Raw genomic sequence first — 57671 nt, forward strand, 5'->3', positions numbered from 1 at the left:
TGGATCTGGTAGCCAACCATACCTCGGATGAACATCCGTGGTTCATCGAAAGCCGCAAGTCCAAGGACAATCCTTACCGTGACTACTATATCTGGAAAGATGGGAAGGATGGCGGGGCCCCGAATCACTGGACGTCTTGTTTCAGCGGCCCGGCCTGGCAGTATGATGAGCAAACCGGCCAGTATTACCTGCATTGTTTCAGCCGCAAGCAGCCGGATCTCAACTGGGATAATCCCAAAGTGCGCGATGAGGTGTTTGACCTGATGGACTGGTGGTGCCAGAAGGGGATTGACGGGTTCCGCATGGACGTCATTTCGATGATCAGCAAGCATCCGGATTTTCCCGATGGGCCTGTCCATGAAGACGGCTATAGCGATATGTTTGCCTATGTCTGCAACGGGCCTCATGTGCATGAGTATCTGCAGGAAATGAATCGCCGGGTGCTCTCGCGGTATGATTTGCTGACGGTCGGTGAGGCAGCTGGCGTTACGGTCGAGGAGGCCAAGAAATACGCCAATAGCGAAGGGACGGAGCTTGGTATGGTCTTTCATTTCGAGCATACGGATGGGGCGGCCAACTCGGAGGCGGTTATCGGCAAGTGGACAAAGACGCCGCCGAAGATGCCGTATGTGCGCAAGATCCTCAACAAGTGGCAGATGGAGCTTGAGGGCAAGGCCTGGGGCAGTCTCTATTGGGATAATCACGATCAGCCGCGGGCGGTCTCGCGCTTTGGCAACGATGCGCCAAAGTGGCGCGAAAAGTCAGCCAAGATGCTTGCGACCGTGCTGCATATGCAGAAAGGGACGCCGTATATCTATCAGGGCGAGGAAATCGGCATGACGAATACGCATTTCCATTCGGTAGCGGACTGTGCGGATATCGAGGAGAAAAATGCCTGGCAGGAGCTCGTGGTGCAAAAAAAGCTCGTGGATGGAAAGACGCTGCTCGCCTGCTTTGATACGGTGGCCCGCGACAATGCGCGCACGCCGATGCAGTGGGACGATACGGAACATGCCGGCTTCACGGCGGGCACGCCGTGGCTCGCGGTCAATCCGAATTACAAGGCCATCAATGTCAAGGCGGCGCTTGCGGATAAGGAGTCGGTATTCTATTATTATCAGCAGCTTATCAAGCTGCGTCATACGTATCCCATCATCGTTTATGGACGTTTCCGGCCATTGCTCGAGGGTAGTGAAGAAATCTATGCGTATGCGCGCGAACTTGACGGTCAGGTGCTGACGATGGTGGCAAACTGGACTGAGCGGGAGGTTCCCTGTGCTTTGCTGGGGCAGCTGACGGGGAAAGAGCTTATTTCGAATTATGCGGCGCATAAAAATGGCTGCTTGCAGCCATATGAAGCGCGTGTATTCTTGACGGACGAAAATTAATAAATATGCATATATGTGCGATGCATACATATATCGATCGATAATGTATACATAGAGTGGATTGCTTGCATACAGATTGTTCTTGTGCTATAATCTATGCTTAATAAAGCAGGAATTATTTTTGTGACAGTGTATCATCGGTATGCTGCTTAGGGAACGCAGAAAAAGCAAAGAAAAATCCGGGCTGCGAAATGGCAGCTCGGATTCTTTTGTAAATGGGAGATAGTTTACTTTTATCAAGCAACTAATTGCTGGGATCGTTTCTATAGGTAAAGACAGTCTTCAAGCTGTTTTATAGATCAACTACCATAGGCAAAAGGAGAAGTGAGAATGGGAGTAAAGCAGAAGTTTCTAGTGTTATCGGGGATTATGGGTGTATTGATGGCAGTAGTGTCCCTTGTGGGCTACTTCATGGCCAGCTCGGATCTGCAGCAGAGCGTTGATAATGAGCTGCGCACGGTGGTGGCTAAAGAAGTGTCCGATATGGATGGCTGGCTGGTGGCCAAGCAGTTGTCGGTGGCACATACGGCCAATGTCATGACCGCTTACAATGGGGATAAGGCCAGCATGCAGACCAATGCAGCGCTGCAGTCGGCAGCGACTGAGGCTGATGTCATGGGCGTCACGCTCGGCATGGAGGATAAGTATTTCGCCTCGTCTACGGGTGGCAATCTGACCGGTCAGAAAGACCCGACGCAGCGTCCGTGGTATCAGCAGGCTAAGAAAGATGATAAGGTGGAATTCACCGAGGCTTATGTCGATTCGATCACGAATAAGCTCATCATCTCGGCTATTGCGCCCGTAAAGGCCAACGGACAGTTTGCCGGGGCAGTCTGCAACGATATTTCGCTCGATGCGCTTGAGGAGCAGGCAAAGAATATCGAGTATCATGGCGAAGGCCAGGGTATCATCATGGAGAAGAACGGCAATATCCTCGCGACTGCCGGCCTTGGCAAACCCATGCAGAATTTTGCGGAAGTAGATGGCTTTGGCGAGCATTTCAAGGAGATGCAGGGCAAGGAATCGGGGTATTTCACGACGAATAGCGATGGCAAGGAGGTCGTGTTTGCCTATGCGAAAGTGCCTTCGACAGAGTGGCTTATCGGTATCGCGGTACCAGAGGATTTTGTGTTCGCATCGCTCAAGCATATGCGTTGGGTCTTTGGTCTCTTGACGTTCGTTGGTTTTGCGCTCATGATGTTTGTCTGCCTGTATTTTGCGCAGAAAATCACGCGCCCGATTCTGGGCCTTACCGAACATGCTGTCCAGCTGGCTGACGGCAATCTACGCATGTCGGAACTGCCTGTTGAAAGTGCTGACGAGATCGGCCGGCTTACGCAGGCTTTCAATACGATGAACAAGAACATCCGCCAGCTGATCCAGAAGATGAGCGCAGCTGCGGAGCAGGTAGCAGCATCGTCTGAGGAGCTTACGGCCAGCGCTCAGCAGTCGGCTGAGGCAGCCAACAGTGTAGCGGTATCGGTCGGCGATGTGGCGCAGGGCGTAAGCGACCAGGCGGGCAGTGTTGACAATGCCAAGAATGTCGTGGAAGAAGTGGTCAATCATATCGATGATGTCGCCAAGGGCATGGAACATGTCAATGCGCGTACCAATGAGACCAATGAGACGGCTGCGGCGGGCAGCCAGCTCATGCAGGATGCCATGGATAAGATGGCTTTGATTGAAAGGGCTTCGCAGGAATCTGCCGCCATTGTTTCCCAGCTGGGCAAGAACAGCGAGCAGATCGGCAAGATTGTCGAGACGATTTCAGCTATCGCAGAGCAGACGAATCTTCTGGCGCTCAATGCAGCCATCGAGGCAGCCCGTGCCGGCGAGCAGGGCCGTGGCTTTACGGTCGTGGCTGAAGAAGTCCGTAAGCTGGCCGCAGAATCGCAGGAAGCAGCGGAGGATATCAAGCGCCATATCACGTCGATCCAGAGCGATACGAATCAGGCGGTGGGTTCCATGGAGTCGAGTACGGAGCAGATCAAGCTCGGTACCGATGCTATCCGCGAGGTCGGCGATCAGTTCGGCCGTATCATCGCGAAGGTTCATGACATCAAGGAAGAAGTAGAGAAAATGAACATGCGGGTGCATAAGGTTTCGAGCGGTGCCAGCTCGATTGTCGGAACCATGGAAGAAATCGACGACGTCAGCCGTAAGACAGCTGCGCATACGCAGACGATTTCGGCCGCAACCGAGGAGCAGTCGGCATCGACGGAGGAAATCGCTTCGGCGTCCCAGTCTTTGGCCAACATGGCGACGGAGTTGCAGGATGCGACGGCAAAATTCAAGTTCTGATCACAAGATATATTGATAGGATGGATAAAAGCGTGCTATAATAGGACTTGAGATTTGTCTTTGAGGCGGGGAGGATTTCCCCACCGGCGGTATAGCCCGCGAGCCCTTGGGAGCATGATCCGGTGAGATTCCGGAGCCGACCGTATAGTCGGGACGAGAAAAGGCATGTTGTTTTGCATGCAATTTAAGCCAGCGGGAAGAGAAATCTTTCGCTGGCTTTTTTTTCTGGGTCTCAATCACAAACCTAAGATGAAAGAATCTGAGGTGATACGATTGCAGGATGAAGATTTTATGCGTGTGGCGTTGCAGATGGCCCGCAATGCGGAGGGGCGTACCTCGCCGAATCCGCTGGTCGGTGCCGTGATTGTCCGCGATGGCCGCATCGTGGCGGCTGGCTGGCATCGCAAGGCCGGCACGCCCCACGCCGAGGTTCATGCGTTGCGCATGGCCGGCGACCTAGCCCGCGGGGCAACGCTCTATGTGACGTTGGAGCCCTGTGCCCATTATGGGCGCACGGGGCCTTGCGCCAAGGCGGTAGCGGAAGCTGGCGTTGCCAAAGTGGTCATCGCGATGCGCGACCCGAATCCACTGGTTGCTGGCAAGGGCATCAGGATTTTGGAAGATGCTGGTGTCGAGGTGGTCTGCGGCGTGCTCGAAGAAGAGGCTGTGGCGCTAAACGAGGTGTTCCTCAAGTGGATTACGACGAAGATGCCCTTTGTCGTGCTCAAGACCGCGATGACGCTTGACGGCAAGATCGCGACATCTGCCGGTGAGTCGCAGTGGATTACCAATGAGACTTCCCGGCGGCGCGTCCATGAGCTGCGCGATATCTACGATGGCATTCTCGCGGGAATCGGCACGGTGCTTAAAGACAACCCGAGCCTTACGACGCGGATTCCGGGGCGGACGGGCAAAAATGCCATCCGCATCATCGTCGACAGTAAGGCGCGCACGCCGCTTACGGCTAAGGTCGTGACCGATGGTGCGGCGCCGACGATTGTGGCGGTGACGGAGCAGGCACCCAAAGAGCGCGTGCAGGCGCTGAAGGAAGCTGGCGTCGAAATCCTGGTGGCAGGCAGTGGCGAACACGTTGATTTGCAACTGCTTTTGGCAAAACTTGGCGAGCGGGAAATCTGCTCGGTATTTGTCGAGGGCGGTGGCCGCGTGAATTTCTCCCTGCTTGAGGCAGGTCTGGTAGACAAAGTCCAGGCGTTTATTGCGCCCAAACTTATCGGCGGGCGCGAGGCGCTCACGCCGGTGGAGGGCGAGGGCTTTGCCAAGCTTTCGGATGCCGTGGAGCTTACGCGCGTGACGACGGAGCCGCTGGATGGGGATATTTTGCTCACAGGTTATGTGGCACGGAGGCTTTTAACAGATAAAATAAAGTTATAAATAGCTATAAAATATTCCTGATTATATTACAACTTATTAATATAATAGTATTGAGGTGATGAACTTGGAATACTATACTATCAACAAGTTTGCTAAAATCATCGGAGTCACTCCGCAAACTCTGAGAAATTGGGACAGGAGCGGAAAACTCCATCCTCATCGCACTTCGTCAAACGGCTACAGATATTACTCAGAAGACCAATTAAATGCTGTGACGGGCATTCAAACGGCTCCTAAAAAGTTATCGGCTATTGCAGAGTATCAAGTCCCAAGCAAAAAGATGACCTTGAGCGACAGGTAGAAAATCTGAGAACATATCTATACGCACAGGGGCAGCCCTTTGAAATAATCATTGACGTTGGTTCTGGAATCAATTACAAGAAGAAGGGGTTAGAAGCCCCAAGGCGAAGAAGATGATTCAGGAATTAGTGGGTGGTGATTCAGATGATAAAGTCGGTCAGGATACGGCTGTTGCCGAACAACAAACAGAAAACTAAACTGTTTCAGTTTGCGGGAGCTTCGAGGTTTGCCTATAACTGGGCTTTAGATAAGCAGATGGATAATTTCAGAGAAGGCAGAAACCTTCAAAGTGATTATGACCTTCGCAAGGAGTTCACCGTTCTTCGTAATTCTGAAGAAAACGTGTGGCTTCTAGGCATATCCAATAATGTAACCAAGCAGGCTATCAAGGATTTGTGCATAGCGTACAAGAACTTCTTCCACAAGCAGAGGCAGGAAGGGTATGTCAAATATTCACCCAAGAAGCTGGCACATTTTGCTCGCATCGACAGGAAACCGACCGTCTATGACATGAACGGGCACCCTAAGTTTCGCAGCAAAAAGAATGGTGACTTTCGTTTCTATCAGGACAATGTAAAAATCCAGTTCACAGCTGCGCATGTTAAGCTGGAAAATATAGCTGGCAGCAGAAAAAAGAACCGTCAACGGCTCAACTGGATAAGGCTTGCTGAAAAGGGAAAAATTCCTGTAAAGGGAAGATACACCCAACCACGGATAACCTTTGACGGTGAAAACTGGTGGCTTTCCGTAGGAATCAGAACTTCTTATACGCTAAAGCCAATGCGAGGATTAAACTTCATTCGTAAACAGCTGGGACGTTCCTGCACAGAAGGTGTCGGCATTGATTTAGGTATCAAAGACTTAGCGATAATCTCGGACTCTACAGTAGTCAAAAATATCAATAAGTCTCATACAATAAGGAAACTCAAAAAGAAAAGACGCAGGTTGCAGCGTCAGGTATCGCGAAAATACCAGATGAACAAGAAAGGAGAGCGTTACTGCAAAACAAGCAACCTTATAAAAAGCGAAAAACGACTTTTACGAATCAACCACAGGCTGGCTGACATCAGAGCCAATCATGTACATCAGGCGACGAGAATAATTATAAACCGAAAGCCAAGGTTTATATGCCTTGAAGACCTGAATGTGCAGGGGCTGATGAAGAATAAGCACCTGTCTGAAAAAGTTCAGGAACAGAATCTTTATGAATTCCGCAGGCAGATTGAATATAAGGCACATTGGGCAAGAATTCCCGTGGTTATTGCTGACCGCTGGTTTCCAAGCTCCAAGACTTGCGTCGAGTGCGGATATGTAAATAAAGACCTGAAGCTGTCAGACAGGACATATGTCTGTCCCGTCTGTGGCAATGTGATAGACCGTGATTTTCAGGCGGCGTTGAATCTCAAACGCTATGGAGAAGAGGAGCTATTCAAATCTGCAAGCTGACACCAACAAGTCAATGCAGATATGTACCGATTCGTTAGTCGGGAATTTAAGCCTCTGGAGCGTTACATCAAACGTGAGTAGTCTGTTCTTCGGGACGGCAAAAGCGGACGTGAAATACCTCTTTCGAGGAAAGAACGAGGAATGAAACGTAAAAGTTAGCTTTTCTTATGAAATTTATAGCTTTTTGTAAGTTTTCAGTAACGGTGAGACGTTGTTTACTGGAATCATTGAAGAGGTCGGGCATATCCGGCGCATTGGCGGCGGGCAGCTCGCTATCGACTGCCAGAAGGTAGTTGGGGATGCCGCTTTGGGCGACAGCATTGCCGTAAATGGCGTCTGCCTTACCGTGACTTCGTTTGATAAGAATCATTTCACGGCAGATGTGATGCCTGAGACCATCCGGCGCACGTCGCTGGCGGAGCTTAAAAAGGGCAGTCCTGTAAACCTCGAGCGGGCACTGACGCTTTCGAGCCGTCTGGGCGGTCATATCGTCAGCGGCCATATCGATGGCACGGGCGAGATCCTTTCCTTTAAGGAGGAAGGCAATGCAATCTTGATGAAGATTGCGGCGGGGCCGGAACTTTTGCGTTATATCGTCGAAAAGGGTTCGGTGGCGCTCGATGGCATCAGCTTGACGGTGGCAGCCGTGACGAATAAGGATTTTACGGTCAGCCTTATCCCGCATACCCGCGAGGTCACGAATCTTGGCAGTAAGAAGGCGGGCAGTACGATTAATATTGAAACCGATGTGCTCGGCAAATACGTGGAAAAGATGCTGGGCGGCAGCCAAGCACAGCCCAGCGCTGGCGGACTTTCGCGGGCGTTCCTGCTCGAGAACGGTTTTTGAATGAAGGAGAAAGATTATGGCAGATTTTGCAACAGTAGAGCAAGCCATTGAAGATATCAAGAATGGCAAGATGGTAGTGGTCGTCGATGATGAAGACCGCGAGAACGAGGGCGATCTTATCGTCGCGGCAGCGACGGTCACGCCCGAAGATGTCAACTTTATGGCCAAATACGCCAAGGGCCTTATCTGCACGCCGATTGACGGCAAGCGCCTCGATGAGCTCAACATCGGCCAGATGGTCGTCAACAACACCGACAACCATGAGACGGCGTTTACGGTTTCGATTGACGCCCATGAGACGGATACGGGCATCTCGGCCTATGAGCGTTGCCTGACGATTCGCAAGCTCCTCGATCCGAAGGCGCGTCCGTCGGATTTCCGCCGCCCGGGCCATGTGTTCCCGCTGCGGGCGGTCGAGGGCGGCGTCCTGCGCCGTGCCGGCCATACGGAGACGACGACGGATCTGGCACGCTTGGCTGGCTTTTATCCGGCAGGCCTTTGCTGCGAAATCATGGACGACGATGGGCATATGATGCGCACGCCGAAACTCATCGAGTTTGCCAAGGAGCATGGCTTGCATATGATTACGGTGCAGGCGCTCATCGAGTACCGCAAACGCACGGAGTCCTTTGTCGAGCAGGTCGCTGATGTTGATTTCCCGAGCAAGTTCGGTCATTTCCGCATCAAGTCCTACGAGAGCAAGCTCGATGGCAAATGCCATCTGGCGATTGTCAAAGGCGATGTGGCCGGCAAGAAAGATGTGCTTGTGCGCGTTCATTCCGAGTGCCTGACTGGCGATGCGTTAGGGTCGCTGCGCTGTGACTGCGGCGACCAGCTCCATGCGGCGCTGGAGAAGATCGAAAAGGCTGGCGAGGGCGTCGTGCTCTACATGCGCCAGGAAGGCCGCGGCATTGGCCTCGCGAACAAGATGCGGGCTTATGCGCTGCAGGATAAGGGCCGCGATACGGTCGAGGCCAATGTCGAGCTCGGTTTTGCGCCGGATCTTCGCGATTACGGCATTGGTGCACAGATTTTGGCGGACCTGGGGCTTACCAGCATTCGGCTGATGACGAACAACCCGGCTAAGCGTGCCGGCCTTGAAGGCTATGGCCTGACCATTACGGAGCGCGTGCCGGTCATGATTCATGCCAATAAATTCGATAAGAAATATCTGACGGTCAAAAAGGTCAAGATGGGTCATCTGCTTAACGATGACGTTCTGAAATAATAGGAGGAAGAAAAAATGGCAAATGTTTTCGAAGGCTTTGTAACGGCAAAGGGATTGAAATTCGGTATTGTCGTAGCCCGTTTCAATGAGTTCATCACGAGCAAGCTGTTAAGCGGGGCACTCGACACGCTCCATCGCCATGAAGGCAATGATGACGACATCGATGTTGCCTGGGTTCCGGGGGCGTTTGAGATTCCTGTCGTGGCCAAGAAGATGGCTGAAAGCGGCAAATACGATGCGGTCATCTGCCTTGGTGCGGTTATCCGTGGGTCGACGACACATTACGACTATGTCTGCAATGAGGTGTCCAAGGGCACGGCGCAGGTTGGCATGCAGACGGGTGTGCCGACGATTTTCGGTGTCGTGACGACGGAGAATATCGAGCAGGCTGTGGAGCGCGCTGGTACGAAAGCTGGCAACAAGGGCGTCGACAGTGCTATGGCAGCTATGGAAATGGCGAACCTGCTCAAGAAAATCGGTTAATCGCGTTTAGGAAAGAAGCTGTTTACGATGAAAATTGGTATTATCAGTGACACCCATGGTCATGAGGGTGCTTGGCAGACGGCCTTTGACAAGGCGTTCCACGATGCGGATATGATCCTGCATGCGGGCGATGTGCTCTATCATGGCCCGCGCAACCCCATGAAGGCCGACTACAATCCAGCGGGGCTCGTAGGCAAAATCAACAATTGTCCGGTTCCGGTCATCATCGCTAAGGGCAACTGCGATTCGTCCGTCGATGCCAGCTGCCTGGAGCTGCCCGTGCAGGCACCCTATGCCTATGTGGTTTACGAGGGCCTGCGCATCATCGTCACCCATGGCGACAGCGTCATGACCGATGAGGAAAAGGACAAGATAGCGGCCCATCTGAAGGCTGACCTCTTTGTAAGCGGTCATATCCATACGACCGTGCTTGAAAAGCGCGGGAATACGGTATTTTTAAATCCTGGGTCAGCGGCGCTCTCAAAGCGTGAAGATGGCCGCAATACCTATGCGGTGCTCGAAGATCGCACGATTCGGATTTTCGATATCGATACCGATGAAGTATTGATGCAGCATACGATTTAAGTATTAGCCTTCCCCTTTGGGGAAGGTGCCCCGTAAGGGGCGGATGAGGTTAGAGGAAAGACCTCATCTGTCAGACTTTGTCTGCCACCTTCCCCAGCGGGGAAGGCTTTTTTAGGAAGGAAATAATCATGAAAGACCATTTAGTAAAAGCAACGGCGGAAGGCGTGCGCATCTATGCGGCAGTCACGACGGATCTCGTCAACGAGGCTATCCGCCGTCATGACTGCTATCCGGTGGCGGCTGCAGCGCTTGGACGCACGATGACGGCGGCGCTCCTGATGGCAGCCAACCTCAAGAACAAAGAAGCATTGACGATAAAATTCGATGGCGACGGCCCGCTCGGGAAAGTCACGGCTGATGCAACGCCGGAGGGCTTTGTGCGTGGCTATATCGATGAACCGCATGTCAATCTGCCGCTCAACAGCCTCGGCAAAATCGATGTCGGCGGCGGTGTCGGCAAGGGCATGGTGTCGGTCACGCGCTTCACGGGACTCAAGAATCCGATCACAGGCAGCACCGAAATTACCGATGGCGAGATCGCCGACGACCTCACGAAGTACCTCTACGTCTCCGAGCAGACGCCGTCCAGCGTCGGCCTGGGTGTGCTGGTGAATCCTGACTTCAAGTGCATCGGTGCGGGCGGCTTTATCATCCAGCCGCTGCCCGATGCCACCGACGAATGCATCGATAAGCTCGAGGCCAATCTGCGCACGGTGAACTCTGTTTCGCATATGGTCGAGCGCGGCCTCGATGCCAAAGGAATCATCGCGGAGCTCTTGCAGGGCTTTGATGTCAACTACATGACGACGACAGACCTGGCCTTTAAATGCCAGTGCTCGAAGGAGCGCATCAGTGAGGTGCTCTTGAGCCTGGGCAAAAACGATTTGCAGACGCTCGTCAACGATGGTCATGCCGAAGTCTGCTGCCATTTCTGCAATGAGAAATATGAGTTTTCGGGCGAGGAACTGCAGGCAATCTTTGACGAGTCCGAAAAGCGCCGTAAGTGATATGCCGGAGGAAATCTTTTCGTTCGCAGGGCAGGTAGTGCATCTTCGGCACAAGCGCATCAAGAACATGTACCTGCGGGTGCAAAGGCCTGACGGTCATATCGAGATTTCGGCGCCATTGTCCATGGATCGGGCGCAAATCGAGTCGTTCCTGCAGAAAAATTCTGCCTGGGTGCAGAAGAAACAGCAGGTATTGCGCGAGCGTATCGTGCAGCAGAAGTTGACTTGTCAGTATTTGACCGGTCAAAAGATAATGGTCTGGGGAACTCCCTGCGAGCTTGTAGTGCGCAGGACAAAGGGGCGTGAGGCCTCAGTCTGTCGCAAGGGGGAACACATCCTCCTGACTGTGCCGGATTATGCGACGGCAGAACAAAGGCGCGACATCGTAAACGGCTGGTACCGGCAGCAGCTGGGGGTGGTTATCCCCAAGCTGCTGTCTCGTTGTGAAAACATCGTCGGCAAAAAGGCCGCCGAATGCCGCATTCGCAATATGAAAACGCGCTGGGGCACCTGCAATGTCATAAAGGCCCGCGTCTGGCTCAATCTGCAGCTGGCCAAATACAAGCCTGAGGCCCTTGAGTATGTCATGCTTCATGAACTCACGCACCTTTGGGTACCTAACCACGGCCCCGCCTTCAAGGCGCGAATGGACAAATACTGTCCCGACTGGCGCCGAATCCGCAAGGAACTCAATGAGAATGCAGATTTTTCCTAAAAAATTAAAATTTCTTTGGTCGGCAGATTTGTCTGCCGGCCTTTTTGTATTCTAATAGTTTTTTTATACTGAAAGTGTAAACTACTTACTATAGTTATAAAAATGAAGAAGGTAGTTACATGTCAGAACGAACAGCAAAGCTAACGAAGAAATTCATTTGCACCGCTTGGGCGCTGTCGCTGGTGGGCGTAGGTGTGGTGGCAGAGATGTCCGAGGGAAGTAATGAGGATACAGAGCCTGCGGCCCAAAACGATATGGAAGTAAGTAATGATTCTGGGCAGGGTGTGGTCTATCCCGTGGATGACGAGCCCTATGCAGATCAGGAGCTTTTGGATAGCCATGGCCGGAAGTATACATTGCATCAAAATGAGGATGGCACAGAAACCGCCCGCTATGATAATGGCGAAGAGGTAACTTTTCGCCGGGATGAACATGGAAATGTCAATTACTGTTCGGGGACAGCACCGTTGGCGGCAGTACTGGCCAGTTATTTCCTGTTTCATGGGTTCGTGTATCCGTCTGGTTCTGTGAGCGCTGCTGGCTTTACAGCAAATGCGCCGCTACGAACCATTTCGGCGAGCTATCGGGCGGAGGCCATGCGCAAATACACGCCTGCAGGGGGAAAGATACAAGACATCAAAACGCCTGTAGGCGTATATCAGGATAGGGAAAATCAGTCAGGTGGCAGCAGCTACAGCGGAGGCGGCTCCCGCACCAGAAAAAGTAGCGACAGCTCTAAGGGCAATAGCTCCGTGGGCAGTACGAAAAGTGGCTTTGGCAGTGCCGGGGCTAGAAGTGCGTCGTCGTAAAGGAGAGTATGAATGGCTATTGCAAATAAGATGCGGGATTGGATTGACGCGATTGACCGGAATATCATGCCCTTTGTGGACTATGAAGGGTATGATTACCGCTATCCGGCCGATGATATCCAGATTCTCCCTTGCCATAAAGCCGAGGAGCTCCGGCGGGTAAGTCAAATATTGTTTAATGTTTTCCAGAAGGCTGTGAAGGTCTGCCAGCACTGCGATAATGAGTTCCTGAAGAATATGGAGATACCTGAGGCGATTATCCCGTATTTGCATCAAAAAAATGTCCTGAACCTTCCTACCTGGTTTTCCCGTTTTGATTATGTGGTTGACCGTTGGGGCCAGTTCAAGATGGTGGAGATAAATGCGGATACACCCTGCGCCGTGGTCGAAGCTTACTATGCCAATCGGTTAGCCTGTGACAATTTCGGCTGCCGGAATCCCAATGCGGCGGAATATACGGCTTTGACGAACTGGCTGGCCAATATTTATTGGCGTTCTGCTCCGGCCGTTGACCTGCATAGTGGCAGAGTTTCTGACAAGAGGCCGTTTATCTTCGCTTGCTTTGAAGATTATACGGAAGATTATGGGACGACAAGATTCCTGATGAAGGCGATGAAAGAAGGTGTCGGAAGACTTGCTCCCAAGGATGCGATTCGTTTTGAATCGTTTTATACCTTGCGAATTGATGAGACCAATCAGATTATTCTTCCCGACGGGCGGGCGGCCAGTGCTATCTATCGTTTGCATCCTATGGAAATACTCATTGATGAGACGACGGCAGACGGGGAGAGCCTTGGGACAGATTTGATGGACGGCTACAAGAACAGTAAGTTTACCATGTTCAACCCGCCGGAAGCCATCATCATGCAGTCGAAGGGATTCCAGGCCCTTATCTGGGCTTTGGCTCAAAAGGAGGCGGATATCTTCACGGCTAAGGAATTAAGGACCATAAAGGCGTATATGCTGCCGTCGTATTTTGAGGAAGATGCCGAGAAGGGCATTGCGGAAAATCCCGATTGCTTATGGATAAAGAAACCGTTATGGGGGAGGGAAGGCCTCGGTATCACAGTGGTTGATAAGAACGATACTGTGCAGATTTCCCGTGATGATATTGACATTGATGAGATTGTTCGCCGCGACAGCAGGACGGTTATGTGGCAGAAGTATGTTGACCAGGCAAGCATCAAAGTCCATACAGACGAAGGTCATTTGGAGGGTTATCAGACCATATCGTGCTTTATGCTGGGGAATAGTGCCAGTGCCTTGTATTCCCGGTTCTCGCCTTATGAGATTGCGGCCACCGAGGCTTATTGGCTGCCGCTGGGTATTTGAAAAATCTTATACAAATAAAGAAAGCGAAAGAGACGAGCTCTTTCGCTTTCTTTATGATATATCAGCTTTTGATATTATGCGCAAATTAGAGGGCACGCTGAACCTTACCGGAACGCAGGCAGCGCGTGCAGACATTGACGCGTTTGACTTCACCGTCAACAACAGCGCGGACACGCTGGATGTTCGGTTTCCAAGCACGTTTCGTCTTCAGGTGGGAATGGCTGACGTTGTTACCGGACAGCTCACCCTTTGCACAAACTTCGCAAACACTTGCCATGTGTTACACCTCCTTAACTGTCGGAGCATAGTAGCCCCTAACACACAATACAAGTATTTTAGCATAAATTTCACAGGGGTGCAAGTAGAAAACCTTGACAGGCAGAAATTATTTGATAATTTTTTCAAGCTGATCGAGACACTGGGAGAATTTCCTGAAGGTGATGGCGAAGGGCTCGCGGCTCGTCATATCGACGCCGGCATCCTGCAGCAGCTTGATGGAGTAGTCGCTGCCGCCGCTGGCGAGGAAGCCAAGATATGCCTGCTGGGCGGCTTCTCCCTGCGTGCGGACTTTCTCCGAAAGCGTCATGGCGGCCGCGTAGCCTGTCGCGTACTGGTAGACGTAGAACGGGCGGTAGAAGTGCGGGATGCGTGACCACTCGGCGCGCAGCTCGTCGTCAAGCACGACGCCATCGCCGTAGTATTTCCGGTTGAGATCCATCCAGATGCCCTCGAGCTTGTCGGCAGTCAGGGCTTCGCCGTTTTCAACGGCTTCGTGCGTGAGTTTTTCAAACTCCGCAAAGAGCACCTGGCGGAATACCGTCGTGCGGATCTGCTCGAGATAGAGGTTCAGATAATAGAGGCGTTCTTTTTCATCGGCATGTTTCAGCATGTATTCAAGCAGCAGGTTTTCGTTGGTGGTCGAGGCTACCTCGGCGCAGAAAATCGTGTATTCGGAATTGGTATAGTCCTGGTTCTTGGCACTGTAGAAGCTATGCATGCTATGGCCCATTTCGTGTGCCAGCGTGGAAATCGCATCGTAGGTATCGTGCCAGCTCATGAGTACGAAAGGATGGACGCCGTAGACGCCCCAGGAATAGGCGCCGCTGCGCTTGCCTTCGTTTTCGAGACGGTCTACCCAGCCGCCGTCGAGGCCGGCAAAGAGATCCGTGAGATACTGCTGGCCAAGCGGTGCGAGTGCCGCTTTTAAGATATTGCGGGCTTCCTCGTAGGTATAGGGAGTCTGCGGCTTGTCGACAACCGGAACGTAGAGGTCATACATATGGAGCTCGCTGGCGCCGAGCAGTTTCTTTTTGAGTTCCATATAGCGATGGAGCTCGGGCAAAAACTCATGGGTGACGTTTATCGTCTGCTCGTAGACGCTTACGGGAATATTGCCGGCATCGAGGGCGGCTTCGAGCATCGAAGGGTATTTGCGCGTGGTGCTAATGAACTGGCTGCTCTTGACCGAGGAGCTGTAAAGGCTTGCAAAGGTATTGCGGTAGGAAAGATAGGTGGTAAAGAGCTTGTGGAAGGCATCGGCGCGGACTTTGCCGTCTTTGGAGCGGATGAACTGCATATAGCGGCTCTCGGAGAGCGTCGTGAGCTTGCCGTCTTCGCCCAGGGTGTCGGGGAACTTCATATCGGCATTGGTCATGACCGTGTAGGTGTTGCGGGTCGTGGCACGGATCTCGCCGGTGCGGGCGAGGAAGGCTTCCTGCTCGGTGGTCAGCACATGTTCTTTGCCCCGCAGCAGGTCCTGGAACCGGAAGCTGTATTTGGCAAGCCCCGGCAGCGTATCTGCCATAGTGCGGAGCGTCTCTTCGGGCAGGGCCAAGAGCTCGGGCTCGATGAAGGCGCAGGCTGCTGAGGCCTTGTCGAGGAGCGGCAGGCAGCTTGCAGTATCGGCCTGGTATTCCTGATTGGCCGTGTCGGTATCGGCCAGCATGCGGGCGTAGGCAAAGACAGCGCTGAGGCTGATCTCCATCGTATCGACTGCGGTCAGGCAGTCTAAGAGCTGCTGCGGGTCAGCAAGCTTTCCGGCGAACTGCTGGATTTTTGCCAGCTGGCTTTCGATGGCGTCGCGGGCCTTCTGCCAGTCGGCGCGGGTGGCGAAGATATCGTCAAGGTGCCATTTGTCTGCGGCAGGGATGTCCTCGCGGCGGGCCAGTTTATTTTGACTTGTCATAGTATCGTCCTCTCTATTAGAAAGTTGTTCTCAATTATTATAACACATACCAAGCGCAACTGTAATGTGATAGAATAAGTAGATATCATGTATACGGCTTATTCATATAGATAGAAGGAGAAAGATTTTGACAGAAGATATTTTGTGGCTGGGCATCAATGCGAAGTATTCGCACACGTCGCTGGCCATCCGTTATCTGCGCGAGGCAGTGCCAGGCTCGCGAATCTTGGAGCTTACGATTAATCATCAGCTGTTGGCGATGCTCGGGGAAATCTATGAGCAGCAGCCCAAAGTCCTTGGCATTTCGTGCTATATCTGGAATATCGAGGTCGTAAAGCGGCTGCTGCGTCTTTTGCCCGCGGCCCTTCCCGATACGGTCATCATCTGCGGCGGCCCGGAAGTTTCCTATGGTACGAAAGAATTCATGCGGGAATTTCCGATGGTTGACTATGTCCTGCGCGGAGAAGGCGAAGCAGCAATCCGCGCTTTGACAAGTCAGCTTTTGACATGTCAATTTGACCGGTCAAAAGTCAATGCGGCGCTTGACCAGTCAGAAATCCGCGGCATTGCCTGGCGCAGCCAGGATGGTACGATTCAGGAAGGGCATGATGTGACGGTGGCGGATCTTGCGGATGTGCCGTTTGCCTATCGTGAGGAGGAGATGGCAGACATCCGGGAGCGCATCCTTTACTACGAGACGTCGCGGGGCTGTCCGTTTTCGTGCGCCTACTGCCTGTCGTGTGCGACGGCAGGCGTGCGGTATCTGCCGCTCACGCGGGTCTTTTCGGAGCTGGACTTTTTCGTGCGTCATGATGTACGGCAGGTCAAATTTGTCGACCGCACGTTCAACGCCAAGAAAAAGCACTTTCTGCCAATCTTGAAATACCTTTTGGCTCTGCCGGATTCGTGCCGTACGAATTTCCATTTCGAGGTGGCCATCGATTATCTCGACGAAGAGGTACTGACGGTGCTTAGCCAGCTGCCGAAAGGGCGCGTGCAGCTCGAAATCGGCATCCAGTCGACGAATGAGCAGACGCTGAAAGCCGTTTCGCGGGTCAATCACTGGGAAGATATCCAGGCGCATATCGAGCGCATCATGCGCTTCCATAATATGCATCTGCATGTCGATCTCATCATCGGCCTGCCCGGAGAGGGAATGGCGTCGTTCCATCGCTCGTTCAACGATGTCTATGCCTTGCAGACCGATATGCTGCAGCTGGGCTTTCTGAAATTCCTCAAGGGGGCGGCGATGATGAATCTCGTGACGCCCTATGGTTATCAGTACATGCCGATGGCGCCCTATGAAGTGCTGGTGACCGATGCGCTAAGCTACGGGGAAATTCGCTGGTTCCATAGTTTTGAGATGGTCTTTGAACTATACTACAATGCCGGCCGGTGCCGTAAGACGGCTGGTTACCTGATCCGTGAGGCCGAGCAGGGCGATGCCTTTGCCTTCTGGCAGAGATTCACCGATTGGTGGGAGGAAAAGGGGTTCCATAAGATTGGCCACAGCACGAAAAATCTCTATGGCTACCTGCGGGACTTTGCGTTAGCGGCCTATGACCTGCCGGCAGAGCTGTTGGATAATCTTCTGCGCTATGATGCACTGCTCGCCGACGGCGGCAAAATCCGCCCTGAGAACCTAAACTGGAACCGCCAGGCGTATCAGGACATCACCGCCGACTTCTGGAAAGGCGCACCGAGCCGCGTGCGCGAGTATCTGCCGGATTATGAATTTACCAATTGGCGGGATGTGAATAAGAAATACCATATCGAGGTTTTTGACTACAATATGATATTGACCGGTCAAAATTTGACCCGTCAGCAGACGGCCCTGCTGTTTGACTATACCGCCGACGAGCCGGTTCGCCAGGTGATTGAGCTGGGCGTTGACAAGTAAGGTCTAGTGTTTCTGATTGTCAAAAAAACCATTTGGGTGTAAGATAGTATACAAGAAAGTATATAAGATAATATATAAGATAAGGGAGGGGCGTTGGCGTGGAAAATCGTCCTCCATATACGATAAATAATGAGATGCTCGGTTTGGTGGCAACGATATCGACCAAGCTGGGGCGCATCCTGCACTATCAGGATATGTCTGCTTATCCTCGCTTGCGCAGGAATAATCGCATTGAATCCATACATTCATCGTTGGCTATAGAGGCAAATTCCCTGACGCTGGGCAATGTGCGGGATGTCATTGCAGGGAAAGCTGTGGCAGGGCCGGAGCGTGAGATACGCGAAGTCAAGAATGCCTATGCTGCTTATGCTGAATTAGCTGGTCTAAATCCTTACCGCTTAGAAGAGTTGCTGCGCTTGCATGGCATTATGACAGCAGGATTGGTGCGGGAGTCCGGTAAATTGCGCAGTGGTGAGGAAGGTGTGTTTTCAAACGGCAAATGCATTTTTATGGCACCGCTGGCAAGATTAGTGCCGGGACAAATGGAAGATTTATTTGCCTGGCTGCGGGAAGAGCGCGATCGCATCCAACCTCTACTGCTATCCTCAATATTTCATTATGAGTTTGTCTTCATCAATCCCTTTGCTGATGGCAATGGTCGCATGGCAAGATTGTGGCAGACGGCTTTGCTTGCTCAGTGGCAGCCAATCTTTGCTTATTTGCCTATCGAGAATCAGATATACAAATATCAGAGCGAGTATTATGCAGCTATAAGCTCATCCTATCGGGCTGGGGAGTCCACGCCTTTTATCATCTTTATGTTGCACATGATAGACGCGGTGTTGGATGAGCTATTGGAAAAAGATGTTTTGGACGAAGACAATGAATGTGTCAAAAAACTGTTGGCAGTCATGGAATATGATATTTCCTATAAGGCGAAGGAACTGCAGGAATTGTTGGGGTTGAAAGCCACGGCAGGCTTGAAGCGCAACTACATTGAGCCAGCTATGAGGCAGGGATTGATTGCCATGACCATACCGGATAAGCCTACCAGCCGCAATCAGAGGTATTATAGGATTAAGTAATCAATATTGGAGAGCATTTAAAGAGTAGCGCAAATCGCTACGCAGTGCGTATCGATTTGCGCTGGTTGTATTAGACGTGTGATGCATACAAATTGTGAGTACGGAAAAAGTGATTATGTCAAATTTATAGTGGATAGGGATGCAGAAGGCTTAGAGGGGTAAGCTTTGTTATGTGCTTATAATGTCAATTGCTTTGCAAAAAGAGGGGATAAAAATGACTAAAGATGGACGTTATTGTGTTTTTATTTCATATGCTTGGGGTAAAGATGGTAGTAGGAAAGAATGGGTGAATGCTTTAGCCACTAGACTAATGACGGAAAATGGGATAGAGGTTATAGTGGACTTGTTTGATTTAAAAATAGGGAACGACAAAGACTATTTTATGGAACAAATTTTAAGTGATGCGGTGGATAATGTTTTAATAATATGTGATAAAGAGTATCTATGTAAAGCTAATAGCAGAAGTGGTGGAGTGGGGATTGAAACACAAATTATTACAGCTGAGGTTTACAATAAGGTTGATCAGACAAAATTTGTTCCAATAGTAGTGGAGGTCGGAGAGGCTTTTGATAGTTACATTACGACTTACATAAAAACAAGAATAGGTATAGATATGTCTTCGATTGAAGCATATGAGCAAGGGTATGAAAAATTATTGCGACATATAAGCAATCAGCCTGAATATGTAAAGCCTAAGCTTTCTGGAAGTATACCTAATTTTAATGAAAAAAGCCATGCTTTATTGACAACATCAGCTGTAAGAGCATTGAAAACAGCAGTCATTGAAGATAAATACCTTAGTTTGGATTATAATGTGGATAAGTTTAAAAATGGATTTCTAGCAGAATTGGAAAAATATAGACTAAGAGTAGAGGATTTTTATGAACCATATGACGAAATAATATATAAGCATATTATTGATATGTTGAAATTGCGAAATGAATATATTTCTTTTATCAAAAGTATATGTATAAATAAGAATATTACTAAAGAAAATATTGGCTTAATAAAGAATATATTGGAAAAAACATTGGATTTTAATAATTTGCGTATTGATGAAAGCGGTTATCAAATACAATGCGATCATTATAGATTGTTTGCATATGAGATTTTTTTATACACTATAGCCATATTGCTTAGAAATGAAGCTTATAGTGAAGTAAGATATTTACTAGGAACAATTTATTTTTACTCTTATAGAGGTGATAATAGGGAAGGGGATGTATCAGTATTTGCTGAAAATGAAATAAAGTCGATAGATGAAATGCGAAATGCTAGATTGGGGTTAAATAAATTTTGTTTATCTGCTTTTTTGATTGCCGAGAGAAGTAAACTTGCTAATGATGATTTTAAAAATGATTTGATTACAGCTGATTTGTTAACTTATTATATGCAGTCCTTTAAAGAGGAATGGTGGTTTCCAAGGACATATGTCTATTATTCTAGTGGATATATTCCTAGAATATTTTCTGGATTGAAGTCTAAGAGAGAATTTAATAGCCTTAAAGATTTATATGGTGTGAATGATAAAGATGAAATGAAAGATTGGCTTATGAAAGTGGGTTCAAAGGAAACTTATGGATATCCAAGGGCATGGAATAGAGTTCCGTCTGTTTCATGCTTTATAAAGCCTGAGGATATTTGTAAATACGAATAATGATGTGTATCATGCATTTTAAATATTGTGGAGAGTGTTTTCATTACAAAATTGCAAACAGATGGAGAGAGTGCCAGTCAATTGGCTGAGTAGATAGCTGAATTGATTAAAAATGCCAAGCGGCATATTGCAGCTTAAGTCAATTCGGCTATGGTATGTACCTATTATGAGATTGGCCGTATGATTGTGGAGTATGAACAGCAGGGTAAGACGCGGGCTAGGTATGGAGCGAAAATCATACCAGAATTGGCTAAACGACTGACAGCACGACTAGGAAAGGGATTTTCTAAGAGAAATTTGGCCAATATGCGCCAGTTCTACATTGTCTATTCTAAACAGTTTATTGACTTGAATGATGGAGACTTATCAATTTTCCAGACAGTGTCTGGAAAATCAGAAGGTGTTTCGCCAATTTCACAGACACTGTCTGGAAAATTCTTTTGATGGGGATATTTAATTCCCAAGAACGTTTATTTTATGAAAGGGAAGCTTCTAACGAGCGTTGGAGCCTAAGAGAATTGAAATTCTGCATTATATGAACGGCTGGCACTGTCTAGAGATAAGAAGGCGGTAAGTGAATTATCCAGACAGGGACTGATTGTGGAAAGTCCGGCAGATATTGTCAAAGATCCGTGTGTATTGGGATTTTTGGGGTTGCCAGAGAATAGCAGCTATTCGGAGTCTAAGCTGGAAGAATGTATTATTGATGAATTGCAGAATTTCTTGATGGAGCTGGGAAAAGGGTATACTTTCGTGGGCAGGCAGGTACATTTGACTTTTGATGAACAGCATTTATATGTCGATTTGGTGTTTTTTAATCGCCTATTGCAATGTTTTGTGTTGATAGATTTGAAAATAGGTGATATTACTCATCAAGACATAGGTCAAATGCAGATGTATGTGAATTATTATGACCGTAAAGTCAAATTATCAACCGGAAATCCTACTGTTGGTATTTTGCTTTGTAAGAAGAAAAAATGCTTTGGTGAAAATGACTTTGCCAAAGGACAATTCCCAGATTTTTGCCAGTAAGTATGAACTCGTCCTGCCGAACAAGGAGGAGCTTATGCGGCTATTAAAAGAGAATTTTAGTGAAAAATGACGTTGAAATAGTGATGGAGGGCATTATGCCAGTTTTACAGTGGATAGGGAAAGACAAGGTTATCAATCATCATTTGGATGTGCCTTTTCATGTGCTTAATCAAAAGTATAGCTTTGGCGAGGAGGATAGCAGCCGCCCTGAAGGAATAGCTTCGCGTCGCAACAAGATTATTCATGGGGATAATCTGCTGGCGCTGAAATCGCTTCTGCCGGAGTATGAGGGACGCGTGAAGTGTATTTATATCGCTAACTCTAGTAGTGATGAGGCTTGTAATCGGAGTCATCAGACTCCAGGTTGTTGCTGCTCTTGGTTCCAGATCAGAAAGGCTTGCTGATGTCCATACAACAAGCAAAGCGGGTATTGATATCAGCAAGCCTTTCTGATAGGCTGTTCATTCCAGCAACAAAAGACGTAAATTACATGTAAAGAAGGTGTATCCTTTATGATAGATGGTAATTTGGCATTCAAACTAGAGAAAGACTTTAACCCGCCGTACAATACCGGCAATGAGGGCTGGGTCTATAACGATAATGTTAATGACCCGCGCATTAAAAAATGGCTGGGAGAAGTTGTGGGCAAGGAAGGGGAAGACCTTTCCCGCCATGATAAGTGGCTGTGCATGATGTATCCCCGGCTGAAGCTAATGAAGAGATTGCTTTCTGATGATGGTGTGATTTTTGTAAGTATTGATGATATTGAGGTAGCAAACCTACGGTTTATTATGGATGAGATTTTTGGAAAAGATAGGTTTGTTGCGCAATTAATATGGAAAAGTCGACAGAATAAGGATAATCGTAATATCACTAACGTGTCTATTGACCATGAATATATATTATGTTATGGAAAGAAATTGCGTGGATGTGAGCGAAAGACTGACCAGTATAAAAATCCTGATAATGATCCTAGAGGTTTGTGGACGAGTGCTAACATGGTTGGCCTTGCTACCGCAGAGGCTCGGCCTAATTTGCATTATGATTTGATTGACCCTGTTACGGGAATTAATTATGGCCGTCCTGCGAAAGGTTGGCGTTATGACCGAAATACAATGTCTAAATTGATTGAAGAGAATAGGATTTTATGGCCATCAACACCAGATGGTCGACCTCGGAAAAAGCAGTTTTTGTCAGAACTATCTGCTGAATATACAGGATATTCGTCCATAGTAGGAGAGAATTTCTACACGCGAGATGGGGCAAATGAGCAACTTCAAATTTGGGGAGAAGTGAAGTTTGATTTTCCAAAAAATGTTGGTCTGATAATGGAGTTGTTGGAACAGGGGACTGACAAGGATTCTATTGTTCTCGACAGCTTTGCTGGCAGTGGTACCACGGCTCACGCGGTGCTGAATCTTAATAAGGCTGATGGCGGCAACCGTCAGTTTATCCTGATTGAAATGATGGACTATGCCGAAAGCATTACGGCGGAGCGGGTGCGCCGGGTAATCAATGGCTATGGGGAAGGCAAGAAGGCTGTGGCCGGCACAGGCGGGGCGTTTTCTTTCTATGAGCTGGGTGAGCCGCTTTTGCGGAACGGCAATATCAATGATAACGTGAGCACGGATAAGCTGCGGGAGTATATTTACTTCACGGAGACGCATCAGCCCTTGGAAGCATCGCGGGAGGAAGAACCATACTATTTGGGGACGTATCTTTCTACGGCGTATTATTTCTGTTACGAGAAAGACAGCCGTATTGTCCTTGATTATGAACTCTTGGGGGCGGCAGTGAAGACTAGAGCCGAGGGGTACGTGATTTATGCGGATATCTGTGCTCTGTCGGAAAGCCAGCTCATGAAGTACAACATCACTTTTAAGAAGATTCCTCGGGATATTACCAGAATTTAAGGAGGGCCGCATGGAACTAAAGAAATATCAAAAAGATGTGCTCAGTGACTTGCGCGCATACTTAAAGTGCTTGGTGGAGACTCCTGACCTGAATCAGGCGTGGAAAACGTATTGGGAGAGCAGGGATTTCCACGTAGGAAATGGCGGCATTCCTGACTATCGTCATGATTTGCCGGAGAGTCCCAATGTATGCATGAAGGTGCCAACTGGCGGCGGCAAGACTATTATCGCTTGCAGTGCTGTGGCGGATATTTTTCATGGGCTGGGTTATAAGCCCGGTCAGCCCCGTATGGTGGTGTGGCTGGTGCCGTCGGATTCCATCCTGACACAGACGCTGGCTAATCTCGGTAATCCCATGCACCCTTACCATCAACGGCTGGAACAGGACAATCGGGGACAGGTGGAAATCTTCAATAAGGAACAGCTTTTATCCGGGCAAGGGTTTTCACTGGACAGCGTGCGGGCACAGCTTTCCTTGTGTGTGATGAGCTTTGCCTCCCTGCGTATCAATAGCCGCAAGAAGGATGTGCGGAAGGTTTATCAGGAAAATGGGCAGCTCATGTCGTTCCAAAGTATCATCAGCGAAGAAGATTTGCTGCCGGATACGCCGGAAAGTTCCTTGATTCAGACTTTGCGGGCTTTGCATCCTGTGGTTATTGTGGATGAAAGCCATAATGCCAAGTCTGACCTCAGCGTGGAAATGCTGAGCAACCTGAACCCTTCCTTTGTGCTGAATCTGACAGCTACACCACGGAAGGGCAGTAACATCATTTCCTATGTGGATGCCAGAGAACTACAGAAAGAGTCCATGGTAAAACTGCCGGTTATCGTCTACAATCGGCGGGAGCGGAAAGATGTGGTAAACGATGCCCTGCTATTGCGGGCGCGTTTGGAACAGACGGCCAAGGAGGAAGAGGCGAAGGGGAGTCCCTATGTACGGCCTATTATCCTTTTTCAGGCAGAGCCGAAGATTACCAAGGACAAGGCAACCTTTGAGAAGGTAAAGAAACGGCTGATGGAAAGAGGCATTCCTGAAGCAGAAATCGCCATCAAGACCAGCGAGGCGGATGATTTGACTGGCGTGGATTTGCTCTCTAGGGAGTGCCCCATTCGCTACATTATTACCGTCAATGCGCTCAAAGAAGGCTGGGACTGTCCGTTTGCCTATATACTGGCAACTTTGGCCAATAAGACTTCGCAGGTGGATGTGGAGCAGATTTTGGGGCGCGTTCTGCGCCAGCCCTATACGCGGCTGTTTGCGAATAATGCGTTGAATATGTCTTATGTGCTGACCTGTTCCCATGATTTTCATGCTACCTTGAAAAATGTGGTGGCTGGCCTTAATCATGCCGGTTTTTCCGCAAAGGATTTCCGGGCCGTGGATTTGACGGCAGAAGAACAAGCCCAGACAGAAAAGCCGGAGCAGGGGGCGTTGGCGTTCTCTTGGGAAGAAAAGAGCGAACCTGTGCAGACCGGTGCTAGCGTTTCGGCGGAAGTTCGGGACGAAGATGATGACTTTGCCGATATGCAGGGCCCAGAAATGTGGCGAGAGTCTGCGGGAGAATACAAGGCAGGGGATAAAACTACCGCTATGCTGGAAGAAGCTGCGCAGGAAGCTGCGGCTTATGTGCAAATGGCTGAGCAGAGCGAACGCAGTGGCCTGATGACAGGGGAGCTGGGGAACATGCAGAAACAGTATCGCTTGCAGGCTGAATTTGCCGAAGAGGCTTTAGCGCTCCGCTTGCCACAGTTCTTTTTGGAAACGGGCAATAATAATCTGTTTGGTGAGGGCAAGGAACTCTTAGAGCCAGAGAATCTGACCAAGGGATTCAGCTTGCGAAAAGAGGATACAGAGATAAATTTCCAGTTGTCCACAGGCGAGGTATATGAGGTAAATCTTGCTGAGCAGGGAGAAGCTATTCCAAAATATAAGCGTCTGGCACAGAAGGACAGCCAACTTTTTCGAGCATATTTGGCGGAGCTTGCTCCAGCAAAACGGCAGGAAGAATGTGTGGCACATATTGCCCTGATGTTGTCGAAGAACAATAACGGTACAGCGGACCCGGAAATCATGGATTATGTCAAACGGGTTGTGGACGGCATGACCACGGATGAGATTTCTGCTTTGGAAAATTCCCTGCCGTTTTATACGGAGAAGATTAGAGAAAAAATAGAGCTGCTTACCCGCAAGTATCAGGAGAAGAAGTTTTATGAATGGCTGGATTTGGATAAAATTACCTGTCAGCCAAGTTTTCAATTGCCAAAGGTAATAACTCCGGCAGAGAGCAGTTCGTCCGTTCCGAAGTCCCTCTATGAAGCTGAAAAAGATGATATGAATCATTTTGAAAGTCAATTGCTGGATGCTATGGTGGAGTTGGATAATGTACGCTGGTGGCATCGGATTAACGAACGTAAGGGAATGCGGCTCAATGCCTTTATCAATCATTACCCGGATTTTATCGTCAAGACAGAGTCCGGTAAGATTCTCTTGATTGAAGCCAAGGGCGATTATCTGGATGGCGATAACAGTAAGACGAAGTTGAAGCTGGGCCGTCATTGGCAGGCAAAAGCCGGGAATATGTATAAATACTTCATGGTCTTTGATAAAAAAGCAATTCAGGCGGATGGAGCGTATACTATGGATAAATTTATTGGCGAGATTTTGCGGGAGTTGTAACTTGTATTTCCGGGAATTAGCAATGGAATGCGAGTAAATGATATAGAAAAAGATATGCCGTTATGTTACAATGAAAGCAAGGAAAGATAGTGACTCCTTTTGGGGGTGAGAGCTATGAAAATTGCACGAATAAGAGAAGCTGTCTTGCAAGTGGTGCTGCGTTATCCGGTCAGTCGGGTTACGCTTTTTGGCTCACAGGCCGCAGGACTGTCCAGAGAAGATAGCGATGTGGATTTGATCGTTGAGTTTTCCCAGCCAGTGTCGTTACTGACATTGGCTGGCATGAAATGCGACTTAGAGGAATTACTTAAGTGCAAAGTGGATTTGATTCATGGGCCAATCAGAGATTCGGATATGATTGAGATTGGGCAGGAGGTCGTCCTGTATGCAGCATAGAGATAAGATTGTCTTGCAGAAAATCATTTCCGAAATTGATGTGGGGACACAACTGTTAGGAAACAATAGTTTAGAGGCCTTCTTGCAGAATGAGATGATGAAGCGGGCTATCGGCATGACTGTAATCAATATTGGCGAATTGATAAAAAACGTAACCGATGAAATGCGAAACGCACATCCGGAGGTTCCCTGGAAACAAGTGGCAGGTTTTCGCGATATAACGGCGCATAAGTATCAGACTTTACGTATGGAAGATGTATATCAGGTAGTGGTAGAAGATTTTCCTGTATTGAAAAAACAACTTGACGTTATAGTTTCATTGGGATAGGTATTATGATAGCTTTAAGACGCTTTGCGTTGTCGGATGCGGTAACTATTCAGTCCAAACGATATCCTGCGAAAACGCAGGCGGAAATTGCACAACTGATTCATGAATGGAATAAGACGACATATTCTGGCAGACGGTTTGCGATGCTTGCTATTGCGCATGGCGATGAAATCGTGGGCTCCTGCTCATGGTTTGAACACAGCAAAAGCGTTGCTTCCTTTGGTGTTGAAGTATGGGAAGGCGAACGGAAGAAGGGTTATGCGTTTATGGCTCTGACGCAGCTGCAGGAATGCGTGCGGGAAAACGGCTTTGCCATCGTTCAAGATCAGGTGCGGGCAGACAATGTTGCAAGTATTCGGCTGCATGAAAAATTGCAGTTTGAAACGGACGGTTATATCTATAAGAACCAAAAAGGCGGCGATGTTTTGCTGTATTTGAAGGCACTGACCGGCGGACAAATCTATAGCGCATAATGCAGGAAAAGCTCTTATTCAAAGCGAATAAGGGCTTTTATAATATGTGTTTTGCGTAAAGGAGATGAAATTAATGCGGCATTGATGGTACCGGCGATGCTTTGCTGGCGAGGTTTGCCGGGATTCCCGCAGAGAAGGGCTCAGAGAAGACAGGCCGCAATCAGCCCATGAGCCTGCGCTTTGAGATGGGCGGCATCGATGTAAAGAAAGTGTATCGCTTCTTCTAGAAGGATTTGCATGACGATTATATGCATGGGAAGATAAATAGCAGTAGCGTCAAGCGGACGGCTGACACAGGCAGTCATCTGCTTGACGTTTCTGTTCCTTCATGATAATTTATCTTTTACAGGATGCATATGGTGCACTAGAAAACACGCAATGGAGTAACTAATATTAGATGGAACACGAAATCTATAAAACTTTTTCGGATTATTTGAAGGAACGTTATGGGGAGAAAGTCTATAAGCTGCCCGTAGCTCTGCCCGTTACTTGCCCGAATCGCATCGGCGCATGCGGAAACGGCGGGGCGGGCTGCACGTTTTGCGGCTCGATTGGTGCGGGGTATGAGAATCTGCCGGCGGATATGACGATTACGGCGCAGATTGCGGCCAATAAGGCGCATATCATCCCCAAGTACAAGGCCAAGAAATTCATCCCGTATTTCCAGAATTTCAGCAATACCTATGCACCGCTGGAGAAATTGCGGGGCTGGGTGCAGGAGGCGGGGGCTGGCGAGGACATCGTGGCAATCTATATCGCGACGCGTCCGGACTGCGTCAGCGAGGAATATTTGGCGATGCTGCGGGCGGAAGCAGATAAGCTCGGCATTGATATCTGCGTGGAGCTTGGCCTGCAGAGCGTCAACTACCGGTCGCTGCAGAAAATCAACCGCGGCCATACGCTGGGGGAGTTCATCGATGCGACCCTCCGCATCAAGGCCCATGGCCTGCAGACCTGCACGCATCTTATCTTGAATCTGCCCTGGGACGACATGACCGATGTGGTGGAAGATGCCAAGATCCTGTCGGCCCTCGGTGTCGACCAGGTCAAGCTCCATGCTCTCTACATCGTCAAGGGCACCGAGATGGCACGCCAATATGAGGCCGGCGAGCTTACGCTGGTTTCGCGGGAGGAGTATGAGGCCCGCGTCATCACCTTCCTGGAGCATCTGTCGCCAGACATCGTGCTCCAGCGCATCATCGGCCGCGCCCCAGAGACGAATACGCTCTTTTCCAATTGGCACACGGGCTGGTGGAAAATCCGCGACAACATCACGCATACGATGGCGGCGAATGGCCAGTACCAGGGACGCCTGTGCCGTTACCTCAACGGCCCGGCGGTGCGAAAGTTTTTGTCCGTGTAAGCAGGATATTGCCCTGAAATGTCTAATATAACAGTATAAATCGATGTACTGTCAATGGTAGGCAATGAAAGGGGCGATACTATGCAGGTTTGGATCGAACGGATTGGCCCGCTCGGCGAGAATGAACTTTACGCGTTTGGCCCGTCCTGGCAGGATGTCACCGGCCGGGTGGAGCTTGACGCCTTGGGCAATGGTGTGATACGCCGCAAACATGCGGCATTTTCGGAAAAGCAGATGGCGATCATTGCTGACCGGATTGACGGGTGGATCCGCGATCTGGGCAGCTGTCAGCTTTCCTGCATCAGTGCTGCCGACAAACTGGAGGATGAGCCGGAGCGCCGCTGCCGCTGGAAACCGCGGGCGGCGGACCTGCGTCCGCTGGACCTGCCGATGCGTTCGGTGGCGATTGCCCCCGACCATGCTGCTTGGGAGCAATACGAAACCTGGCTTTGATGAGAGAATGGCGAGAATCTTAACGGGTTCTCGTCTTTTTTTGGCAAGGGGATTAAAATTTCCTGTAAAAATAAGCAAATTATTCTGAAAAGTATTGCTTTTGCCGTTGCGAGCCTTTATACTAAGTGTAGGGAATGGCTTATATGGAGGAATACAGTATGAAAAAGGCAATTATCGCAATGATGGCTGTCTTTTGCCTTTGCTTTGTGGGAACGAATGCAGAAGCAGCTGGCAAGAACTGGAATTTTGTAGAGGAGTCGTATACGGTGCAGCATGGGGATACGCTGGAGGGAATTGCAGAGAAGTACATGAAGAAGAATACCTATGGCCCGCGCGAGCTGCGGGAGTTCATCGCAGGAATCAAGGAGCTCAATGATTGGCTGCTGAAGCGTGACGTTGCGGAGGGTGATACGCTGCGCATCAATTATTGGGAAAAGAAGAACTGACAGGATAAAGAAAGGGCGCCATGCAATCGGTGATGCATGGCGCCCCTTTTGTCTGCGCAGCGCGTGTAGGGAAGCCGGCTGTAAGGTCGTCCGTTCCGTGGTTGGCGATCGGAAGCTGGATGACGCGAGCCGGCGCAAAGATAGGCGGGACAGGATCGCGAGCCAACCATATCCCTGTTGCTATCATTATAGCATAAATCCCTGTCGCTGCGGGCAAAAGAGAGAAAAATAACGGGTATGATAGCTTGCGGTTATATCGTCTTAAGCATTTGTTATTTGTATTTATCCTCAATATGAGGTATTATGATTAGGTAATAAAAACACAGCGCGAAAAAGTTTGCGATGAGGAGGCATTATCCATGCTTGAAAATAAACAGTGGGATGGTTTTTCGGGAAGCCTTTGGCGGGAAGAAATCAATGTGCGTGATTTCATCCAGAAGAACTATCAGCCCTATGATGGGGACGAATCGTTCCTGGCAGGCCCGACTGAGGCGACGAATAAACTTTGGGACAGACTGCAGGCGCTGCAGAAGGCCGAGCGCGAGAACGGTGGCGTCCTCGATATGGATGTGGATATCGTATCTAGCCTGACTTCCCATGGGGCAGGCTACATCGATGAATCCATGAAGGATTTGGAACGTGTGGTCGGCCTCCAGACGGATAAACCGCTGAAGCGTGCCTTCATGCCCTATGGCGGCATCAAGATGGCAGAGCAGGCCTGCCAGAACTATGGCTATGAGCCGAGTGCGAAACTTCATGAGATCTTCACGAAATATCATAAGACCCACAACCAGGCCGTGTTTGATGCCTATACGCCGGAAATCCGCCGCGCCCGTCACAGCCACATCATCACGGGTCTGCCGGATACCTATGGCCGCGGCCGCATCGTGGGCGACTACCGCCGCGTAGCGCTTTATGGTATCGACCAGCTGATTGCCTTCAAGGAAGCCGATAAAGCCAATACCGGTATTGATGGGGTTATGACCGATGAGGTCATCCGCCAGCGTGAGGAGCTCACGGAGCAGATCCGTGCGCTGCAGGGCATGAAGGAAATGGCTGCCATCTATGGCTTTGACATCTCGGCCCCGGCCAAGGATGCCCGCGAGGCCGTACAGTGGCTCTATTTCGGCTATCTGGCTGCCATCAAGACCCAGAACGGCGCCGCCATGAGTGTCGGCCGCATTTCGACCTTCCTCGATATCTACATCGAGCGCGACATCCAGAACGGCAAGCTGACGGAAGCGGAGGCCCAGGAGCTCATCGACCATCTCGTCATGAAGTTCCGCATGGTGAAATTTGCGCGCATCACGTCCTATAATGAGCTGTTCTCGGGGGACCCGGTCTGGGCGACGCTGGAAGTTGCCGGCATCGGCATGGATGGCCGCAGCCTGGTCACGAAGAACGACTACCGCTTCCTGCATACCCTTGAGAATATGGGCCCGGCTCCGGAGCCGAACCTCACGGTGCTCTATTCCTCGGCCCTGCCGGAGAACTTCAAGCGCTATGCGGCCAAGATTTCGGTGACGACGAGCTCCATCCAGTATGAGAACGACGATGTCATGAAGGTGGAGTGGGGCGATGACTACTCCATCTGCTGCTGCGTATCGGCAACCCAGACGGGCAAGGAGATGCAGTTCTTCGGGGCGCGTGCGAACCTGGCCAAGTGCCTGCTCTATGCCATCAATGGCGGTGTGGACGAGAAGTCCGGCGAGCAGATCGGGCCGGAGTACCGCGGTGTCACCGGGGATATCCTGGACTACGAGGATGTCGTGAAGAAATTCGACCGCATGATGGATTGGCTGGCAGGCCTTTACGTCAATACGCTGAACCTCATCCAGTATATGCATGATAAGTATTATTACGAGGCCGCTGAGATGGCCCTTATCGATACGGATGTGCGCCGCACGTTTGCTACGGGCATTGCTGGCTTCTCCCATGTGGTTGACTCCCTGTCGGCCATCAAATACGCCAAGGTCAAGGCCATCCGCAACGACGCGGGCATCGTGACCGATTACGAGACGACGGGGGATTTCCCGCGTTACGGCAACGACGATGAGCGTGCCGACGAGATTGCCAAGTGGCTCTTGAAGTCGTTCCTCGACAAGATCAAGTCCCGTCATACCTATCGCAACTCGGAGCCGACGACGTCGATCCTTACGATCACGTCGAATGTGGTCTATGGCAAATACACGGGGGCAATGCCGGATGGCCGCAAGGCTGGCGTTCCGCTTTCGCCAGGTGCCAACCCGAGCTATGGTGCCGAGCAGAACGGCCTGCTGGCATCGCTGAACTCCGTGGCGAAACTGCCCTATGAGTGGGCCCTTGACGGCATCTCCAACACCCAGAGCATGACGCCGGAGGCCCTTGGCCATAACGACGAGGAGCGTTCCGCGCAGCTCGTGAATGTGCTTGACGGCTACTTCGACCAGGGCGCCCATCATCTGAATGTCAACGTCTTTGGCCGCGAGAAGCTCCTCGATGCCATGGAGCATCCCGAGAAGGAAGAGTATGCAAACTTCACGATCCGCGTCTCGGGCTATGCGGTCAAGTTCATCAACCTGACCCGCGAGCAGCAGCTCGATGTCATTGCGAGAACCTTCCATGCACACATGTAAGGGGTATATCAATGCGGTAGAGAGCTTCGGCTCGGTGGACGGGCCGGGGCTTCGCTACATCTTCTTCCTGCAGGGCTGCCCGCTGCGCTGCAAGTACTGCCATAATCCCGAAACCTGGCAGGGCACAGGCGGCACGGAGATGACGGCCCCAGAGGCACTGGCTAAGGCCCTGCGCTACAAGTCCTATTGGAAAAATGGCGGTGGCATCACCGTGTCGGGGGGCGAGCCGCTGCTGCAGGCAGGCTTTGTCACAGAGTTGTTTACACTGGCCAAGGAGCAGGACGTTTCGACCTGCATCGATACCTCAGGCGCTGTCTTCTCGCGGGAAGAGCCGGTGTTTTCAAAGCTTGCGTCACTGCTGGCCGTAACGGATACGGTGCTCCTGGACATCAAGCATATTGACATGTCAAAACATCGGGATTTGACCGGTCAAGGCAATGGACAGATTCTTGCTTTTGCCAGATATTTGGCTGAAATCGGGAAACCGGTCTGGATCCGCCATGTCCTTGTGCCGGGCATCAACGATGATGCGGAAAGCCTTGCCAAATTGTCCAGCTTTGTGGCGGGACTTGGCAATGTCCAGCGCTTTGAGGTGCTGCCTTATCATCGCCTGGCTATCCATAAATACGAAGAGCTGGGAATCGACTACCCGCTTCCCGATGTGCCAGAGCCAACGAAAGAAGCCGTGGCCAAGGCAGAAGCAATCCTGCGCACAAGTGAATATCAAGGCTATAAACGCTGAGTGATAGATACAACAGAGGCTGCTGTACGTAATATTTACGTGCAGCAGCCTCTGTTGTTGTTCTGGAAAAAAGCAAGCATCTGCCTATCCGTACAACATGACAATCCGGCAGGCAGCTGACCGGAAGGCCCGGCTATCGCCGGGGGGTAAGGAATTTCCCCTTGACAGATTTTTTGTATACAGTATAATAAGTCACATGGCATTTACATATTTACAATATATTTTGCCAATGGTTAATCTATTGTCTTTTTTAAAAAGACAATAGTGCATAGGAAGTGAGGAATCTTTATGAATCTGGAAAACACCATAAGCAGTGCCAAGGCACCCGCCGGTACAAACTATCGCTGGAAAGTTGCCAGCCTGATCTTTCTGGTCAGTTTTGTCGCCTACATGGATCGCGTAAACCTTTCTGTCGCTACGCCGGTCATCATGCAGGAATTCGGTTTCACCAAGATTGATATGGGGCTTATCCAAACCTGTTTCTTCGGCGGGTATGCGCTGATGCAGGTTCCCGGAGGCATTTTGGCAGATCGCTTCGGCCTTCGCAAAACCGGTACATTTGCCATCCTCTGGTGGTCGATCTTTACCGCGCTGACTGCTCTGGCGCATGGAAAATTCAGCTTTGCTGCCGTTCGCCTGGCCTTCGGCCTCGGCGAGGGCCCAGTCTTCCCTTCGCTCGGTGCAGCCTGCTATAAGTGGTTCAACCACGCCGAAAAGGGCAAGGCCAGTTCCTCTATCCTTGGCGGCACCTTTTTCGGTCCGGTCGTCGGCCCACTGCTGACTGTCGCTCTGATGGGGTGGCTCGGCTGGCAGGGCGTCTTTATCATCTTTGGTATCCTCGGCATCGTCGTTGCCTATGCCTGGCACCACTACACCCGGGATACCCCGGAAGATTGCCCTTATGTAAGCGAAGAAGAAATCAACTACATCAACGAAGCGCGCAGCGATCAAACGGAAAAAGCCGTAGCTCCGTGGAAGGAGCTTCTGATGAACCATCGGTTCTGGGCTGTCGGTCTTCAGTTCCTCGTCGTCGATTACATCATGTATGTTTTTCTTTCCTGGCTGCCCATGTTCCTCACCGAAGTATATGGGCTGAGCCTCAAAACCATGGGCTTCTGGACCTCCGTCCCCTGGATTGCCTTGACCTTCATGGTCTTCTTCGCCGGCTGGTTTTCTGACCGCTTGGCTGCGGGCAAGAACAGTGAACGCCAGTACACCATGCGCACGGTCACCGCTATCTTTGGCATCGCAGTCACTTCCGTAGGTCTTTACGCAGCATCCCGCATGGCTTCCGTTGAAGCTGCTATCTTCTGGATGACGCTGGCTCTCGGCTCTCTTGGTTTTTGTATGAGTGCCACTTGGTCATCGGTCATGTCGCTGGGCGGCCGCTTCAGCGGCTCTGTTTCCGGCTGGATCAATCTCTGGGGCAATATCGGCGGCGTCCTCGCCCCGATTGTCACGGCCTTCCTCGTCGAGACATACGGCTGGAACAACGCATTTTCTATCACAGCGCTATTCGGTCTTATCGTAGTCGCCTGCTGGCTGGTCATCAAGCCAGGCAAGCAGCTTATCGCCGATAACTGATGCTATCCGCATGGCCACACAAAAAAGAGGCTGCTGCACGTAATATTCACGTGCAGCAGTTTTTTTGTGTGGCCGGCCTGTCTTTGCGGCTAAGGGAGGTCTTGATCTTGGGTTAATTTGTGAGTGCCATTACCTGCGGTTTGTCGTATGCGCTGCTGCATTGGCTGTTCCGGCGGGAAATAAAGGAATGTCAAAATTATATTTGACAAAATATAATTTTACTGTATAATAGGGAGTGTAAAAAAGAAATGAAGGGTTTAGAGACGGATGTGTAGAAGAGTCTCTAAGCAAAGGAGAGCTGAAAACATGGACAAGCAGGAAATGATCAATGCCTTTCATATGATGTGGGACAACTTCCCGGAGCCCATCATGCTGATCACCAAAGATCGCCAGATCCACGCGGTGAATAAGAAAGCAGCTTCGCTGGGGCTCAATGATCAGATGAAATGCTCGAGTATCGGCAAGCCGGAGCAGCATAAGGGCTGTCTCTGCAATCAGGCGGCAGATACGAAGCAGGCTGTCTACAAAGCCTACGAAGGGCAGTTTGGCCGGGCTTATGGTTTTTGGATTCCTGTGGCTGGGGCTGAGGAATATATCATCCACTTCGGCGTAGGTTCTACGTTCGAATATCCCATGTGATGAAGGTCGCGTAAGTCTGTTTCCTCATTTTTATTCAGAGAGAAGGAGCTGATGGCATGGAGAAAAAGCGGATCCACAAGGATATCGTTATTGTTGGTGCAGGTATGGCAGGGCTGACGGCAGCCCTGTATGCAGGGCGCATGAATCTGGACGTGCTGGTGCTGGAGAACGGCATTGTCGGCGGACAGATAGCCAATGCCACTGGTATTGAGAACTATCCCGGTTTTGCCAAGGTTTCCGGCAAGGAGCTCATCGGCACTCTTCAGCAGCAGGCAGAAAGCTTTGGTGCAGTCATCGATGAGTTTGACTCCATCGTGAAGGTAAGCCTCAAAGGGCAGCCGAAGCTGGTGGAAACAGAGGCATATATCTACGAGGCAGATGTGGTCATCATCGCTTCGGGCATGAACCGCCGCAAACTGCCGCTGCCGGAGGAAGCAAAGTATGCAGGCAAGGGCGTGCACTACTGCGAACTCTGCGACGGTCATATGTATCAGGACAAAGTCATCGCCGTCATGGGCGGAGGCAATGCGGCCGTAGATGCTGCCAATTTCCTCACCAAGCATGCCAGCAAGCTCTATCTGATACACCGTTCGGAGCTGCGGGCGGATGAAGTCTCCCAAAAGCGGTTGAAGGAGAATCCCAAGGTGGAGATCTTCCTGCAGACGGAGATCAAGAGCCTGCAGGGAGAGGGACGCTTGGAGCGCATCGAGGTGCTGGACAAGGCCTCGGGGGAGACGCGCAGCCTGCCCGTGGATGGCATCTTTGTCAATATCGGCGTAGTGCCCAATACGGAGCTTTTCCAGGAAGAGCTGCCGCTTTCGGCCAGTGGCCGTATCGAAGCCGGTGAGGACTGCCGGACAGCCATTCCAGGGGTATTTGCCGCCGGGGATGTGCGGGAAAAAGAAATCCGCCAGCTGACTACCGCTGCCGCTGACGGCACGGTAGCCGCTTTGCTGGCTGAAAAATATCTAGTGAAATTGAAGGAGGGTAATGCAGTATGGTAAAAGTATATTCGATCAATGATTGTCCTTGGTGTGACAAGGTGAAGAAGTATCTGAAGAGCAAGAATGTGGAGTTCGAGGAGCACAATATCGAGGAAAACGATGCAGACCGCGATGCCTGCTATGCGTTGACTGGGGACACCATGGTTCCCATCACGACGGCCAATGATAAGGATTATGTGCTGAGCTTCGACAAGGCTAAGCTGGATGCCATGCTGGGCCTTTGATAGATCGCGTGTCAGATGTAAGTGAGGAGAACGATATGGGTATTTATGATTTTGTGGTAAAGACCAACAAAGGTGTGGAAAAATCCCTGGCGGATTACAAGGGGAAGGTACTGGTCATCGTCAATACGGCTTCCAAGTGCGGCTTCACGCCGCAGTTCAAGGAGCTGCAGGATCTCTATATGAAGTATAAGGGGCAGGGCTTGGAGATCCTGGGCTTCCCCTGCAACCAGTTTGCCGGCCAGGAGCCGGGCAGCAACAACGAAGTGCAGGAATTCTGCCGCTTGAACTATGGCGTGACCTTCCAGATCTTCGAGAAGGGCGATGTGCGTGGCGACACGGCGCAGCCCCTGTTCAAGTATCTGATTGAACAGCAGGGCTTCAAGGGCTTTGACGAGTCGCATCCCATCGCAGCAAAGCTGACGGAGGCGCTCCAGCAGAATTTCCCTGAGTACCTGGAAGGGGATTCCATCAAATGGAATTTCACCAAATTCCTGGTCGACAGGGAAGGCAAGGTGGTGGCTCGCTTCGAGCCGACCTATGATCCGGCCAAGATGGCGGGAGAGATTGAGAAGCTGCTGTAAGCTGCTCCTCATGTTGTAAGGAAATCGGTATAGACAGGAAAGGGCCGTCGGCCTCACCTCCTTGGTGAAGACGACGGCCCTTTTGCTATGCGGAGGATCGCTGGTTTTGGCTGAAACGATTCCATAAACGCGGCCTTTCGATAACTAAAAAATAAAAGGGAAGCTGCCCGCTGATATAGAATGAGGTAAGTACGATAACATATATGCTATGGGTACTGACTCCAAGACGACATAGCGACAAGTGAATAGGCGAGGAGTGAAATGTATGGATTCTGCTGTAATTACCTTATGTGTGCTTTGCGTAGCGGGGTTCTTCTTTGCTACGGAACTTATTCCCCTGGCGGTCACGGCCATGGGATCGGCTATTGTGCTGGGCTTGTTTGGGGTGCTTACGCCTGCCCAGGTGTATTCGGGGCTTTCCAATTCAACGGTGGTTTTGTTTGCGGGCATGTTCGTCATTGGCGCAGCCATGTTCCAGACGGGGCTGGCGCAGAAGATCGGCGTCACGGTCGTGAAGAAGGCGGGTACCGATGAGAAGAAGCTGATGCTGGCCTTGATGGTCATCACGATTATCCTTTCGGGTGTTTCGTCGAATACGGCGACGGTGGCCTGCCTGATGCCGGTGGTCGTGCAGATCTGCATTGCCGCACACATTCCCGTATCGTCGCAGCTCATGGGCATGGCGATCGCGGCCAATGTCGGCGGTACGCTCACGCTTATCGGTACGCCGCCGAACATCCTCATGAGTGCGACGCTGGAGACCTCCGGTTACAGCCCGTTTGGTTTCTTCGAGTTCGGTCTTATCGGTGTGCCGCTGTCCCTGGCAGGTGTCATCTACATGATGACGGTCGGACGGCGCCTGTGCCCGCATAATTACGCGGACAACAACCTGTTTGACCAGGAGTCGGCGGAGCCGGAGAATCCGCGCAAGATGTTCATCTGTGCCGCAATCCTGGTCTGTGTGGTCGTGGCGATGGTCTTGGAGAAGGATATCGGTGTGCCGATGCAGACGTCTGCCATCATTGGCGCCCTGGCCTGTGTGCTTACAGGCTGCGTGACAGAAAAGCAGGCCTATCAGGGGATTGACTGGGTCACGATTTTTCTGTTCGCCGGCATGCTGCCGCTGGCCAGTGCGATGGATAAGAGCGGGGCGGGCAAGATGATCGCCGATTTCGTGATCGGCCTCATCGGCACGGAGCCTTCGCCGATGGTCATTGTCGTGGCCATGTTCATCCTGTCCTGCGGGCTGACGCAGTTCATGAGCAATACGGCATCGGCCGCGCTGCTGGCGCCTATCGGGATTTCCATCGCCGAGTCCATGGGGGCCTCGCCGTATCCTGTGCTTATGACCATCGGTATTGCGGCATCCTGTGCCTTTACGACGCCGGTGGCGACGCCGCCGAATACGCTGGTGCTGGGGCCTGGCAAGTTCAGGTTCATCGATTATGTCAAGGTCGGTATCCCGATGGTGCTGGTGGCTTTGCTCGTGTGCATCTTTGTCATCCCGATTTTCTGGCCCTTCTTCCCAGGATGAGTATGCGGGTGCACTAGCCTTGTAAGCGAGGAGGAATATACATGGAACGCGAAAAGATAATCCGGGGCATTGAGGCGTTTGACCCCGAGCTCTTCGATTTTATCCAGATGGAACTGAAGACGCAGCGCTATACGCTGTCCCTGCTGCCGAACGAGAACTATGCCTCGCCCTTCTGCTCATATCTGAAGGGCAGCCTGCTCAGCAATACCTATATGGACTATCACGATGTGGTGACGTGCAGCCGGCTGGAGTCCCTGGCCATCGAGCGCGCGAAGCGGTTGTTTGGCAGCGAGGCGGCCATCGTGCGCATCAACAATCTGGTCGCAGCGTCGCAGATCGTCTTCCACAATTTCGTCAACACTGGCGATACCATCATGTCCTTCAACCTGCGCAAGCGGGAATACTGCTATACCGAGGATATGAAGTACAATTTCGTGAAATACAGCATCGAGCCGGAGACGCAGCATCTGGATTACCGCCATATCGAGGCGCTGGCGCAGGAGTGCCGGCCCAAGATGATCATATTCTCGCCGACGAATTATCCGAAGGATGTCAACTACCGCAAGCTGGCGCAGATCGCGCATGGCGTGGGGGCCGTGCTATGGGTGGACATGAGTGCGGTCGTGGGACTGGTAGCCGCGAAATTGATGCATTCGCCGGTACCCCATGCCGACGTGGTGACGTTCTACACCCATGATACGCTGCGCGGACCCCAGAGCGCGGTGATCCTTACGAACAGCGAGAATGTGGACAGCCTCAACCAGATTGCCATCAATACGGGGCATGTATATCTGCAGGAGAATGTCCTGGCGGCACTCTGCATCGCATTCCGCGAGGCGGAGACGCCGGAGTTTGGCAAGTATTGCCAGCAGTGCCTGAAGAATGCCAATGCGCTGATGGAATCCCTCAAGGACAATGGCCTCAATATCGTCTATCATGGGACGAACAGCCAATACGTAGCCCCCGAGGTGCATTGTGAAGACCGCGGCCCCTTCCTGTCGCAGGTCAAGCAGGCGGGCTTCATCGTCAAATGCGACAATATCATGACCTTCGATGATGATAAGACGATCCCTGCGCTGCGGTTGTCGAGCCTGATCCCGACGACCCGCGGCATAAAGGAAGAGGAGATGGTCGAGGTCGGGCGGCTGCTGTCCAAGGCCATCGTGCCGGATCTCGACTCCAAGCAGATCGCCAAGATCCGCCAGTCCCTGGCGGAAATCGTATTCACCAAGCCGCTTTTTTCCGAGGAATGGCTGCCGCGCAAGAATATCATCAACCCGCTCTACAGTTCGCAGAATATCAACTATTCGCGGGAACTCTATGCGGCCAACAAGAAGAGTTTCCTCAAGCATCTGTTTGGCTTCGATGAGGATTGAGGCGGATGGGTGTTTTGTGTGTCCGCCGTTGACAGCGCTTCTCTGATGCACTATAATGAAAGCCGTGATATAAATCACGCATATAATTTCATAGTCAGGGAACAGGTGCTGTCTATGACAGCCGAAGAGAAAAGCCGGTCAAAACCGGCGCGGTCCCGCCGCTGTGAGGGGAGCGATCCTGCAAGATTGCCACTGGATATGAATCTGGGAAGGCGCAGGGGAGCGATGAACCGAGCCAGAAGAACTGCCTGTCCGAAAGTCACCGTTTTGACTTGTCATTTGACCGGTCAAGCCACCTGCGAGCGATGGGAAGGGGACTGCTGACTATCCAACCACAGGATAGCAGGGGTCTTTTGGTGCGCCAAAAGGCCCCTTTCTATTTATCCAAGAAATAGGGGGATTCACATTATGAAAAACTGGAAAAAAGCATTGGCTGTATCTCTTGCCTGCACGGCTGCCTGGGGCTTTGCTGCTCCGCAGACGGAGGCTGCTTATCAGCTGAACCCGGAAGTAAAGAAACCGACGATGGCACTCAAGACGGCCTCGGAAATCGGTGTGCTCAAGAATGAGAACCCGGAGCTTAAGAACCTTGCGGATAAGGACGCTATCGTGGTTATGACGTTCGGCACGACGTTCAAGGATACGCGCGCTAAGACCATCGATGCAACGGTCGATGCCATCAAGGCTGCTCATCCGAACGTGAAGGTTGTCACGGCTTATACGTCGCATATCATCATCAAGCGCGTACAGGAGAAGGAAGGCATCAAGTTCCCGACGCCGGAAGAGGCACTCGAGCAGCTCAAGGCTGATGGTTACAGCCGTGTAGCACTGGTTTCCCTCGATGTCATCCCGGGCATGGAGTACAACTACGATATGGGCGTTTATCAGAACTACAAGAACCAGTTCAAGAAGATGACGCTGGGTACGTCGCTGATGTACTGGCAGGGCCAGGAAGAGCAGGCCGATGATGTCACGGAAACCATCAAGGCGCTGTCCTCCCAGTTCCCGAAACAGGGCAAAGACGATGCTATCCTGATCATGGCTCATGGTACGCCGAACATTTCGAATGCGTATTACTCGGTCATCCAGGCAAAACTCGATGAGATGGGCTATAAGAACGTCTATGTCTACACGGTTGAAGGCTGGCCGTCCCTCGAGACTGTTATGCCGAAGCTCAAGAAGAACGGCATCAAACACGTTACGCTGATGCCGCTGATGATGGTTGCTGGTGACCATGCCAACAACGATATGGCTGGCGATGAGGAAGATTCGCATAAGTCCATGCTGGTCAAAGAGGGCTTCAAGGTCGATACCTACATCCATGGTATTGGCGAGAACAAGAACATCCGTGACCTTTATGTTGCCCGTGCAAACGATGCATGGAATGCACTGGAGGCAAAATAAGACCATCTTTATGGTAAGAGAGGCGCGTGGGCATAGCTCACGCGTCTTTTTTAGACGCATTCTTCGCAAAGAAATCCGTAAATCGCGGACATTTTTCTTGACGCAGCGGGGATAAATACTTATAATTAGCGTATAATCTGATAGCAACGAAACTGCATGGCTGACGGTTCAGTGGAATTGACCACGGGCCGTGCAGTTCGGGAAAATGCCGACCGTCTGGGCACCTTTTTAGGGGCTCGGACTGTCGGCATTTTTAGTTAGCATGGAGGGAAGATTATTTTGGAACTGCTGGAGAGGAAGATTCAGGAGGAAGGCATTGCCCTGCCAGGCAACGTGCTCAAGGTGGATTCGTTTTTGAACCATCAGATCGATCCGGAGCTGTCGCTGGCGATGGGCAGGGAGTTTGCGCGTTTGTTCCGCGATGCGGGCATCGACCGTGTGCTGACGGTGGAGGCATCGGGCATTGCCATCGGTGTCATGGCGGCTATGGAGCTCGGCGTACCGCTGGTCTTTGCGCGCAAGAAGAAATCGGTGCTGATGCATGAGCCGGTCTATAAGCATGAGGTTTACTCGTTCACGAAGAAAGAGACGTCAGAAATCATCGTGCTGCAGAAGTATCTGCCGGCTGGTGAGAATGTGCTGGTCATCGATGATTTCCTGGCCAATGGCGAGGCGGCACTGGGACTGGCGAGCATCGTTGAGGAGGCAGGCTCGAAGGTGGCTGGCATCGGCATTGCCATCGAGAAGGCCTTCCAGCGCGGCCATCAGCGCATCATCGACAAAGGGTATCACCTTGAGGCTCTGGCAAGCATTGCTTCGCTGGACGATGGCAAGATTACGTTTGTAGAGAAATAAATTTGTGGGGGAATTCATTGTGACGAACGCGATTCATCCGGTTGACCAGAAACTGCCGTTTTTGCGCACGCTTATCTACGGGGCTCAGCATGTGCTGGCCATGTATGCTGGTGCGGTAGCTGTGCCCTTGGTACTTGCCGGGGCCATCGGGCTTTCGACGGAACAGCTCATTTATCTCATCAATGCCGATCTCTTCACCTGTGGGATCGCTACGCTCGTGCAGGCATTGAGCATCCGCGGTGTCATCGGTGCGAAGCTGCCGATCGTGCAGGGCTGCACGTTTACGGCGGTCACGCCGATGATCATCATCGCGAACACCCATGGCGGCGGGGCAGCTGGCCTGCAGGTCGTCTATGGCTCGGCTATCTTTGCCGGCATTGCCTGCTTCATCATCAGCAATTTCTTCAGCAAGATGCTGCGGTTCTTCCCACCGGTGGTCACGGGCTCGGTCATCACAATCATCGGTCTGTCGCTGCTGCCGGTAGCGGTCAACTGGATCACGGGGCCGAATCCTGCGGCTGCTGATTACTGTGACCCGTCAAACATCGCTCTGTCGCTGGCGGTGCTGGCAATCATCCTCTTCATCTACCGCACCTGCAAGGGCTTCCTGGGGCATATTTCAGTGCTGCTGGGCCTGGTGATCGGCACGGGGATTGCAGCTGCTTTCGGCATGGTGGATTTCCATGCCGTCAGCGAAGCGGCAGTGCTCGGTGTCACGACGCCCTTTGCCTTTGGCCTGCCGGTATTTGAGCCGGTATCGTGCCTCATCATGACGCTGGTCATGCTCGTGACGATGGCCGAGACTACGGGCGATGTCATGGCCATCAGCTCGATCGTCAAAAAGCCGATGACGGAGGAGATGCTCACCAAGGCCCTGCGGGCCGATGGTTTCTCGACGGCTCTGGGCGGTGTGTTCAATACCTTCCCGTATACGGCTTTTGCCCAGAACATCGGCCTTATCAGCATGACGGGAATCCGCAGCCGCTATATCGTGGCGACCAGCGGCGTGTTGCTGATGATCCTCGGGCTCTTCCCGAAGCTGGCGGCTGTCGTCGCCTGCATCCCGACGATGGTGCTCGGCGGTGCTGGCCTGGCGATGTTCGGCATGGTAGCGGCAAGCGGCATGCAGGCGCTCTCGCAGGCGGATTTGCAGAAGAAGGGCAACTCGATGGTCGTGGCTATCAGCGTAGCTGTGGCGCTTATCCCGCTGGGGGTGCCGTCCTTCTACAGCCATTTCCCGCAGTGGGTGCAGCTCATCGGCAACAGCGGCATCACGATCGGCAGCATCATGGCCATTGTGCTCAACGTACTGCTCTGCGAGCGCAAGCCGAAGCAGAGTGAGTCGGAGCACGAGGCAGCTTTCGATCTTTAAGGGAATCTCCCGCTGACGGCAACTGGCAGTCCCAGACAGAAGGGGCTGCCAGTTTTTTGTCATGCGTTTGTTACATGTATACATATATACCTCTTTTATGACGCTTTTAATTGTGCTATAATGTTCTTTGTGATTGTACATTACAGGTGTACAGTTGCGAAAAACATTTACCCTATAAGGAGCATTCATACGATGAAACAAAATGACAATGAGTTTATGCAGCACGATCTACGGCTTCCTGAACTTACGGTTCGCGGTATGCTGCTCGGTGCTATCCTGACGGTTATCTTCACAGCATCGAACGTCTACCTGGGCCTCAAGGTCGGCCTGACCTTTTCCTCGGCTATCCCCGCCGCGGTGATTTCGATGGCGGTCCTCAAGATGGCGAAAGATTCCAATATCCTTGAGAACAACATGGTGCAGACACAGGCTTCCGCCGCAGGAACCTTGTCGGCCATCATTTTCATCATCCCCGGCATGCTGATGATCGGCTATTGGCAGGGCTTTGAATTCTGGCAGACGCTGCTGGTATCGGCCTGCGGCGGCTGCTTGGGCGTGCTGTTCACGATCCCGCTGCGCCGCGCGATGGTCGTCCATAGCGACCTGGCCTATCCGGAAGGCGTGGCTGCGGCTGAGATCTTGAAGGTCGGCAGCAATGCTGCGGCAGCTTCTAAGCAGGGCAGCGGCCTTAAGGAAATCATGTCGGGCGGTATCGTGGCTGGTGTTGTCGCGCTGCTTTCCAATGGCTTCCAGGTCCTCTCGGGGGGACTGTCCCTCTGGTTCCATGTGGGCCGCGGCATGACGCAGTTCCCCATCGGCTATTCGACGGCGCTGGTCGGTGCCGGCTATCTCATCGGCATTGCCTCGGGACTGGCGATGCTCGTCGGTATCCTGATCGCCTGGGCGGGCTTCGTGCCATTCTACACGATCACGAGTGCACTGCCTGATGGCATGACGATGCAGAAATTTGCCGGTGCGGTTTATCAGGAGCGCGTCCGTCTGATCGGCGCTGGTGCCATGGGCGTGGCCGCTATCTGGACCCTTATCACGCTGGCCGAGCCGGTCATCGAGGGCGTCAAGGAGTCCATTGCCTCGGTCCGCATGTCCGATGGCGAGAAGGACAAACACCGCATGGACATCGATATGTCCATCAAGAGCATCGGCCTGGTATTCGCGTTGACGGTTGCCGGCCTGCTGGCGATTTTCTATGCCTTTGTCAGCCCTGAGGGCCTGCCGCTGATGCAGAACCTCACTTTTGTCCTCGTCGGCGTCGGCGTGGCTGTGTTCATGGGCTTCTTTGTCGCCGCAGCCTGTGCCTATATGGCCGGTCTCGTCGGCACCTCCTCGAGCCCGATTTCGGGTATCGGCATCCTGGGCATCATCGTGGCATCGCTTGTGATGTATGCCCTTTGCACGTCGTTTGGCATTTTTGACTTGCCGGGCGGCGAGAAATTCGCTACGGCGACGGCTATCTTTACGACCTCCATTATCATGGCTATTGCCTGCATCTCGAACGATAATATGCAGGATTTGAAGACCGGCTATCTGGTCGGTGCTACGCCGTGGCGCCAGCAGGTGGCTCTGCTGCTCGGCTGCGTAGTCGGTGCTCTGGTCATCGCCCCGGTGCTCAACCTCCTCTATGAGGCCTATGGTTTCCCTGGTGCGCTGCCGCGTCCGGATATGGACCCGTCCCAGGCACTGGCTGCCCCGCAGGCCGCACTCATGACGACGATTGCCCAGGGCATCTTCTCGAGCCAGCTTGCTTGGGAGTACATCTACCTTGGCATGGGTCTGGGCGTTCTGCTCGTCATCACCGATCAGATACTCAAACGCAATACGCGCAATCTCTGCCTGCCGCCACTGGCTGTCGGCATGGGCATCTATCTGCCGCCCTCGGTACAGACGCCACTGGTCATCGGTGCCATCATGGGCTACTTCCTCAATAAGAAGCTCAAGGAGCGCAAGGGCGAGGAAGGCCGGAAAAATGGCATGCGCCGTGGTACGCTGTTCGCTTCGGGCCTTATCGTCGGCGAGTCGCTGGTCGGTGTCGCGCTGGCTGGTGTCATCGTCGTCTCGGTCACGAGCGGCGGCAGCGACAGCCCGCTGGCACTGGTCGGCAAGGATTTTGCCGATACGGCCGAAATGCTGGGCCTTGCTGTCTTCCTCGTGACGCTGGCCATCTTCGGCAAGACGGTGCTGGGCAATAAGAACAACTAAAAAGACGTTCAAAAAAAGCTGCCGTGCAGGGCTTCCTGCGCGGCAGCTTTTTTGCTATGCGGGGCTCCGGAAGATAGCAGGCAGAAGCCGGCAGGATCTTTCCAGGAAAACTGGTTGCTATTTTCATAGGAGGGAAGTACAATGGCAATAGAATATATGAGGAAAGGCAGGCGATAGATATGTTGCCGATGGAGATATGGCAGGGGCTGCTCATTCCGCTGCTGGGAACGGGGCTTGGCGCTGCTTGTGTATATATCTTGAAACGTGAACTGTCGGCGGGGGTACAGAAGGCACTGATGGGCTTTGCGGCGGGCGTCATGGTGGCCGCGTCGATCTGGAGCCTTTTGATCCCGGCGATGGAGGGTAGTGCGGAGCTGGGACGGCTGGCTTTCCTGCCGGCGTTTATCGGCTTCTGGGCGGGGACGCTGTTCCTGCTGCTGCTCGACCATGTCATCCCGCATCTGCATCTCGATGCGGACAAGGCGGAGGGCATGGCCTGCAGCCTGCCGAAGACGGCGATGCTGGTGCTGGCGGTGACGCTGCATAACATTCCGGAAGGCATGGCAGTAGGCGTGGTCTTTGCGGGCTGGCTCGCGGGCAATGCGGATATCACGCTCAGCGGTGCCTTCGCGCTGTCCATCGGCATTGCCATCCAGAATTTCCCCGAGGGGGCGATCATCTCGTTGCCGCTGCGGGCCGAGGGCATGAATAAGCACAAGGCCTTTGGGGCAGGACTGCTCTCTGGCGTGGTGGAGCCGCTAGGGGCTGCCTTGACCATCGTGGCGGCAAGTTTTGTCGTGCCTATCCTGCCATACCTGCTGGCTTTCGCTGCGGGTGCCATGCTCTACGTCGTGGTGGAGGAGCTCATCCCCGAGATGTCTGCGGGCGAGCACAGTGACATTGGCGTGCTCGCGTTTGCTGCGGGGTTCACCGTGATGATGGCGCTGGATGTAGCACTGGGATAAGCGGCCTCAAGGCTCGCTCTGCCAGTGCCTGCCTTCTGCTATCGTGTCTTGGAGGCGCTGCTGGAGATCGCGGAACCGGTAGAATCCGTCCGGAGTGGCAGTAAGGCCCTTTAGGCGCAGGGGGATGCGGGCCGGCGGCGCCTCGGTGGTCAGCGGCGTGCGCTGGCGCAGCTGCTGCGCGTTGGCGTAGATGAGGGACAGGGAGGCGTATTCTTCGCCGCCCTGTCCCTGACGTTTTTCGATGACGAACTTGGCGCCGATGGGGGTCTTGGCCTCGATGCTGTCCGGCAGAGTGTAGTCTTCAACGCCCAGCGCGGGCAGGACTTCTGCCAGGTTGACATCGTGGCCGCAGAGGAAGGTGATCTTGCGGTGGCTGTTGGCAAGCTCCTGCTCCATGACAGCAAGCAGCGGATAGGCCATGGCCTTGGCACAGGTGGGCTGAGAGAACAGCGAATTGATGCCGAGTTCCTTCAAGGCGGCGATGTCTTTCCAGTCCTCGCGGGTCAGCGGATGACCGAAGGCGGCGGCAAGGTCGTTTTCTTCCTCGTAATATTGCAGGGTCAGCGCATCGCTGGCTGGCACCAGGGCACCCCAGGGCGTGCGGAGACCTGGCCCGCCATTTTTTGCCGGGGCGATGTCTTTGCGGGTATAGTCAAGGGGACCATGCTGCTGGGCATAGGTTGACCGGTTAAAGTCAAGGGTCTGCATGAGCAGCTGGCAAGAGCGCTGGCCGCGTTCCTGCAGGGGGCCTTCAAGTCCTGACCTGTCAAATTCGTTCCGCACTTGCTGGCGGAACCGCTCGCTGTCCGGCGGGGCAGGCAGGAATACGGGATCGGCCTCATTGACTTGCTGGTGGTGCTCGATGGCTACGTCAGCAAGGGGCAGCAGGCCGCTGGCAAAATAGCGTGCGGTGGCGATGGTGCGCTGGAACGAGTTGGCGTAGAACCGCACTTCATCGGCGGCAGGCGGCGTGTTCCGCTCCAGCAGTTTTTCTTCTTCCAGCCATTGGCGGAAATACTGGCCCATCAGCAGTTCCAGCTCGGCGCCGCGGGGCGAGAGCTCGCCGGGGGCGCACTGCCAGGCGAACCAGGCATGGGGGGTGAGCTTGGCGAGGGTGGAATCACGTCCGGCCAAGGGGGCGCGGATATTGTGGCGGCTGAGGATAAGCACCTGCTTGAGCGGATAATCGGCTTTGCCGGCCGCCTGGCTGGCAGCTGGCAAAAGGAGCAGCAGGCAGAGGCTGAGGACAGGCAAGAGTTTCTTTTCCATGGGGATGACATCCTTTCTTTGGGAAAATATATTGGTTTTAGGGGGCGGAGACAATCAAGACCGTAATCTACTATTATTCAGCCACGGGCAACTTGCTCTATGTGGCAAGAGAATTGCAGAAGGCAATACCTGAGGCCGAGGTTTGCTCGGTAAGGAACGCAGGGGGGACGGGCAGGATGCCAGTCACCTGCTGCGTATTTTGGGCTGTCAACGCCGTGATGGCGCTCATGGCATAGACGCCATGCATGGTCATGGTCTTGATATCGGCTTGTATGCCTGCACCGCCGCTGCAATCGCTGCCGGCAATCGTCAGGACGGCCGGTATTTTTTTGTGGTGTGCATATGGGTTCCCTCCTTTGCTGCTGTCTTGGGTGATAGCGCCTTCATTATACCCTTTATCTCCAGGCGGGGCAACCGAGGGCCGCAGGCAGGAATTGGCTGTGCCGTCAGCGAATATTAGGATAAAAATCATGATGACTGCTTTTCCTGTGCAAGGGCAGGGCTGAAGGGGGGATTTTTATGGTTCGTGATGTGCGTTTTGTGGTGGATATTGTCCTTTTTGTCCTGCTGACCACGATATTCAAGCGGCATGTCATCTCGGCGGACTATCATGTCTGGGCGGGGATGCTGGCCTGCGGCATGATTGCCGGTCATGTCTGGCTGAACCGCATCTGGCTGCGGCGGTTCGCGAGCAAGCGGAAGAAGGAGTCCGACTGGCTGAGCTTTGCGCTGATGTTCGTCTTTGCGGTGCTGCTGGTCACGGGCATTTTGACCGCCAAGCCCTTTGGCATCGAGCTGCATGCTCTCAAGCCGTATCATAAGTGCCTGGGAGGTATTTCCCTGCTGCTGGTGGCGGCGCATATCGGGTTCCATTGGCAGTACCTGCGGGTGAATTTCCTGCGGTCGTTCCGTCTGTGCCGGCTGGTGCCCAAGGCGCTGACGACCATGCTGCTTATCGGGGCACTGTGCCTTGGCGGCTATGGCTTCGTGGATTCGGGCTTTGCCAAGTGGATTGCGGCACCGTTTACGGTGGCAGCCCGTCCGGCAGCTGATGCGGCCCAGCGGCGGCCGCACAAGCCACGGCCGTTCAGCTGGGAGCGGCTGGGCAAGTCCATGGCGGAGATCGCGGGGATGATGTTCCTGGGGGCCTATGTGGTCAAATGCGCACGGAAGCCGCCGGGCAAGAAATCCGGCAAGGGCTAGCAAGAAGGAGTTTGTTTCACGGGCCGGGAATAAAAAATATATGAGACTTTATTCCGAACCAGAGGAGAATTGCCGTATGAAAGCACTGCTGTCCTTGTTTATCTGTCTATCTGTGCTGGTGGGCCTGCCAGCTGCAGTCCTGGCGGAGAGCCCTGCGGGGGCGACCATCCGGCTGGGGGTTGTGCCGCCAGACAGGAGCGTCGCCAATGCCCGTGTCCTGTGGCAGTATTACATCGGTTATCTGGATGAATTGTCCAAGCATAACGATAGCCAATATGAGCTGGTGGATCTATCCGGCAGCAATATCTTTTCCCCGCTGCTGGCTGGCGATGTGGATATGATGCTGTCATTGGAATATCTGGGCTTTCTGGCCAAGCACGACGGGCTCATTTATAGTGACAGGGATTTTGGTTACGATATCGTGGGGCTCTATACGCGCCCCGAAGAAGACCGATTTGGGGCCGGCGACCTGAGCAGTTTGGAAAATGCCCGGGTAGGCGTGCTGGCTGCGCACAGCTTGGAAGCCCGCCTGCAGCAGTTCCAGCAGGAGTACCGCGTGCAGCTTGCCGTGCAGACCTATGCAGACCATGCGTCGCTGGTGGCGGCGTTGGCCGCAGGCGACGTGGATATGGTGGTGGATACGGCTGCCCAGAGCTATGGACAGGAGAAATTCTTCCTTGCCTTTGCCCGGGTGCCCATGAAGATCGTGACGACGGCTGGGCAGCAGCCCAAGCTCAGGGAAATGGAGCAGGCTCTGCAGCGGCTCGATACAGAGAATCCGCATTTTGCATCGCAGCTGTCGCAAAAGCTGGCGGAGAATCTGGACTTCCAGCTCGTGCATTACACGCCGGCCGAGAGGCAGTTCATCAACAGCCTGCCACCGCTGCGGCTTGTGGTCTATGGCGGCGTCCGTCCCTATATCGAATATGATGACAACCGGGACAAGGCCAGCGGTATCTATCCGGACCTGATCGCGGCGATTACGGAAAACTCCGGGGTGAAATTCGAATACATCCATGTGCTGACCTATGACGACGCCCTGAATATGCTGAAGACCGGCAAGGCGGATGTCATGCTGGATATCTTTGCGGGGTCAGCAGTCCACCAGCCATTCCTCTATACCAATCCCGTGCTGGAGATCCCGTATACCCTGGTGGGCAAGATGTCTGCGCCCCCTGACCGCGATGAGAACATAACGCTGCTGCTTCCCTATGCCGATGCCTCGTTCATGGCCTTTCTGGAGCAGAAATTCCCGCACTGGCAGATAAAGAACTCCCGTGCCGATGTGATCGATACGCTGCAACAGGTGGACAACCATAGCGATGCGCTGGCCTTGGTGCGCAACTCGATCTTGGAGATCGATCGCCCCTTGAGCTTCTACCCGCATTTGGCGATAATCCCCGATACGTCCATCAATATCCCCATGAGTCTGGCGCTTTCGCCGCGCCAGCCGCGGATGCTGCAGACCATCCTCAACAAAGCGATCACGCAGATCAATCCTGAGACCCGGACCAGCATCACGCAGAAACATATCATTGCCACGAAACCGGTTTTCTCGCTGCAGCATTTGTTGGCGTTCTATCCGCTGCAGACGGGGCTGATGGGCGGCCTGGTCGCACTGCTGCTGGTCGTGATTGCCGTGATAAACCGGCATGAGGTATCGATGCGCAAGGCCAAGGATCTGCTGCAGGAGAAGAATCTCATGCTTATGGCGACGGTCAAGGAACTCATGGCGGCCAATAAGAGCAAGCGGCTCTACAAGGAAATGGCGCAGAAAGATGCGCTCACGGGTGTCCTCAACAAGCGGGGCATCGAGGAGGCGGGGGCAGAGGTGCTGGCGTCGTCTCTGTCTGAGGGCTGCTGCCATGCCCTGCTGATCATCGACCTGGATCATTTCAAGGAAGCCAATGATACGTTGGGACATCAGCGCGGCGATATGATCCTGCGCCAGTTTGCGCTGAGCCTTATCCATGTGGTTCGCTCGCGGGATGCTGTGGGCCGCTTTGGCGGGGATGAGTTCATCCTCGTCTTGAACGATCTGCCGGCGGCGATGGTCACGACGGTGGCCAAACGCATCAATGAAGCGGCGCACAATCTTGAGACCGATAGGGAGAAGTGCACGCGCCTGAGTGCCAGCATCGGCATCGCGCTGGCGCCATTGCATGGCAGGGATTACCAATCGCTGCTGCACACGGCCGACCAGGCCCTCTACCAAGTGAAGGAACGGGGACGGGATGGCTGGCTCGTAGCATCATCTTAGGAGATGGATCCGTGGACAAAGCCTATTGCTGCTGGCAATAGGCTTTTAGTTTGCCCACGAAGGTGCGGGCAGCATGGGAAAGGTAGCGGTTCCTGCGCCAGGCAATGACGACCTGCCGCTGGGGATGGGTGTCGATGGCGGCGTAGCAGGGGGGCTCCTGGGGGCGGAAGCCCTCTATCAGCGGGGCGGGCAGCAGGGCGGCGCCGAGGCCTGCTCCGCTGAGGGACAGTGCGGTTTCGAGACTGCGGGTTTCCAACAGGCTCTGGGGCGTGAAGCCTGCTTCGTGGCAGAGGGCATAGAGCTGGCTGTGCAGTTTCTGCTCGGGGTGCATGGTGATGAACGGCGTATCCTTGAGCGCTGCAAGAGGCAGCTGGGGCAAAGGCTGTGCTGGTGTATGCGGCAGGCTGTAATGCTGGGACAATGGATGCATGGGCGGCAGGGCCAGCAGCAGGTCCTCAGCAAAGAGGTTTTCCGTCATGAAATGGCTGGTGTCGATGGGCTGCAGCGACAGGATGACATCGGTCTGCCCTGCGAGGGCCAGTTCCTCGAGCTGGCGCGTGGTGTTTTCGAGCAGCTCGACAGTGATCGAGGGATACTGCCGCTGGAAAGCGGGCAGGAACCGCGACAGCAGGTAGGTGCTGCGGAAGGGGGAACTGCCGATGATGATGTGACCCGCAGACCGTTGCAGCATATCATCGGCACGCTGCTGGAACTCTTCGTCAAGTGCCAGGATGCGGCGGGCCGTGTCAAGGTACAGCTCACCTAGGGGCGTGGGACGCAGCGGCGTGAGGCTGCGGTCAAAAAGGGGGGCACCGAGCTTCTTCTCGATGCCGGCAATCGATTGGGAGAGGGATGGCTGGGAAATATAGAGCTTCTGGGCGGCGCGGGAAATCGAGCCTTCCTGTGCGACGGTCAGGATGTAGCGGAATTGGCGGAACTCCATGGGAAAAACCTCCTCGGTTATAAGTGCAGACTTATGCTTACTATAATTATATTGGTATTCGACTTATATGGAAAGCAAAATTATAATAAGAGCAACGAAAGCAATTCCAAGGATTGTGTTATTGTGTGCGGAGAGGAAGGATAGTATGACGAAAGAACAGGCGGTAGCCCGGATGACGGATACCATCGCGAAGTTTTTGGCCTTTTCCGGCAAGTGCCTGCCCGATGATGTGCGCGCGAAGCTGGCAGAGCTGGCTGCGCAGGAGGAAGAGCCGCTGGCCAAGGCAATCTATCAGACGATGCGGGAGAATCAGGAGCTGGCGCAGAAGCTCAACCGCCCGAGCTGCCAGGATACGGGAGCCATCCAGTTCTTCATCAAATGCGGCGCTGGCTTTCCCTATATGGGCGAGCTGCCGGTGCTGCTGCGGGAGGCTGTGATCCAGGCGACGAAGGCTGCGCCGCTCCGGCATAACGCCGTGGAGACCTTTGATGAGTACAATACGGGCAAGAATGTCGCCCTCGGCATCCCTTCGCTGTTCTGGGATATTGTGCCGGGGCGCGATGACTGCGAGATCTATACGTATATGGCTGGGGGCGGCTGTTCTTTGCCAGGACAGGCCAAGGTCCTGATGCCGGGTGAAGGCTATGAGGGCGTCACGAAGTTTGTTCTCGACGTCATGACGAGCTATGGCCTCAATGCCTGCCCGCCGCTTCTGGTCGGCGTTGGCATCGGCACCTCAGTGGAAGTGGCGGCCCTGCAGTCCAAATGGGCCCTCATGCGGCCGCTGGGCTCGCATAACCCGAATCCCAAGGCCGCCAAGATGGAAAAGCTTTTGGAGGATGGCATCAACAAGCTGGGCCTGGGCCCGCAGGGGCTGCGCGGCAAGAATTCCGTCATGGGCGTCAACATCGAGAACAGCGCCCGTCATCCGTCGGTCATTGGCGTGGCGGTCAACGTCGGCTGCTGGTCGCATCGCCGCGGGCATATCGTTTTTGACCGGGAGCTCAACTACACGATCGATTCGCATGCGGAGGTGGATTTCTAATGGCAAAGAAGATACTTACGACACCCATCAGTGCCGAGGATTTGGAAGATATCCATGTGGGGGATGTCATCTATCTGACTGGTGAGCTCACGACCTGCCGTGATGTGGCCCATCGCCGCGTCATCGAGGAAAAGCGCCCGCTGCCTGTCGACGTGCGCAATGGTGCGATCCTGCACGCAGGCCCGATTATCCGCAAGCATGGTGAAGATGACTACGAGATGGTCACGGTCGGCCCGACGACCTCGATGCGCATGGAGAAATTTGAGGAAGCGTTCATCCGGGAAACCGGTGTCCGGCTGATCATCGGCAAGGGCGGCATGGGAGATGGCACGATGCGCGGCTGCCGCGAGCATAAGGCGCTGCATTGCGTATTCCCCGCTGGCTGCGCGGTGGTGGCAGCCGATTGCGTCGAGAAGATCATCCAGGCCAACTGGATGGATCTGGGCATGCCCGAGACGCTGTGGACGAGCAAGGTCAAGGAGTTCGGCCCGCTCATTGTCTCTATCGACACCCATGGGCGCAACTTGTTCGAGGAAAACAAAGTCATTTTCAACGAGCGCAAGGAAAGGGTATACGAAGAAATCTGCCGAGAGGTAAGATTCATCAAGTGAATACAGGCAAAAATGACCGGTCAGACTGGCACCGCTTGACGCGCCAATCTGACCGGTCATTTTTGCCTATCCGGGGCCTTGGCGGCAGCGTGAGCTTTTTTATCGCCTGCGAGGAAGGAACTGGCTGGTGGTGCGGCGAATCCATAGAATGAATAGCTATAAGATCAGGCAGGCATGGGGCCTGCTTGAGAGGGAGACATCGATGGAAAAGATCAAAGCATGGATTCGTCAGATCAAGGCGGCGAGGCAGAAAAGTATCAGGAATCAGGTGCTTGTGCTGGTGTTGGCATGTGGCCTGCTGATATTTTTGAGCGTCAGCGCCTTGTCTTTGTATGCGCTGGAAAGCACGCGCACCGCACTGGAAAATCATGGCAGGAGCGTCAGCCGCCTGGTATCCGACTCGGTGGGGGAGTCGGCCGAGGAAAATGCCAAGGACTGGCTGCGGCAGTTCGCCGAGGCGCAAGCCAGCTATATTGACCGGGAGCTCGAGATCAATGGTGAGGATGTGACCATCCTCGCCCAGACCATGACGCGCATCCTGACGCATCCGGAGTATTACCGGCCGCGTCAGCTGCCGTCGTCGGACAATCCCGAGGATATCGTTTCGGGGATATCGTATATCCATTACAGTCCCGCGCTCAAGCGGCAGGAGATGCCAGCGCCTATAGCGCAGGAGATCGGGCTGGCGGGGAATATCGTCGATGCGCTGGAGCCGCTGAGCCTGACCTATAAGAATTACCGCACGTCTTTGCTGGCGGCCTCCAAGCATGGCTACATGATCTGCGTCGACATCATCCCTGGCGCGGTGGGGAAAAAATCGATATTCCCCTCGGCGGCGAAGAAGGCCGATTTCCTGGCAAACTATGACCCGCGGGAGCGGCCGTGGTATAAGCTGGCACAGCGGGAAGATGCACTGAGCTTCACCGAGGTTTATCTGGGCGAGGATGGCTATCTGGAGGTCTCCTGTGCGATGCCGTACTATGATGCCGATGGCTTTGCCGGTGTCGTAAGCATCGGCGGCAGTGTGGAGGACATCCATAAGCAGGTGATGGATGTGGCTGCTGGCATCAAGGGCATCTGCTTTGCGTTGGACGATAAGGGCAACATCGCCTTTTCCTCTGAGCAGGAGGGGATACTGGCGGCTGTGCCGGAATATCTCGATATCCGGCAGTCCGGGGAGAAAACGCTGGCCGAGGCGGCCGGACACATGGTGGCTGGTGAAAGCGATGTCATGCGCGTGACCGTAGAGGGCAAGGAATACTATCTGGCCTATGCGCCGATGAACAAGCTGCATTGGAGCTTCGGCATGCTGATCGGTACCGATGTAGTCATGGCGCCAGCGCAGCAGGCCAGCGGCGACGTGCAGGCGAAGATGGAAGGCTTTGAAGAGGATGTGCAGCAGATCTTCCTGGCGACGGCAGGCAAGGAGGCACTGCTGCTGATTCCGCTGCTGCTCCTCGCGTTTTACAGTAGCGGCGTTATGGCTGCCCGGGTGACAAAGCCCATCCGTCAGCTGGCAGCAGGGGTGAAGGAGATCACCGCCGGCAACCTGAACAAAAAATTGGACATGAATGAGAGCAATGAGATCGGCCATTTGGCCATCTGCTTCAATGCCATGACCGATGAGCTCCAGCGGCATATGAAGGAGCTGGAGCAGGCGACGGCCAAGGCAGAGCGCGCGAAGACGGAGCTGGAAGTAGCTGCGAGCATCCAGGCCGGCATGCTGCCAGAGGCTATCAAAGCGGAGCGCTATAAGGGGCAGGTAGACCTTACCGCGATGATGCATCCGGCCAAGGTCGTTGGCGGCGATTTCTACGATTTCTACTTCATGGACGAGGACAACCTCGTAGTGACGATTGCCGATGTTTCGGATAAAGGCGTTCCGGCGTCCTTGTTCATGGTGATTGCCAAGACCCTGCTGAAGGATCAGGCCCTGATGAAAAAATCAGCGGCCCGGCTGGCCGACATCGTGGCGGCAGCTAACGATGCGCTGGCGGCAAGCAATCGTGAGCTGATGTTTGTGACCACCTTCATCGGTGTGCTGCATCTGCCTACGGGCCGGTTCACCTATGTGAATGCGGGCCATAATGCGCCAATCAGGGGAAGGGGGCAGGACTGGGAGTATCTGCCCATGGCCAAGGACCCCATCCTGGGCGTGCGCAGCGGGCTGGCGTTCACAACTCAGCAGCTTACCTTGACACGCGGCACAGCCGTCCTGCTTTATACCGATGGCGTGACTGAGGCGATGGATGAGCAGCATGAGCAGTTCGGCGAGGCGCGGCTGCGGCAGACCTTGGCAGACATGGAGCCTGGCTTTGACGCAGCCGGGATGCTGAACAGCGTGCAGGCTGCCGTCAAGGGACATGCCGGCGCGGCAGAGCAATCAGACGATATAACCATGCTGGGCTTTGTGTATCATGGACCGGCAGAGGACAAGGGAGGACGACAGGATGACTGATCTGGCAATGACCTTTGCCCAGGCAGAAAAAGGCAGCTGGCATATCTGGCAGCTGGCAGGAAGGCTGGACCGCGCGACAGCAGCGCAGGTACAGGCAGAAGGTGAGACGCTGCTGCAGCAGACAGACCGGCTGGCGATTGACTTGTCAGAGCTTGCTTATATTTCCAGTGCGGGAATCCGGGTATTGCTGCTGCTGGCCAAGCAGGCAGAGGATGCGTCGCAGCCTTTCTGCCTGTGCTCCCCGCAGGGTATCGTGCGGGAGGTGCTGGAAATATCCCGGATGGATATGTTCCTCTCCATCTGCCCGTCTGTGGATGCCTTGGAAGAAGGTGCATGACATGGAAAAGGATACGTTATGAGCGGGCGGGGCTGTTCGGCAGAGCGGCTAACCATTTGAACTTGTCGCTGCTGGTGAGCAGCCAGGAATGAAAAAGGTGTGGACAGATGCGAGGGCATCTTGTCCACACCTTTTTATTTGGTTATTGCAGAGCTTCTTTGAGCGTTTCCATATTCTTGCGCATGGTCGTAAGGTAGGCGTCCATGGCAGCTTCGTTGGCCTCACCAGTCACTACCGGGTCAAGGGTATAGATCTTGGCTCCGGTTTCGCGGGCGATGGTCTGAGCAGCGGCAGGGGAATACTGCGGCTCGGTGAACAGGACTTTGGCTGTGAGGGGCTTGACCTGTTCGATGACGGCCTGCAGCTCGGAGGGGGTAGGTTCCGTGCCCGGCTCACGTTCGATGACCGTCAGGATGTGCAGGCCGAATTCCTTGGCAAAATACGGGAAGGCCTCATGGAAGGTCACGATGTCCTTATGGGGGACGTTGTCGAGGGTTTCGTGCATTTCCTTTTTGAGGGCCTCGAGCTTCTGGATATAGGCATCGGCATTGGCCTGATAGGCATCAGCGTGCTTCGGGTCAGCTTCCTTCAGCTGGGCGGTGATGTTCTTGACCTGTTCGATGCTCGACGTGATGCTGAGCCAGACGTGCGGGTTCTCCTCATCGCCATCTTTCAGCAATTCGATGCCTTTT

53 protein-coding genes, 2 pseudogenes and 3 riboswitches (2 of these 58 cut by a window edge) are annotated in these 57671 nt (G+C 52.9%); of the genes and pseudogenes, 49 read left to right on the top strand and 6 right to left on the bottom strand.

The window, feature by feature from the left end:
• The 13 genes and pseudogenes from BM181_RS01395 to BM181_RS01455 form a co-directional block, all read left to right on the top strand.
• Nucleotides 1-1388: the 3' portion of a glycoside hydrolase family 13 protein gene (locus BM181_RS01395; RefSeq protein ID WP_075441755.1), read on the top strand. It extends 298 nt beyond the left edge of the window; the window shows 1388 of its 1686 coding nt (coding positions 299-1686); its start codon lies off the left edge, out of view; its stop codon occupies nt 1386-1388.
• Between the two features lie 330 nt (nt 1389-1718).
• Nucleotides 1719-3689, top strand: a complete 1971-nt coding sequence (locus BM181_RS01400; protein WP_075441757.1) for a methyl-accepting chemotaxis protein — start codon at nt 1719-1721, stop codon at nt 3687-3689.
• A gap of 52 nt (nt 3690-3741) precedes the next feature.
• A riboswitch (FMN riboswitch) is annotated at nt 3742-3858 on the top strand.
• A gap of 80 nt (nt 3859-3938) precedes the next feature.
• Nucleotides 3939-5081, top strand: a complete 1143-nt coding sequence (gene ribD, locus BM181_RS01405; RefSeq protein ID WP_075441981.1) for a bifunctional diaminohydroxyphosphoribosylaminopyrimidine deaminase/5-amino-6-(5-phosphoribosylamino)uracil reductase RibD — start codon at nt 3939-3941, stop codon at nt 5079-5081.
• 64 nt (nt 5082-5145) lie between these two features.
• A pseudogene (locus tag BM181_RS15030) lies at nt 5146-5474 on the top strand (IS607 family transposase); the annotation flags it as partial.
• 51 nt (nt 5475-5525) lie between these two features.
• Complete coding sequence (locus tag BM181_RS01415) at nt 5526-6827, top strand: RNA-guided endonuclease InsQ/TnpB family protein (protein WP_075441759.1); 1302 nt, start codon at nt 5526-5528, stop codon at nt 6825-6827.
• 211 nt (nt 6828-7038) lie between these two features.
• Entirely contained in the window at nt 7039-7674 is a 636-nt protein-coding gene (locus tag BM181_RS01420; protein WP_075441761.1) for a riboflavin synthase, read from the top strand.
• A 16-nt stretch (nt 7675-7690) separates the two neighbouring features.
• Nucleotides 7691-8902: a bifunctional 3,4-dihydroxy-2-butanone-4-phosphate synthase/GTP cyclohydrolase II gene (locus BM181_RS01425; protein WP_075441763.1), complete on the top strand. Its 1212-nt coding sequence runs from the start codon at nt 7691-7693 to the stop codon at nt 8900-8902.
• 15 nt (nt 8903-8917) lie between these two features.
• Nucleotides 8918-9385, top strand: a complete 468-nt coding sequence (gene ribH, locus BM181_RS01430; RefSeq protein WP_075441765.1) for a 6,7-dimethyl-8-ribityllumazine synthase — start codon at nt 8918-8920, stop codon at nt 9383-9385.
• A 27-nt stretch (nt 9386-9412) separates the two neighbouring features.
• Nucleotides 9413-9970, top strand: a complete 558-nt coding sequence (gene yfcE, locus BM181_RS01435) for a phosphodiesterase (RefSeq protein ID WP_075441767.1) — start codon at nt 9413-9415, stop codon at nt 9968-9970.
• Nucleotides 9971-10098: 128 nt separating this feature from the next.
• Nucleotides 10099-10977: an Hsp33 family molecular chaperone HslO gene (hslO, locus tag BM181_RS01440; protein ID WP_075441769.1), complete on the top strand. Its 879-nt coding sequence runs from the start codon at nt 10099-10101 to the stop codon at nt 10975-10977.
• The gene (locus tag BM181_RS01445; protein WP_177207140.1) at nt 10949-11692 is read left to right on the top strand and encodes a M48 family metallopeptidase; all 744 of its coding nucleotides are present in this window, start codon (nt 10949-10951) and stop codon (nt 11690-11692) included. The genes hslO and BM181_RS01445 overlap by 29 nt, the downstream gene beginning before the upstream one ends.
• 119 nt (nt 11693-11811) lie before the next feature.
• Entirely contained in the window at nt 11812-12501 is a 690-nt protein-coding gene (locus tag BM181_RS01450; RefSeq protein ID WP_075441771.1) for a hypothetical protein, read from the top strand.
• A 12-nt stretch (nt 12502-12513) separates the two neighbouring features.
• Nucleotides 12514-13833, top strand: a complete 1320-nt coding sequence (locus tag BM181_RS01455; RefSeq protein ID WP_082336101.1) for a glutathionylspermidine synthase family protein — start codon at nt 12514-12516, stop codon at nt 13831-13833.
• 85 nt (nt 13834-13918) lie between these two features.
• Here BM181_RS01455 and rpmB read toward each other — a convergent pair whose 3' ends face one another.
• Together rpmB and pepF are read right to left on the bottom strand one after the other, a co-directional pair.
• Nucleotides 13919-14110, bottom strand: coding sequence for a 50S ribosomal protein L28 (rpmB, locus tag BM181_RS01460; protein ID WP_075441773.1), 192 nt, complete (start codon nt 14108-14110; stop codon nt 13919-13921).
• Nucleotides 14111-14218: 108 nt separating this feature from the next.
• A complete protein-coding gene (gene pepF / locus BM181_RS01465) occupies nt 14219-16018 on the bottom strand; it encodes an oligoendopeptidase F (protein WP_075441775.1) in 1800 nt (599 codons plus the stop codon).
• Nucleotides 16019-16145: 127 nt separating this feature from the next.
• On the opposite strand from pepF, the gene BM181_RS01470 reads away from it, so the two are divergent.
• The 29 genes from BM181_RS01470 (at nt 16146) to BM181_RS01600 (ending at nt 46853) form a co-directional block, all read left to right on the top strand.
• The gene (locus BM181_RS01470; RefSeq protein ID WP_256211234.1) at nt 16146-17918 is read left to right on the top strand and encodes a B12-binding domain-containing radical SAM protein; all 1773 of its coding nucleotides are present in this window, start codon (nt 16146-16148) and stop codon (nt 17916-17918) included.
• Between the two features lie 98 nt (nt 17919-18016).
• Nucleotides 18017-19003 carry a Fic family protein gene (locus tag BM181_RS01475; RefSeq protein WP_143092074.1) on the top strand — a complete coding sequence of 329 codons (987 nt, stop codon included), beginning with the start codon at nt 18017-18019 and terminating at the stop codon, nt 19001-19003.
• A 214-nt stretch (nt 19004-19217) separates the two neighbouring features.
• A complete protein-coding gene (locus BM181_RS01480) occupies nt 19218-20660 on the top strand; it encodes a toll/interleukin-1 receptor domain-containing protein (protein ID WP_177207141.1) in 1443 nt (480 codons plus the stop codon).
• 180 nt (nt 20661-20840) lie between these two features.
• Complete coding sequence (locus BM181_RS15450; RefSeq protein WP_256211235.1) at nt 20841-21104, top strand: DUF1016 N-terminal domain-containing protein; 264 nt, start codon at nt 20841-20843, stop codon at nt 21102-21104.
• 156 nt (nt 21105-21260) lie between these two features.
• Nucleotides 21261-21692 carry a PDDEXK nuclease domain-containing protein gene (locus tag BM181_RS15455; protein ID WP_256211237.1) on the top strand — a complete coding sequence of 144 codons (432 nt, stop codon included), beginning with the start codon at nt 21261-21263 and terminating at the stop codon, nt 21690-21692.
• 59 nt (nt 21693-21751) lie between these two features.
• The gene (locus BM181_RS15360) at nt 21752-22096 is read left to right on the top strand and encodes a hypothetical protein (protein ID WP_218150079.1); all 345 of its coding nucleotides are present in this window, start codon (nt 21752-21754) and stop codon (nt 22094-22096) included.
• 108 nt (nt 22097-22204) lie between these two features.
• Nucleotides 22205-23605: a site-specific DNA-methyltransferase gene (locus BM181_RS15365; protein WP_075441783.1), complete on the top strand. Its 1401-nt coding sequence runs from the start codon at nt 22205-22207 to the stop codon at nt 23603-23605.
• Between the two features lie 10 nt (nt 23606-23615).
• Nucleotides 23616-26282, top strand: coding sequence for a DEAD/DEAH box helicase (locus tag BM181_RS01500; RefSeq protein WP_075441785.1), 2667 nt, complete (start codon nt 23616-23618; stop codon nt 26280-26282).
• A gap of 114 nt (nt 26283-26396) precedes the next feature.
• Nucleotides 26397-26678, top strand: a complete 282-nt coding sequence (locus tag BM181_RS01505; protein WP_075441787.1) for a nucleotidyltransferase family protein — start codon at nt 26397-26399, stop codon at nt 26676-26678.
• Nucleotides 26668-27006 (top strand): HepT-like ribonuclease domain-containing protein, encoded by a 339-nt coding sequence (locus tag BM181_RS01510; protein WP_075441789.1) that lies wholly within the window; start codon nt 26668-26670, stop codon nt 27004-27006. The genes BM181_RS01505 and BM181_RS01510 overlap by 11 nt, the downstream gene beginning before the upstream one ends.
• A 5-nt stretch (nt 27007-27011) precedes the next feature.
• Nucleotides 27012-27479 carry a GNAT family N-acetyltransferase gene (locus tag BM181_RS01515; protein WP_082336102.1) on the top strand — a complete coding sequence of 156 codons (468 nt, stop codon included), beginning with the start codon at nt 27012-27014 and terminating at the stop codon, nt 27477-27479.
• Nucleotides 27480-27559: 80 nt separating this feature from the next.
• Complete coding sequence (locus tag BM181_RS15460; protein ID WP_371263001.1) at nt 27560-27706, top strand: FAD-dependent oxidoreductase; 147 nt, start codon at nt 27560-27562, stop codon at nt 27704-27706.
• A 170-nt stretch (nt 27707-27876) separates the two neighbouring features.
• Complete coding sequence (locus BM181_RS01520; protein ID WP_075441793.1) at nt 27877-28842, top strand: tRNA modification radical SAM protein MnmL/YtqA; 966 nt, start codon at nt 27877-27879, stop codon at nt 28840-28842.
• Nucleotides 28843-28923: 81 nt separating this feature from the next.
• Nucleotides 28924-29295, top strand: a complete 372-nt coding sequence (locus BM181_RS01525) for a hypothetical protein (protein WP_075441795.1) — start codon at nt 28924-28926, stop codon at nt 29293-29295.
• Between the two features lie 158 nt (nt 29296-29453).
• Entirely contained in the window at nt 29454-29741 is a 288-nt protein-coding gene (locus BM181_RS01530) for a LysM peptidoglycan-binding domain-containing protein (RefSeq protein WP_075441797.1), read from the top strand.
• 359 nt (nt 29742-30100) lie between these two features.
• Nucleotides 30101-32356, top strand: a complete 2256-nt coding sequence (pflB, locus tag BM181_RS01535) for a formate C-acetyltransferase (protein ID WP_075441799.1) — start codon at nt 30101-30103, stop codon at nt 32354-32356.
• Complete coding sequence (gene pflA, locus BM181_RS01540) at nt 32343-33098, top strand: pyruvate formate-lyase-activating protein (RefSeq protein WP_075441801.1); 756 nt, start codon at nt 32343-32345, stop codon at nt 33096-33098. The genes pflB and pflA overlap by 14 nt, the downstream gene beginning before the upstream one ends.
• 288 nt (nt 33099-33386) lie before the next feature.
• Entirely contained in the window at nt 33387-34682 is a 1296-nt protein-coding gene (locus tag BM181_RS01545; RefSeq protein ID WP_075441803.1) for an MFS transporter, read from the top strand.
• A gap of 306 nt (nt 34683-34988) precedes the next feature.
• The gene (locus BM181_RS01550; protein ID WP_075441805.1) at nt 34989-35321 is read left to right on the top strand and encodes a hypothetical protein; all 333 of its coding nucleotides are present in this window, start codon (nt 34989-34991) and stop codon (nt 35319-35321) included.
• Nucleotides 35322-35377: 56 nt separating this feature from the next.
• Nucleotides 35378-36325 (top strand): NAD(P)/FAD-dependent oxidoreductase, encoded by a 948-nt coding sequence (locus BM181_RS01555; RefSeq protein ID WP_075441807.1) that lies wholly within the window; start codon nt 35378-35380, stop codon nt 36323-36325.
• Complete coding sequence (locus BM181_RS01560; RefSeq protein ID WP_075441809.1) at nt 36319-36549, top strand: glutaredoxin family protein; 231 nt, start codon at nt 36319-36321, stop codon at nt 36547-36549. Before BM181_RS01555 ends, BM181_RS01560 begins: the two co-directional genes overlap by 7 nt.
• A gap of 35 nt (nt 36550-36584) precedes the next feature.
• Nucleotides 36585-37130 carry a glutathione peroxidase gene (locus BM181_RS01565; protein ID WP_075441811.1) on the top strand — a complete coding sequence of 182 codons (546 nt, stop codon included), beginning with the start codon at nt 36585-36587 and terminating at the stop codon, nt 37128-37130.
• Between the two features lie 265 nt (nt 37131-37395).
• On the top strand, nt 37396-38664 hold the full coding sequence (locus tag BM181_RS01570) for an SLC13 family permease (protein ID WP_075441813.1): 1269 nt from the start codon (nt 37396-37398) through the stop codon (nt 38662-38664).
• A 41-nt stretch (nt 38665-38705) separates the two neighbouring features.
• Nucleotides 38706-40040 carry a PLP-dependent aminotransferase family protein gene (locus tag BM181_RS01575; protein WP_075441815.1) on the top strand — a complete coding sequence of 445 codons (1335 nt, stop codon included), beginning with the start codon at nt 38706-38708 and terminating at the stop codon, nt 40038-40040.
• A gap of 86 nt (nt 40041-40126) precedes the next feature.
• Nucleotides 40127-40306, top strand: a riboswitch (cobalamin riboswitch).
• A gap of 142 nt (nt 40307-40448) precedes the next feature.
• Nucleotides 40449-41444 (top strand): sirohydrochlorin cobaltochelatase, encoded by a 996-nt coding sequence (locus BM181_RS01580; protein ID WP_075441817.1) that lies wholly within the window; start codon nt 40449-40451, stop codon nt 41442-41444.
• A gap of 146 nt (nt 41445-41590) precedes the next feature.
• Nucleotides 41591-41673: riboswitch (ZMP/ZTP riboswitch) on the top strand.
• 50 nt (nt 41674-41723) lie between these two features.
• Nucleotides 41724-42299 (top strand): xanthine phosphoribosyltransferase, encoded by a 576-nt coding sequence (locus BM181_RS01585; RefSeq protein ID WP_075441819.1) that lies wholly within the window; start codon nt 41724-41726, stop codon nt 42297-42299.
• Nucleotides 42300-42318: 19 nt separating this feature from the next.
• Entirely contained in the window at nt 42319-43671 is a 1353-nt protein-coding gene (locus tag BM181_RS01590) for a nucleobase:cation symporter-2 family protein (RefSeq protein WP_143092075.1), read from the top strand.
• A gap of 192 nt (nt 43672-43863) precedes the next feature.
• Nucleotides 43864-45888 carry an OPT family oligopeptide transporter gene (locus BM181_RS01595; RefSeq protein WP_075441823.1) on the top strand — a complete coding sequence of 675 codons (2025 nt, stop codon included), beginning with the start codon at nt 43864-43866 and terminating at the stop codon, nt 45886-45888.
• 179 nt (nt 45889-46067) lie between these two features.
• Nucleotides 46068-46853: a ZIP family metal transporter gene (locus BM181_RS01600; RefSeq protein WP_082336103.1), complete on the top strand. Its 786-nt coding sequence runs from the start codon at nt 46068-46070 to the stop codon at nt 46851-46853.
• Nucleotides 46854-46859: 6 nt separating this feature from the next.
• Here BM181_RS01600 and BM181_RS01605 read toward each other — a convergent pair whose 3' ends face one another.
• Both BM181_RS01605 and BM181_RS15465 read right to left on the bottom strand, forming a co-directional pair.
• A complete protein-coding gene (locus BM181_RS01605; RefSeq protein ID WP_143092076.1) occupies nt 46860-48176 on the bottom strand; it encodes a histidine-type phosphatase in 1317 nt (438 codons plus the stop codon).
• A 79-nt stretch (nt 48177-48255) separates the two neighbouring features.
• Nucleotides 48256-48447: pseudogene (locus tag BM181_RS15465) on the bottom strand (bifunctional hydroxymethylpyrimidine kinase/phosphomethylpyrimidine kinase); the annotation flags it as partial.
• Between the two features lie 194 nt (nt 48448-48641).
• On the opposite strand from BM181_RS15465, the gene BM181_RS14910 reads away from it, so the two are divergent.
• Both BM181_RS14910 and BM181_RS01625 read left to right on the top strand, forming a co-directional pair.
• Complete coding sequence (locus BM181_RS14910; protein WP_082336104.1) at nt 48642-49325, top strand: DUF4405 domain-containing protein; 684 nt, start codon at nt 48642-48644, stop codon at nt 49323-49325.
• 76 nt (nt 49326-49401) lie between these two features.
• Nucleotides 49402-51585 (top strand): GGDEF domain-containing protein, encoded by a 2184-nt coding sequence (locus BM181_RS01625; RefSeq protein ID WP_075441827.1) that lies wholly within the window; start codon nt 49402-49404, stop codon nt 51583-51585.
• Between the two features lie 22 nt (nt 51586-51607).
• Here BM181_RS01625 and BM181_RS01630 read toward each other — a convergent pair whose 3' ends face one another.
• Entirely contained in the window at nt 51608-52528 is a 921-nt protein-coding gene (locus tag BM181_RS01630) for a LysR family transcriptional regulator (RefSeq protein ID WP_075441829.1), read from the bottom strand.
• 145 nt (nt 52529-52673) lie between these two features.
• On the opposite strand from BM181_RS01630, the gene ttdA reads away from it, so the two are divergent.
• From ttdA to BM181_RS01650, 5 genes are read left to right on the top strand one after another with little or no spacing between them, the layout of a single operon-like run.
• Nucleotides 52674-53573: a L(+)-tartrate dehydratase subunit alpha gene (ttdA, locus tag BM181_RS01635; RefSeq protein WP_075428357.1), complete on the top strand. Its 900-nt coding sequence runs from the start codon at nt 52674-52676 to the stop codon at nt 53571-53573.
• The gene (gene ttdB, locus BM181_RS01640; protein ID WP_075441831.1) at nt 53573-54184 is read left to right on the top strand and encodes a L(+)-tartrate dehydratase subunit beta; all 612 of its coding nucleotides are present in this window, start codon (nt 53573-53575) and stop codon (nt 54182-54184) included. Before ttdA ends, ttdB begins: the two co-directional genes overlap by 1 nt.
• Nucleotides 54181-54336 carry a hypothetical protein gene (locus tag BM181_RS15215; RefSeq protein ID WP_177207142.1) on the top strand — a complete coding sequence of 52 codons (156 nt, stop codon included), beginning with the start codon at nt 54181-54183 and terminating at the stop codon, nt 54334-54336. The genes ttdB and BM181_RS15215 overlap by 4 nt, the downstream gene beginning before the upstream one ends.
• A gap of 50 nt (nt 54337-54386) precedes the next feature.
• Nucleotides 54387-56642, top strand: coding sequence for a SpoIIE family protein phosphatase (locus BM181_RS01645; protein WP_177207143.1), 2256 nt, complete (start codon nt 54387-54389; stop codon nt 56640-56642).
• Nucleotides 56635-56979 (top strand): STAS domain-containing protein, encoded by a 345-nt coding sequence (locus BM181_RS01650; protein ID WP_177207144.1) that lies wholly within the window; start codon nt 56635-56637, stop codon nt 56977-56979. Before BM181_RS01645 ends, BM181_RS01650 begins: the two co-directional genes overlap by 8 nt.
• Nucleotides 56980-57121: 142 nt before the next feature.
• On the opposite strand, the gene BM181_RS01655 is transcribed toward BM181_RS01650, so the two are convergent.
• Nucleotides 57122-57671: the 3' portion of a metal ABC transporter substrate-binding protein gene (locus BM181_RS01655; protein ID WP_075441995.1), read on the bottom strand. 311 nt of this gene lie beyond the right edge of the window; 550 of the gene's 861 nt are visible here — the last part of the coding sequence; its start codon lies beyond the right edge, outside the window; it ends in the stop codon at nt 57122-57124.

The sequence above is a fragment of the Pseudoselenomonas ruminantium genome (genome assembly GCF_900113715.1).
Classification (GTDB): domain Bacteria; phylum Bacillota; class Negativicutes; order Selenomonadales; family Selenomonadaceae; genus Selenomonas_A; species Selenomonas_A caprae.

Bases quoted from the DNA above. Each gene is read 5' to 3' on its own strand.
- BM181_RS01400 (WP_075441757.1), top strand. From the start codon at position 1,719: ATGGGAGTAAAGCAGAAGTTTCTAGTGTTATCGGGGATTATGGGTGTA.
- ribD (WP_075441981.1), top strand. From the start codon at position 3,939: ATGAAAGAATCTGAGGTGATACGATTGCAGGATGAAGATTTTATGCGT.
- BM181_RS01415 (WP_075441759.1), top strand. From the start codon at position 5,526: ATGATAAAGTCGGTCAGGATACGGCTGTTGCCGAACAACAAACAGAAA.
- BM181_RS01425 (WP_075441763.1), top strand. From the start codon at position 7,691: ATGGCAGATTTTGCAACAGTAGAGCAAGCCATTGAAGATATCAAGAAT.
- ribH (WP_075441765.1), top strand. From the start codon at position 8,918: ATGGCAAATGTTTTCGAAGGCTTTGTAACGGCAAAGGGATTGAAATTC.
- yfcE (WP_075441767.1), top strand. From the start codon at position 9,413: ATGAAAATTGGTATTATCAGTGACACCCATGGTCATGAGGGTGCTTGG.
- hslO (WP_075441769.1), top strand. From the start codon at position 10,099: ATGAAAGACCATTTAGTAAAAGCAACGGCGGAAGGCGTGCGCATCTAT.
- BM181_RS01450 (WP_075441771.1), top strand. From the start codon at position 11,812: ATGTCAGAACGAACAGCAAAGCTAACGAAGAAATTCATTTGCACCGCT.
- BM181_RS01455 (WP_082336101.1), top strand. From the start codon at position 12,514: ATGGCTATTGCAAATAAGATGCGGGATTGGATTGACGCGATTGACCGG.
- rpmB (WP_075441773.1), bottom strand. From the start codon at position 14,110: ATGGCAAGTGTTTGCGAAGTTTGTGCAAAGGGTGAGCTGTCCGGTAAC.
- pepF (WP_075441775.1), bottom strand. From the start codon at position 16,018: ATGACAAGTCAAAATAAACTGGCCCGCCGCGAGGACATCCCTGCCGCA.
- BM181_RS01480 (WP_177207141.1), top strand. From the start codon at position 19,218: ATGACTAAAGATGGACGTTATTGTGTTTTTATTTCATATGCTTGGGGT.
- BM181_RS15450 (WP_256211235.1), top strand. From the start codon at position 20,841: ATGATTGTGGAGTATGAACAGCAGGGTAAGACGCGGGCTAGGTATGGA.
- BM181_RS15365 (WP_075441783.1), top strand. From the start codon at position 22,205: ATGATAGATGGTAATTTGGCATTCAAACTAGAGAAAGACTTTAACCCG.
- BM181_RS01500 (WP_075441785.1), top strand. From the start codon at position 23,616: ATGGAACTAAAGAAATATCAAAAAGATGTGCTCAGTGACTTGCGCGCA.
- BM181_RS01505 (WP_075441787.1), top strand. From the start codon at position 26,397: ATGAAAATTGCACGAATAAGAGAAGCTGTCTTGCAAGTGGTGCTGCGT.
- BM181_RS01510 (WP_075441789.1), top strand. From the start codon at position 26,668: ATGCAGCATAGAGATAAGATTGTCTTGCAGAAAATCATTTCCGAAATT.
- BM181_RS01515 (WP_082336102.1), top strand. From the start codon at position 27,012: ATGATAGCTTTAAGACGCTTTGCGTTGTCGGATGCGGTAACTATTCAG.
- BM181_RS01520 (WP_075441793.1), top strand. From the start codon at position 27,877: ATGGAACACGAAATCTATAAAACTTTTTCGGATTATTTGAAGGAACGT.
- BM181_RS01525 (WP_075441795.1), top strand. From the start codon at position 28,924: ATGCAGGTTTGGATCGAACGGATTGGCCCGCTCGGCGAGAATGAACTT.
- BM181_RS01530 (WP_075441797.1), top strand. From the start codon at position 29,454: ATGAAAAAGGCAATTATCGCAATGATGGCTGTCTTTTGCCTTTGCTTT.
- pflB (WP_075441799.1), top strand. From the start codon at position 30,101: ATGCTTGAAAATAAACAGTGGGATGGTTTTTCGGGAAGCCTTTGGCGG.
- pflA (WP_075441801.1), top strand. From the start codon at position 32,343: ATGCACACATGTAAGGGGTATATCAATGCGGTAGAGAGCTTCGGCTCG.
- BM181_RS01545 (WP_075441803.1), top strand. From the start codon at position 33,387: ATGAATCTGGAAAACACCATAAGCAGTGCCAAGGCACCCGCCGGTACA.
- BM181_RS01550 (WP_075441805.1), top strand. From the start codon at position 34,989: ATGGACAAGCAGGAAATGATCAATGCCTTTCATATGATGTGGGACAAC.
- BM181_RS01555 (WP_075441807.1), top strand. From the start codon at position 35,378: ATGGAGAAAAAGCGGATCCACAAGGATATCGTTATTGTTGGTGCAGGT.
- BM181_RS01560 (WP_075441809.1), top strand. From the start codon at position 36,319: ATGGTAAAAGTATATTCGATCAATGATTGTCCTTGGTGTGACAAGGTG.
- BM181_RS01565 (WP_075441811.1), top strand. From the start codon at position 36,585: ATGGGTATTTATGATTTTGTGGTAAAGACCAACAAAGGTGTGGAAAAA.
- BM181_RS01570 (WP_075441813.1), top strand. From the start codon at position 37,396: ATGGATTCTGCTGTAATTACCTTATGTGTGCTTTGCGTAGCGGGGTTC.
- BM181_RS01575 (WP_075441815.1), top strand. From the start codon at position 38,706: ATGGAACGCGAAAAGATAATCCGGGGCATTGAGGCGTTTGACCCCGAG.
- BM181_RS01580 (WP_075441817.1), top strand. From the start codon at position 40,449: ATGAAAAACTGGAAAAAAGCATTGGCTGTATCTCTTGCCTGCACGGCT.
- BM181_RS01595 (WP_075441823.1), top strand. From the start codon at position 43,864: ATGAAACAAAATGACAATGAGTTTATGCAGCACGATCTACGGCTTCCT.
- BM181_RS01600 (WP_082336103.1), top strand. From the start codon at position 46,068: ATGTTGCCGATGGAGATATGGCAGGGGCTGCTCATTCCGCTGCTGGGA.
- BM181_RS14910 (WP_082336104.1), top strand. From the start codon at position 48,642: ATGGTTCGTGATGTGCGTTTTGTGGTGGATATTGTCCTTTTTGTCCTG.
- BM181_RS01625 (WP_075441827.1), top strand. From the start codon at position 49,402: ATGAAAGCACTGCTGTCCTTGTTTATCTGTCTATCTGTGCTGGTGGGC.
- BM181_RS01630 (WP_075441829.1), bottom strand. From the start codon at position 52,528: ATGGAGTTCCGCCAATTCCGCTACATCCTGACCGTCGCACAGGAAGGC.
- ttdA (WP_075428357.1), top strand. From the start codon at position 52,674: ATGACGAAAGAACAGGCGGTAGCCCGGATGACGGATACCATCGCGAAG.
- ttdB (WP_075441831.1), top strand. From the start codon at position 53,573: ATGGCAAAGAAGATACTTACGACACCCATCAGTGCCGAGGATTTGGAA.
- BM181_RS01645 (WP_177207143.1), top strand. From the start codon at position 54,387: ATGGAAAAGATCAAAGCATGGATTCGTCAGATCAAGGCGGCGAGGCAG.
- BM181_RS01650 (WP_177207144.1), top strand. From the start codon at position 56,635: ATGACTGATCTGGCAATGACCTTTGCCCAGGCAGAAAAAGGCAGCTGG.